We start from the raw sequence: 57,671 nt of genomic DNA, 5'->3' as shown, positions 1-57,671 counted from the left end.
GCCCCTAAAGATAACACCTGGTATACCGGTGGTAAATTGGGCTGGTCCCAATACCATGACACTGGTTTCGCAAATGCTTACAACGGTATCGGCAACGGCCCTACCCACGAAAGTCAACTGGGTGCAGGTGCGTTCTTGGGTTACCAAGCGAACCAATACCTGGGCTTTGAAATGGGATATGACTGGCTTGGCCGTATGCCTTACAAAGGCAGCGTAAACAATGGCGCGTTCAAGGCACAAGGCGTTCAGCTGGCTGCTAAATTGAGCTACCCACTGACTGACGATCTGGACATCTACACCCGTCTGGGTGGTATGGTCTGGCGTGCAGATGCCAATGGTAACTTCAACAACGGTGCTAACGGCCGCGTAAGCGATCACGACACCGGTGTTTCTCCACTGGCAGCAGTTGGTGTTGAATATGCAGTGACCAAAAACTGGGCTACCCGTCTGGATTACCAGTTTGTTAGCAACATTGGTGACGCAGCTACCGTTGGTGCACGTCCTGACAACACAATGCTGTCTGTAGGTGTTTCTTACCGTTTCGGTCAAGATGAAGCAGCTGCTCCAGTTGTTGCTCCGGCACCAGCTCCAGCTCCAGTTGTAGAGACTAAGAAATTCACTCTGAAATCTGACGTTCTCTTCAACTTCAACAAAGCGACTCTGAAACCAGAAGGCCAACAGGCTCTGGATCAGCTGTACAGCCAGTTGAGCTCAATCGATCCTAAAGACGGTTCTGTTATCGTTCTGGGTTACACCGACCGTATCGGTTCAGAACAATACAACCAGAAACTGTCTGAGCAACGTGCTCAGAGCGTAGTAGATTACCTGGTATCTAAAGGTATCCCTGCTAACAAAATCTCTGCACAAGGCCAGGGTAAATCTAACCCAGTTACCGGTTCTACCTGTGACTCCGTTAAAGGCCGTGCTGCTCTGATCGACTGCCTGGCACCAGACCGTCGTGTAGAAATCGAAGTTAAAGGCTACAAAGATACTGTTACTCAGCCACAGGCTTAATAACACTCTTTAGCTTTTGCTACAGATATTAAAAACCCCGCTTCGGCGGGGTTTTTTTATGTCTTCTACTTTTTTGATGACGACTGAAGAAAGCGTAAAAGCCGAAACTAAGTAGGAAGAAGAGAGCCTCAGCCCTCTTTTCTACCGAGGATCTGTTCCAGATCTTCTTTGAGTGAAGACATCTGATTGGCGTATTTCTCTTTACGCTCCGCATCTTCAAGCAACTGAATGATCGTGTCAGACAGTGTTGCTCCGCGCCTTTGCGCCAATCCTGCCAGACGCTGCCAGACAAGAAACTCCAAATCGATGGACTTCTTACGCGTATGCTGATGTTCTGCGTTAAAGTGACGCTTACGGCGGGCACGGATCGTTTGTTTCAACCGATTTTCCAGCGACGGATTCATATTATTAATAATCCAGTCGGCTACTTTAACCGGTTCGTTTTCCAGCCGGAGAAGTTGATTCACAGATTCTTCAGCAGCGCTGTTTTCCAAATGGCGAGTGATCCGCTCACCTTCCCGGTGTTTTTTCACCAGATACTTCCATTTCCAACCGCTTTCGAGATTTTCCAGTTGCTGATATTTCATCGTGAACTCTTCGGTGACCACGTAACTTTAATAAGCATAACAGCTTTAATTCAATTTTCACCCCAAATAAACCCGCTTATTTCGCCTGTTTTTTAAGCACCCGTTCAGCAATGTGCGCTAAGACCAATAGTGCTACGACTCTGATTGTATGCAGCCGGATTTATTCTTGTATAATCGCTCTTTCCCTTTTTATAGATAACAGCTAACACATTGACCAATAACCGACTTGACTGGCAGCTTTTACTGCCCGATACCGCGCCTTACGAGGCAATTTTTGCAACGGCTGCCCAGTTAGCCCCTGTCGATTTCGCAGGCACTCAACCCCGGCTGGAAAATGGTTTAACGCTGTTTTGTCATCCCCGTTCCCGCCCGCGTTTTATGACGCTCAAGGCGCAGGAAAATCACGAGTACCTGTCTTGTATTGCTGACGTGGTCAGTAGCCTGCTGCCGGAACAGACTGAAGTTATTGGCAACCGCTACCATATTGACGGTAACAAGGTCACGCTGCTGGCTGCCAAATCTGCCGAAGATACATTCGCTGCCAGCTTTACCTGTCAGTATCGCGAATGGATTGAGCCGGAACAGTTATTTGGCTGCGTTCGCCTGTTTAAAGATCAAATACAGCTTGAACCGGGTCTGGTGCATCAGGTTAATGGCGGTGTTTTAGTGCTGTCTATCCGCACGCTCATCGCTCAGCCACTGATGTGGTTGCGCCTCAAGCAGATGATCACTGAAGGCCAGTATCACTGGGTATCCCCGGATGAGACAAAACCTTTGCCGGTTACCGTTCCTCCTATGCCGCTGGACCTGCGTCTGATCCTGGTAGGCGATCGCCTGTCACTGGGTGACCTTAGCGATATGGAGCCGGAACTGATGGATTCCGCTATTTATGGCGAATTCGAAGCCGATCTGCCGCTGACCGAAGAAAGCGACATGGAAACCTGGTGTGGTTACGTTAACACACTGGCCGATGAGCTTGAGGTCCCGCGCCTTGCTGCCGATGCCTGGCCAGAGTTTCTGAAAATAGCCATTCGTCACAGCACCGATCAGGGAAGCCTGACACTCGACCCTGTCTGGTTAAATGCCCAGCTAAGTGAAGCCGCGCTCTACAACGAAGATGAATTGCTCAGCGCCAAATCTCTTGAAGCGGCGGCTAATGCACGCGCATGGCGTGAAAGCTACCTGCAGGAACGTATGCAGGATGAAATTGAACTTGGGCAAATCCGTATTGAGACCGAAGGTGAAGTCGTCGGACAAATTAACGGCCTTTCCGTTCTGGAATATCCGGGTCATCCGCGCGCTTTAGGTGAACCTTCGCGTATTAGTTGTGTCGTACACACCGGCGACGGCGAATTTACCGACGTCGAACGCAAAGCTGAATTAGGCGGTAATCTGCATGCGAAAGGCATGATGATTATGCAGGCCTTTTTGATTTCCGAGTTAGAACTCGACCAGCCTCTGCCCTTCTCCGCTTCAATTGTGTTTGAGCAGTCTTACGGAGAAGTGGACGGCGACAGCGCATCCCTCGCTGAACTTTGCGCACTGATCAGTGCGTTATCGATGCAGCCGATTAACCAGCAAATTGCGGTCACCGGCTCTGTCGATCAGTTTGGGAATGTGCAACCTATTGGTGGCGTAAACGAGAAAATCGAAGGTTTCTTCGAAGTTTGTCAGCGTCGCGGTTTGACCGGTAAGCAAGGGGTCATTCTGCCAACCAGCAACGTGCGTAATCTTTGCCTGCATCCGCAGGTTCTGGACGCCGTTCGCGAAGGCCAGTTTCACTTATGGGCAGTTGATAACGCAGCTGACGCGCTGCCTATCCTGACCGGACTGATTTACACAAACGAAGAAGAAGCTGAAGAAGAGCGTCCGAGCCTGCTGGGATTGATTCAGCAGCGTATTGCACTGGTCACATCGCAAGGTGGCCCGCGCTATCCGTGGCCTCTTCGCTGGTTGAACTGGTTCAACCGCAGCTGATCGGAGTTGTTCAGCTTACAGCTGTAAGCTAAGCTTCGCCCTTCATTAAAATAAGGCTTACATAGAACATGGTAGATAAACGCGATTCCTATACGAAAGAAGACCTCGTAGCTTCAGGCCGCAGTGAACTGTTTGGCGCTGGCGGCCCTCCATTACCATCAGGCAATATGCTGATGATGGATCGCATCGTTAAGATGCAAGAAGATGGCGGCACCCATGGCAAAGGTTATGTTGAAGCTGAATTAGATATCAATCCTGACCTGTGGTTCTTTGGCTGTCACTTTATCGGTGATCCGGTTATGCCTGGCTGTCTGGGCCTGGACGCAATGTGGCAGCTGGTTGGCTTCTATCTGGGCTGGCTCGGTGGCGAAGGCAAAGGCCGCGCACTGGGTGTGGGTGAAGTTAAATTCACCGGTCAGGTGCTGCCAACTGCAAAACTGGTGACGTACCGCCTGAACTTCAAGCGTGTTATCAACCGTAAACTGATCATGGGCGTGGCTGATGGTGAAGTGCTGGTTGATGGTGTGGTAATTTACACCGCAACAGATCTGAAAGTCGGTTTGTTTAAAGACGCTGCTGCTTTCTAATAAAGCGCTTTGCTGAGTCTGATAAAACGGTGAGTCTGATGGCTCGCCGTTTTTTATGGGCGTTATTCAGCACGGCAGGATAAACGTTGCTACAAACAAAAACCTCCGCGCGCAGCGGAGGTTGTTCCTTATTCTGACAGGGGAGCCGCTTAAGCGGTAACGGCCCTGTCCTCCATGGCTTGTCGCCAACCCCCGAGCCAGTGTGATCGGGCATCTAATGATTGGTACGGACAAATCTCTTTTGAGCGTCCGCCAATACCTGCTTGATATCCACGTGATTGTGCCCGTTCCAGGCGATCGCGTTTTTGTCTCTTCATGCCTTATATCCCTCATTATTCAGGTCAGGTGGAAAGAAAACAGTGGCCCGCTTCTGCGTCCACACCTAACAAATAGCTGCTATCGGCTGAGAGGTCAATGCGCAAAATTCACGCCAATGTCATATTTGTGAGATATATTATTCGATTGCGCACAAGATAATCGTGCTGACAAAAATCTCATCTGGCTGATCACCATAAAAAAATCCCGGCGTCTGAACTGTCAGAAACCGGGATTTTTAACGTTTTACTTAAAAAATATTAAGCTTAAAAAAACGTCATCTTATTTGTGAGGCAATCTGGCCTGCTTCTTGCTGCCAACCTGTGGCCAGCGTTTTCACCAGCGCATCATAACCATCTTCGTTTTGCTTCAGGTTCAGCGTGAAATCACGCTGAAGCATCTGTCCGCTGCGGCTCAGTGTCCAGCTTCCGCTGATAACTACCGTGCCATCGTAGCGACCGTGGAATCCGGTCACATTGACGTTCAGCACGTCCTGATCGTCTGCATTGACCGCCTGTGTGGAAACCAGAGTCCCCGGCAAATCGCGGCGCAGATAAGTTACCAGCGATTGCTGAAGTTGTTGATCCAGCGGACTGGCCCAGAGATTATTCTGGGTCAGCGTGTACTGCACATCGTTGGTCTGATAAACCAGGCCGTTGCCTGATAGATAATCTGCAACACTGACCCTTTCAACCCACAGTTGCTGATGCGAAGTCATTCCTGATGACATCGCACTGCCCGTTGCCGGAGCGCTATTGAGCACCGGCAACTGGTAGTAGGTTTTCTGATCACTGCTGCTACAGGCAGTCAGGAATAATGCTAAGACGACAGGTATCCATTTCATCATTATTTGGCCTTCTTCGGCTGAGGATCATCTTGCCCTGGGGCGGCGAAAATCAGTGCATTACTTTTCTGGTTCAGCGTTTTCAATACGGGTTGCAGTTCACGCAGGGTCTTATCAAGACTTTGCATGTCATTCACCATATGTCCGTACGCCGGAGAACCTGGCTGGAAGCCTTTCAGGCTGCGGTTAAGCTGAATCAGTGTCTGCTGCATATCCTGTGGCAGATTCTTCATTTCCTTACTGCCGACAATCGCATTCAGAGAATCTATGGTTCTCTGCGTCGCTTTCATGGTTTTCTGACTTTCCGCCAGCGTACTGGTGGCTTCACGCATCATTGGTTCGATCGGCAGATTATTGATCTTATCCAGCGTGGTCATCAGTTTCTGTTGGATCTGCGCAAACCCGCCGCTTACCGTCGGCAACAGTTTATGCCCTGCAATTTCCAGAGGGCCTTTCCATGGTTTCTCGTTTGGATAGAAATCCAGATCGATATACATCGCGCCCGTTAACAGGTTGGCGGATTTCATCGAAGCACGCAGACCATGAGCGATACCGTCACGGATATGATCTTCAATATTGAAATTACTGCCCAGCAACTGAGCAAAGCGATCCGGCTCAATGCGGATCAACACCGGTATACGGTAATCATCCGACATCTGCTGTTTCAGGACATTCAGCGGATACGGCACTTCAGCGACTGTCCCCAGACGAATACCGCGGAATTCAACCGGCGCGCCAGGTTGCAGCCCGCGAACAGAATCCGAGAAGAACATCACGTAATCCATATGACGGGTATACAGCGATTCCTGAATACTTTTCTGATCGTCGAAAAGCCTGTAATCGTCGCCGTTTTTAGCTGCCTCGCCCTGAGTCCAACCATTAGGAATATCGAAGCTGACGCCACCGCTGAATAAGGTGGTCAGTGATCCCATTTCCACACGCATACCGGCCGCTGACATATCAAAATTCACGCCGCTGTCTTTCCAGAAGCGCACATTATCGGTGACCAATGTGTCGTAAGGCGCACGGATAAAGAGCTGATATTTGATATTACGGGCTTTCGGGTCAAAGTGGCTGGTTTCAACTGTACCCACCTGGAAACCGCGGAACAGCACCGGGTCGCCCGGGCTGAGCTGACCGGAGCGCTCACTTTCGAGGATCACGCGGATCCCTTTCGCATCAGGCGATGCCAGCGGTGGTGAATCGTCCAGTGTGTATTGTTCTTTCTCTTCGCCTTTATTACCCGGCTGTAACTGAATATACGCACCGGATAATAATGTGCTCAGACCGGATACCCCTTCACGACCGATTTGGGGTTTCACGACCCAGAATACGGAGTCACCACGCAGCATTTTTTCCATGCCGGTGTTCAGACGGGCTTTGATGATAACCTGCTGCAAGTTTTCACTGAGCGTGACAGATTCGACCTTACCAACATCGACGTTACGGCTTTTGATGGTGGTCTTTCCGCCTTCAATGCCTTCGGCCGTGGTGGTGATTAATGTCACTTCCGGACCCTGATGGCTGTAGTGGTAGAACAGTATCCATGCACCGATCAGTGCCGTGACAATCGGCACAATCCACACTGGCGACCAGCGTTTAATTTTTTCTACTTTGGCAGTTCCATCTTGCTCTGCCATATTATTTCCCGCCATCTTGTGGCTCCTTTGCAGACTTCATTACAGCGCGATCCCAAATGAGCCTTGGGTCAAACGTCATTGCAGCGAACATCGTGAGAATGACAACACTGGCAAAAAGCAGCGCGCCAATGTCCGGATAAATACTCATCAGTTGTCCCATCCTTACCAGAGCAGACAGCACCGCAATCACGAACACGTCAATCATTGACCAGCGGCCAACGAATTCGACCACCTCGTAAATCACGTGCAATCTTTCCCTGTCAATTTCCTTATTACTGTTTGCGTCCCAGCAAAGCCAGCCAATCGCAATCATTTTGAGCGTCGGCACCATGATACTGGCAATCAGAATCACCATAGCAACGGGATAAGAACCCTCACTCCACAATAGGACAACGCCCGCCATGATGGTGGATGGCATCGGCGAACCCAACACCTGAGTTATCATGATTGGCATCAGATTCGCGGGGATATACAAGAATATAGACGTAATGAGCAGCGCCATCGTCCATTGCAAACTGTTTTTGCGGCGCGCATAGCCGGAAGTCTCACAGCGTCCGCACTTTTTCTGATCAACCGGCAAAATAGCCATGCAGCAATGGCAGGAACGTAATCCCTGCGACAATCCGCTCTCACCGACACGCAGCGATCTTTCCAGTTTCGGTGCGGGAGCAACCTGCTGCCAGATCCAGTACCGGTCAGTACACTGAAAAGCCCTGAGCTGTAAAATACAAAACAGCACAAAGGGATAGAAACTGGTACCGACGCCAACATCGCCATAAGCCATCAGCTTCACGAAGCTGACAAGTACCCCTGCCAGGAAAATCTCGACCATACACCAGGCTTTCAGGCGAAAATACGTGCGGGCGATACTGATTTGCCAGTGGCTGGGCATCGATGTGCCCTGACAAAGAATGATGATGGACAGCATGCAGATTGCAGGCATCAGCTGAACCAGAATCATAAACAGCGACGCCATACTGGCGTAATCGTCAGAGACTAAAACCTGCGGAATTTGAATCAGCGTGACTTCGCTGCCAAGACCGGCAACTTTCATGTTCACGAAAGGGAAAAGATTCGACAATAGCAGCATAAATAACGCGCTGACAGCATAGGCAATCGGGCGGCGACGCGGCTCTTTCCAACGCGACGTCAGTGTCGTGTGGCAGCGCGGGCATTTTGCTTTTTGCCCGACAGCAATCTCAGGGATTGCTACCAGCAAATCGCATTGGGGACATAAAATGTGCGGGTCGTGGACATGAGAACACACAAGCCAACTCCTCAATTGCGGAACGTGCAATAGCATGTGCCGCAGGAACAATCCTTCATTCCGCGGCACATGACGGGGCAGTGTTAGCCGTTTTTCTGCGCTTCCAGCGCTTCCCAACGTTCAAACGCCTGCTCTAACTCCTGCTCTGCGGCTGCTAAAGCGGTGATAACCTGCTGAGTTTCTTCATGAGGAAGTGTGAAGAAATTCGCATCACTCATTTGCTGTTGCAGTGCTTCAATTTTTTCTTCCAGCGTGCTGATTTGCGCAGGCAATTGTTCCAGCTCGCGTTGTTGATTATAGCTGAGCTTATTCGCCGTGCGTTTTGCCGGTTCTGCTTTTGGTTGTGCAGCCGGTTTATTTTCGGCGGCTACCGCCTGACGGATTGGCTTCTGGTGACGGCGCTGATGCTGTGCATCATGGTAGCCGCCCACATAGCTGTTGATCACGCCGTTGCCTTCGTAAATCCAGCATTCAGTTGCTGAGTTATCTACAAATTCACGGTCGTGGCTCACCAGCATCACGGTACCCTGATAGCTGTCGATCATCTCTTCCAGCAACTCGAGAGTTTCCACATCCAGGTCGTTGGTCGGTTCATCGAGGATCAGCAGGTTGCTTGGACGCAGGAACAGTTTCGCCAGCAGCAGACGGTTACGTTCGCCGCCTGACAGCGCTTTTACCGGCGTCATGGCACGTTTAGGATGGAACAGGAAGTCCTGCAGGTAACCCAGCACGTGACGCGCACGGCCGTTAACCATGACTTCCTGCTTACCTTCTGCCAGGTTATCCATCACGGTACGTTCAGGATCCAGCTCGGCACGGTGCTGGTCAAAGTACGCGACTTCCAGCTTGGTACCGCAGTGAACGCGGCCGCTGTCTGCCTTAATCTGACTTAACATCAGTTTCAGTAACGTGGTTTTACCGCAGCCGTTCGGACCAATCAGTGCAATTTTATCGCCACGCATAACCTGCGAAGAGAAATTGCTGACCAGTTGTTTACCGGCGATGCTGTAATTAACATCTTCCATTTCAAAGACAATCTTGCCGGAACTTGCGGCTTCAACCACCTGCATTTTGGCAGTGCCCATCACTTCACGGCGATCGGAGCGTTCTTTACGCAGGGCTTTCAGGGCGCGTACGCGGCCTTCGTTGCGGGTACGACGGGCTTTGATGCCCTGACGGATCCACACTTCTTCCTGCGCCAGCTTTTTGTCGAACTCGGCGTTTTGCAGCTCTTCAACGCGCAGCGCTTCTTCTTTCGCCAGCAGATACGCTTCGTAGTTGCCAGGATAAGAAACCAGTTTGCCGCGATCGAGGTCAACAATACGGGTCGCCATATTGCGGATGAAAGAACGGTCGTGGGAGATGAAGATAATGCTGCCCTGGAATTCTTTCAGGAATTCTTCCAGCCACGCAATACTTTCAATATCCAGGTGGTTCGTTGGTTCGTCGAGCAGCAGAATGTGCGGCGCGCTGACCAGAGCACGGCCCAGAGCGGCTTTACGCAGCCAGCCACCGGACAAAGATTTCAGCTCGGTATCAGCATCCAGACCCAGTTTCAGCAGCACTTCGTTGATGCGGCTGTCGAGTTGCCACAGGCCCTGGTGATCAAGAATCTCCATCACCTGCGCCAGTTTGTTCATATTCTTTTCACTCGGATCTGTTTCGACCAGATGCGAAATAGCGTGATACGCCTTCAGATGTTCAGCCTGCTCGAACACGCCTTCGGAAACGAAATCAAACACCGTGCCTTCAACGTTACGCGGCGGATCCTGTTGCAAACGCGCCACAATCAAATCCTGCTCATACACGATGCGTCCGTCATCAAGCGGCACTTCGCGGTTCAGGATTTTCATCAGCGTCGATTTACCGGCACCGTTACGGCCAACCAGACAGACGCGCTCATTCGGCTCGATGTGTAATTCGGTGTTATCCAACAGCGGCGAGTCACTGAATGACAGCCAGGCACCTGACATACTAATTAACGACATAAACTTTATTTTTCCTCGCCGGCATGGGACAGCAGCCAGCAGTTATGAATCTGACGATTACGGGCGAAATCCTGTGACAGGGTTTGGCTGGTGATTTCTTTCGCGCTCAGCCCCAGCTTGCTCAATCCTTCGAGATCCATCTGGAAACCGCGCTTGTTGTTGGAGAACATAATGGTGCCGTTACGACGTAAAATGCGTTTCAGATCTTTCATCAGAGCCAGATGATCACGCTGTACGTCAAAACTTTCGGCCATACGTTTAGAGTTGGAGAACGTCGGCGGATCGATAAAGATCACATCGAATTGTTCATCACACATCCCCAGATAAGACAGGCAATCCGCCTGGATCAGGCGATGCTGGCGACCGGTCAGACCGTTAGCACGCAGATTTTTTTCCGCCCATTCCAGATAAGTGCGGGACATATCTACCGTGGTGGTGCTGCGCGCGCCGCCCAGACCTGCATGAACACTGGCGGTGCCGGTGTAAGCAAACAGGTTGAGGAAGTCTTTACCCTTGCTCATTTCACCGAGCATTTTGCGGGCGATACGGTGGTCAAGGAACAGACCGGTATCGAGATAATCCGTCAGGTTAACCCACAGTTTAGCGTTGAATTCCTCAACCAGCAGGAACTCGCCTTTTTGCGCCAGTTTCTCGTACTGACTGGTGCCTTTCTGGCGCTCACGGGTTTTCAGGATCAGTTGACTGGAAGAAATATCCAGCACAGACATGGTGGCGTTTATCACGTCAAACAAGCGCTGACGGGCTTTTTGTGCATCCACAGTTTTTGGTGGTGCATATTCCTGTACCACCACTTTGCTGCCGTAGCGGTCAACCGCTACGTTGTAATCCGGCAAATCGGCGTCATACAGGCGATAACATTCGATGCCCTGCTGTTTGGCCCATTTTTCCAGTTTTTTGACATTCTTACGCAGGCGGTTGGCGTAATCATCCGCCAGTTGCGCGCCGGCAGCACCGGTCGGGTTTTCTGCCAGCTGATAGTTTTTCTGCACACATTCCAGCGGACCGTTCTTGGCCTTGAACTGGCGCTCAGCGCGCAGTTGCAGACAGCTCAGTAATTCCGGTGATGCACTGAAAAGCGACAACTGCCAGCCACCGAACTTAGTCTTCATGATGCGGCCAAGCATGTTGTGCAGGGCTATCAGTGCCGGTTCGCTTTCCAGACGCTCGCCGTATGGCGGGTTGCTGATGACCGTACCCACCGGGCCTTCCGGCAGTGGATTCACCAGTTTACCGACTTCTGCGGCTTCAAAGCTGATCAGCTCCGCTACACCGGCGCGACGGGCGTTCGCACGCGCCATCTCAATGACACGACGGTCAATATCAGAACCGAAGAAACGGGATGAGGTTTCCTGCACCGCACGACGGGTACGCACCTGCGCTTCGGCGGTCAATTCACGCCACAGTTCGGCGTCAAATTTGTTCCAGCCGGTAAAGCCCCAGTGCTGGCGATGTAAGCCCGGTGCGCGATCGGCGGCGATCATTGCCGCTTCAATCAGCAGAGTACCGGAACCACACATCGGATCGACCATTGGTGTGCCAGCCTGCCAGCCGGAGCGCATCACAATCGCTGCCGCCAGGTTTTCTTTCAGCGGCGCCTGACCGGTCAGGTCACGGTAGCCACGCTGATGCAGACCTTCGCCGCTGAGATCCAGCGCGACGCTGGCGGTATCACGTTGCAGGAAGACGTTGACACGAATATCGGGCTGCTGCTTCGCCACATTCGGACGTTCATCCATTTTGCGGGTAAAGCTGTCGACGATGGCGTCTTTCACTTTCAGCGCACCGTACTGGCTGTTACGGATTTCATCATTCAGGCCGCTGAAATGCACGGCGAAGGTTTTTTCCACGCCAAACACGGATGGCCAGTCAATTGCCATCACGCCAAGATAGAGATCCAAATCGCTGTGAACTTTGAATTCGTTCAGTGGCAACAGGATGCGCGAAGCCAGACGGCTCCACAGTAAGCTACGGTACAACAGGCGATCGTCACCTTCAAAATGCACCCCTCCCTGCACAACTTTGCAGGCTTGCGCGCCCAGCGTTTCCAGTTCGCTTTTTAACAGTTCTTCCAGTCCACGCGCCGTGCTGGCAAACAAAGAGTTCATATCGACATATCACCAAAAATAAAATTGTTGCGCATTATAGCTAATCCCCGCCGCTTGTCATAAAGTCTCTGGTTATTCTTAAGACTTTATACTCTGAGAGGCAGTGTTCAGTGCCCATTCTTTCACGTTTATTTGTTCATCCGGTTAAATCGATGCGCGGACTGCAAGTTTCACACTCGCTGGTCACGCCAACAGGTCTGGCTTTCGACCGTCAGTTCATGATAACCGACCCGCAAGGCATGTTTATAACCGCCCGCCAGTATCCGAGCCTCGTCCTGTTCACTCCGATTTTGCTACCTGATGGCCTGATGCTGAGTGCGCCCGAAGGCGAAAGTATCAGCGTCAGATTTCGTGATTTCGCAGGCATTAATTCACCGACGGAAGTCTGGGGCAATCAGTTTACCTCACTCATCGCTCCGGAGCCGGTAAATCGCTGGTTAAGTGGTTATTTAAAACGTGAGGTCCAGTTGCGCTGGGTCGGTGAAGAGCCGACACGACGGGTGAAAAAATATCCCGACGTCCCGCTGTCTTTCGCCGACGGCTTTCCGTATCTGCTGATCAATGAAGCGTCGATGCAGGATTTACAACGTCGCTGTCCGGGCGGCGTCAGGATTGAACAGTTCCGGCCCAATATTGTGGTCAGCGGTGCAAACGCTTACGCAGAAGACAGCTGGCAGACCATCCGCATCGGGGAAGTCATTTTCGATCTGGTGAAGCCGTGCAGTCGCTGCATTTTCACTACCGTCAGCATTGAAAAAGGCCGCAAGCATCCTCGTGGCGAACCGCTGAAAACGTTGCAAGGATATCGTACAGCCAGCGACGGCGATGTCGATTTCGGTCAGAACATGATTGCCCGTAACAGCGGCGTTATCCGTGCCGGTGACAGCGTACAGGTGCTGGCGACTAAACCACCCCGCCCTTACAGCGCAGGCGAAGTCGTCGAAAATGTCGAAGCGCCAAAAAGCACCACGCGGGAAGTGCGCATTAATTATCAGGGCACGGAGTTTACCGGTAACAATCAGCAGATTTTGCTCGAGCAGCTGGAGTTGCAGGGATTACGTATCCCTTATTCCTGTCGTGCGGGAATTTGCGGTGCCTGTAAAATGACATTAAAAGAAGGGAACGTCGCACCACTCAAAGAAAGTGCTGTCGGAAAAGATGGAACGATATTGTCATGCAGCTGTATTCCGGCAACGGATATCATGCTCGGCTAAAAATATCCCCTTATTACCCAAAATAGTTCGAGTCGCAGGAAGGCGACAAGAGAAGGAATCCCGATGAGCTTACACCGGTAAGTGATTCGGGTGACTGAGCGCGGCCAACGCATCGGCAACTTGAAGTATGAAGGGTAATTTACACGGCTTGATCGTAGACATCGCGATCCACTCTGAATGCAGCGGGCATCAGCCGGTCGTGCATCACTTTTATTGCATCACCGAGCACCATGCCGCGCCCTGCCACTGTCAGCCGCTCTTGCGCCAGCAGGCACAGGCTGGCGTTATCACCCGATTCCACCACCAGCAATGTTGCCTGTTCGCCACTGTCCATCACCTGAACCTGGGCAAGCTGGCCATTTTCTGGCTGGAAAGGACGCATTTGCTGACTGAAATGCCAGCTCTTGGGCATCAGGGGTTTTAAAAAGCGGAAAGCGACTAAGGCATTTAAAACTAATTCAGCGCGTTGTTCAGCGGCGAGACGAATATTTTTGCACTGTTCTTCATAATCGAAATACAAAGCAGCATCATCGACGCAAAATGACATATTTCCAAAAGCATCAGGCGTTAACATTTTAGCCGGGAAGCGGGAACGAAAAATCATGCCATTGGCGAGATCCAACATAAGCCGGTCATGCTCTGCATCAAAATACCAACGCCAATTATCATCTGGTTTGATTTTCATTTCGTCATCCTGTTTGCCCTCATGCCCGTTGCCTGAATGCATTATCCACTCAACTACCATAATAGAGTTTTCGATAATGAAACGATATCAGACAAATCCTGAGCCTGAATTACGGTCAGTGGACAAAATATAGACGAGCCGGGTTGATAAATAAACCCCTGACTCGCCTTAAGGAAGAAAAATATTAGATGTGGGTAACAATATCTTTGATCAAACCCGGGCCTTTGAAGATAAAGCCGGAATAGATTTGAATTAATGACGCACCAGCCGCCATTTTTTCACGCGCTGCAGTTAATGAATCAATGCCGCCAACGCCAATAATAGGCAGACGGCCCTGCAATTCATTCGACAACATGCGGATAATTTCTGTACTGCGCAGCTGCACCGGACGCCCGCTCAGGCCACCGACCTGCTCACAATAATTCAGACCCTGAACCAGTTTCCGATCGAGCGTGGTATTGGTGGCGATAACGCCGTCCATATTATGACGAACCAGACTGTCGGCTATTTGGATCAATTCTTCCTCAGAAAGATCCGGCGCGATCTTCACAGCGACCGGCACATATTTCTGATGACGTTGCTGAAGTTCGAGCTGCTTATTCTTAATCGCCGCCAGTAAATCATCGAGCGCTTCACCGTATTGCAGTGAACGTAAACCGGGGGTATTAGGCGATGAAATATTGATCGCGATATAACCGGCATACGGATATACCTTATCCATACAGGTCAGATAATCGTCTGCGCCGTGCTCAACAGGCGTGTCTTTATTCTTGCCAATATTAATACCCAGAATGCCGCCAAAGTGTGATTTTTTGACATTATTCACCAGATTATCCACACCGAGGTTATTAAAGCCCATGCGGTTAATCAGGCCTTCGGCTTCAACGATGCGGAATAAACGGGGCTTGTCATTACCGGCCTGCGCACGCGGAGTGACCGTGCCGACTTCAATAAAACCAAAGCCCATTGCGCCGAGAGCATCAATACATTCACCGTTTTTATCCAGACCTGCGGCCAGTCCCAAAGGATTCTTAAAGGATAATCCCATGCAGTTTACCGGTTTGGTAGGCACTGACTGGCGGATCAAAAATTCAAAAGGGCTGCCGGAAATACGGCTCAACTGACGAAAGGTTAACTCGTGGGCGCGCTCTGGATCGAGCTGAAACAGTGCTTTTCTGAAAAGAGGATAATACATGGAGACTCCTGGATTCCCGGTGGCTAGACGGGGCGGTATTATCGACTAAGCGCCGCTTAATTGGAAACGATAACCGGCATATTGGCCGATTAATTGACTCTGAGCGCAAACGATTACCTTTTCGTTACTTTTAATTCACTTTTCATTCTTAACCAGCCTTCGCCTGAACCCACCGTACCAGGTGCTTTATCTGATTTGAAACTTTCCATAGCCAAAATTGAGATTTCCGCTGAGCCGCCTCTGCCTGCTAGGTTTACTTCACTTCGTTAATAAAAATGATAGTTCTATAACAGATTGTTATAAGGAATAAGCAAATGCGTGTAGTCACCCTGGCAGGCAGCCCGCGACAACCCTCCCGCTCCTCTTCCCTGCTGGCGCTCAGCCATCAGTGGCTGGCGAGCCGGGGCGTTGAAGTCTTCACCTACAATATTCAGGATTTCTCAGCAGACGATCTGTTGTTCGCTAATTTCGGCAGCCCGCAATTAAAGCAACTGAACGCTGAACTGGCGAGTGCGGATGGCCTGATTGTCGCCACGCCGGTATATAAGGCGTCGTTTTCAGGTGCGCTGAAAACCTTGCTGGATTTGCTGCCTGAGCGTGCGCTCGACCATAAAGTGGTATTACCGCTGGCCACAGCAGGATCAATAGGCCACATGCTGGCCGTCGATTATGCGCTGAAACCGGTGCTGGCCTCGCTAAAAGCGCAGGAGGTTTTACAGGGCGTTTTCGCCGATGACAGTCTGATCACCGATTATCAGACGTTCCCCGCAAAGCTGGATCCGGCACTCGAAGAACGCCTGACGGAATCACTGGAAAACTTCTATCTGGCGTTGAGCCGCCGCCGTCCGCAAATTCCGTCTGTCGCTTCCCTTTCCGCGCAAGCTTTGCGCGTCTGAAATTAAAAGGAATTAATCATGCCTGCGTCTTTCTCTTTATTACGCCAGTTGCCAGTGATTGCCGGTCTGGTCACCAGTCTGATATTCAACGCCACGGCGTCAGCACAGGAAAAGGATCCTGCGCAATTACGTATCGCTTATCAGAAAGGATCCGTTGGTCTGGTGCTGGCGAAATCCCATCAGCTGCTGGAAAAACGTTTCCCGGACACCAAAATCAGCTGGGTGGAATTCCCCGCAGGCCCGCAAATCCTTGAAGCGCTGAACGTCGGCAGTATCGATTTAGGCGGCACAGGCGATTTACCGCCACTGTTTGCGCAAGCGGCCGGTGCGGATCTTCTTTATATCGGTTCAGAACCGCCGAAACCGAAAGCGGAAGTGATACTGGTCGACAGTAACAGCCCGATCAAAACCGTGGCTGATCTTAAAGGCCACAAAGTCGCTTTCCAGAAAGGCTCCAGCTCCCACAATTTACTGCTTCGTGCGCTGCAACAGGCGGGTCTGAAATTCAGTGATATCCAGCCAGTTTATCTGACGCCTGCCGATGCACGCGCCGCGTTTCAACAGCATGACGTCGATGCCTGGGCCATCTGGGATCCGTATTACTCCGCAGCAGAAGTTCAGGGCGATGTCCGCGTGCTGACTGACGGCTCGACGCTGCATCAGACCGGTTCCTTCTATCTTGCGCCCAAAAAATATACCGAGGCTAATCCTCAGTTAATCAGTCAGGTTCTGGATGTGTTAACGCAGGCGAATGCGCTGACAAAAACGGACCGTGAACAAAGTATCAAACTCCTTTCACAGTCGATGGGATTACCGGAAAAAGTGGTCGCCTCTTATCTGGATCATTTGCCTGATATGCCTATCACACCGGTCAATGCCGAGACAGAAAAGCGCCAGCAACAAACTGCTGATTTGTTCTATCAAAACCATATTTTGCCAAAGACGGTTGAAATCAAAGACCGCATCTGGAAACCGGCCGTACAAGCCAACTGAACCCTGATTTAGCCGCCGCTGAGCGGTCATGAAACGCAAACTTTGAGAGGAACATACTATGAGTCTGAACGTATTCTGGTTTTTACCCACCCATGGCGATGGCCGTTATTTAGGTACTGAAGAAGGTGCCCGTGTGGTAGACCACGGTTATCTTCAGCAGATTGCTCAGGCCGCAGACCGCTTAGGTTTCGGCGGCGTATTACTCCCCACCGGCCGTTCATGCGAAGACTCATGGTTAGTGGCCGCCTCCCTGATTTCTGTTACGCAGAAGCTCAAATTCCTGGTGGCGCTGCGTCCGGGAATTATCTCCCCGACGCTGGCCGCCCGTCAGGCAGCGACACTCGACCGGCTTTCCGGTGGCCGGGCGCTGTTTAATCTGGTCACAGGCGGTGACCCGTCTGAACTGGCGGCGGAAGGTTTACATCTCAACCATAAAGAACGTTATGAAGCCTCGGCAGAATTTACCCGCATCTGGCGCCGCGTGCTGGAAGGCGAAACGGTCGATTACGAAGGCAAACATATTCAGGTCAAAGGCGCGAGCCTGATGCATCCTCCGGTTCAGTACCCTCGCCCGCCGCTGTATTTCGGTGGGTCTTCCGACGAAGCGCAGGATCTGGCGGCCGAGCAGGTCGAACTGTATCTGACCTGGGGCGAGCCGCCAGCGTTAGTGAAAGAGAAAATTGAACAGGTACGGGCGAAAGCTGCCGCCAAAGGCCGCACCGTGCGCTTCGGCATTCGTCTGCACGTGATTGTGCGTGAAACCAACGAAGAAGCGTGGCGCGCCGCCGACAAACTCATCGCCAACGTCGATGACGAAACTATTCAGCGCGCGCAGGCCGCTTTCGCCAAAACGGATTCCGTGGGCCAGCACCGTATGGCAGCGTTACACGGCGGTGACCGTAACAAGCTGGAAATCTACCCAAATCTCTGGGCCGGTATCGGTCTGGTGCGCACCGGTGCAGGAACGGCGCTGGTCGGCGATGGTCCAACCGTCGCAGCCCGTATGCAGGAATATGCGGATCTCGGCATCGACACCTTTATTTTCTCCGGTTATCCGCATCTGGAAGAAGCGTACCGCGTCAGTGAGTTGCTGTTCCCGCATCTGGATCTGGCCAAACCGGAAGATGACAATATCGTGAAGAAAGCCATTTTGCCGCGCGGCGAGCTGGTCGCTCATGACTTTGTCAATAAACGCACAGCCAGCCAGCATCAAGGAGAGCACAGATGACAACGACACAACGCTGGCTGAACCGCATTGCCCCGTGGGTTGTGCCGGTGGTACTCATCGGCGGCTGGCAACTGGCGGTCGAAGCCGGCTGGTTATCCAACCGGATTTTGCCAGCGCCGAGCGCCGTGGTGGAAGCCTTCTGGACACTCGCAAAAAGCGGTGACCTCTGGCAAAACCTGAAAATCAGTACATTCCGTGCGCTGATTGGCTTTGCCATCGGCGGCAGTCTCGGGTTACTGCTTGGCTTTATCACCGGGCTTTCCCGCTGGGGCGAGCGCCTGCTGGACAGTTCGCTGCAAATGCTACGTAACATTCCGCACCTGGCGCTGATCCCGCTGGTAATTCTGTGGTTCGGCATTGATGAATCCGCCAAGATTTTCCTGGTGGCGCTGGGAACGCTGTTCCCGATTTATCTCAATACGTATCACGGTATCCGCAATATTGACCGTGGCCTGCTGGAGATGTCGCGTAGCTACGGACTTTCCGGTTTCCCGCTGTTTATTCAGGTGGTGTTACCGGGCGCGTTGCCGTCAATTATGGTCGGCGTGCGCTTTGCGCTGGGCTTCATGTGGCTGACGCTGATTGTGGCGGAAACCATTTCAGCTAACTCTGGCATTGGTTATCTGGCGATGAACGCCCGCGAGTTCTTACAAACTGACGTTGTGGTGGTTGCCATCGTGCTTTACGCCATTCTCGGCAAACTGGCCGATGTTCTTGCCCGCCTGCTGGAAAGCGTCTGGCTGCGCTGGCACCCTGCCTATCAGAAAAAACAAGGAGATGCCGCATGAGCGCACCCGCACGCATTGGGCAAGGCACGCCGGTGACACTTTCCGGCATCACTAAAAAATACGGCAACCGCGCCGTGCTGAACGATATTAATCTGCGCATTCCGCCCGGCCAGTTTGTGGCTGTCGTCGGTCGAAGTGGCTGTGGTAAAAGTACCCTGCTACGTTTGCTGGCCGGACTGGAAAAAACAACGCAGGGCGAACTGCTCAGCGCCAGCGCGCCGCTGAGTCAGGTGCGAGATGACACACGCCTGATGTTTCAGGATGACCGTCTTCTTCCCTGGAAAAAGGTGATTGATAACGTCGGTCTTGGCCTGAAAGGCAAATGGCGTGAAGCTGCGCTGGCCGCACTGGAAGAAGTCGGGCTGGCCGATCGCGCGGACGACTGGCCGTCAGCATTATCAGGCGGACAAAAACAACGTGTGGCACTGGCGCGTGCGTTGATCCACCGTCCCCGCCTGTTATTACTGGATGAACCGCTGGGCGCGCTGGATGCCCTGACACGCATTGAGATGCAAAGCCTGATCGAACGCTTATGGCAGCAACATGATTTCACTGTTCTGCTGGTGACGCATGATGTCAGTGAAGCAGTCACCGTGGCCGACCGGGTGATCCTTATTGATCAGGGACAAATTGGTATGGATTTGACAGTAGATTTGCCGCGCCCGCGCCGTAAGGGTTCGGCGAGACTGGCGGAGCTGGAAGCCGAAGTTCTGGAACGTGTGCTGACACCACAGCCATTACAAAATGTCGCTCAGGAAGCGAAACGCGCGCAAAACTGATTGCCGCATTCAGTAAATTCAAAACGAAAAAAGGGCGATGTTTTCATCGCCCTTTTGCTTTGCCGCTATTTACCCGTAGAAACGATTATGCATCTAAAGCTTTGGTAATTTTCTCGAACAAATCACCGGACAGATTTTCCAGCCCTTTCAGCTGTTCCAGCGCCTGACGCATCAGCGCCTGACGGTTCTGGTCGTAACGCTTCAGGCGGATCAGCGGCTCAATCATACGCGCTGCAACCTGCGGGTTACGGGTATTCAGATCCGTAAGCATTTCAGTCAGGAACTGATAACCGCTGCCGTCTGCCGCATGGAACGCAGAGGGATTAGCAGAGGCAAACGCACCCACTAATGAACGGACGCGGTTCGGGTTGCCCATGCTGAACGAACGATGATTTAGCAGTGAACGGACTTTCTGCAACACATTGGCTGCCGGGCTGGTCGCCTGCTGGATAAACCATTTATCCATGACCAGACCGTCGTGATGCCAGCGCTCATCGTAAGCCACCATCAGCGATTCACGGCAAGGGAGCTGTGCGGAAACGGCCGCAGACATCGCTGCCAGAGAATCCGTCATGTTATCGGCCTGTTCAAACTGCGCTTTAACCAGCTGGTCAGCCAGCGTCACATCGGCAAAGGCCAGATAATGCAAGCAAGTATTACGCAATGAACGTTTGCCAATATCTTCATGCACCACACGATACGCTGGCAGACGGTTAGCGTTGTAAACCGCCAGGAATTCATCAGCCATTTCAGTCGCCAGGCAACGGGTAATCGCGTCGTGAACGGCACTGATCGCTTCCGGATCGATGATTTCAAACAGTTCAGCGATTTCGTTTTCAGAGGGCAGAGTCAGGATCTGCGCCGCCAGCGCCGGATCGATATTCTCATCAAGCAACACCGCACGGAACGCATCCGCCACATGCAGCGGCAGAGACAGAGGCTGTTTCTGCTGGTGACGTGCCACGTTCAGCTTGATGTAAATCGCCAGCAGGCTTTGCGCCGCATCCCAGCGGGCGAAATCGTTACGCGCGTATTTCATCAGGAATGTCAGCTGATGATCGCCCCATTTATAATCGAGTTTCACCGGCGCGGAGAATTCGCGTAACAAAGAAGGCACCGGCTGGTATTCCACGTCGTCAAACACGAATGTCTGCTCGGCTTCGGTTACGTTCAGCACATTGCTGACCGTCTGACCGTTTTGTTTCAGGGCAATAACGTTGCCCTGCGGATCGTACAATTCGATATCCAGCGGAATATGCAGAGGCAACTTTTCAGTCTGATCTGGCGTCGCAGGCGTTTTCTGGCTGACGGTCAGGGTGTATTGCTGTTTTTCCACGTCATAGTCATCGCGCACGGTGAGCACCGGTGTACCGGACTGGCTGTACCAGCGGCGGAACAGTGACAGATCGACGTTGGACGCATCTTCCATCGCCTGCACAAAATCGTCGCAGGTCGCGGCGCTGCCGTCATGACGCTCAAAGTACAGCTGCATACCGGCCTGGAATTTCTCTTCGCCGAGTAAAGTGTGCAACATACGGATGACTTCTGAACCTTTTTCATACACCGTCAAGGTGTAGAAGTTGTTCATTTCGATGACTTTTTCCGGACGGATCGGGTGCGCCATCGGGCTGGCATCTTCAGAGAACTGCGCGCCACGCATTACACGGACATTATCGATACGGTTGACTGAACGCGAGCCCAGGTCAGAACTGAATTCCTGATCACGGAATACAGTCAGGCCTTCTTTCAGGCTCAGCTGGAACCAGTCGCGGCAGGTCACGCGGTTGCCAGTCCAGTTATGGAAATATTCGTGGCCGATCACCGCTTCGATACCAAGATAATCTTTGTCAGTCGCGGTTTCAGCTTTTGCCAGCACGTATTTGGAGTTAAAGACGTTCAGTCCTTTATTTTCCATCGCGCCCATGTTGAAGAAATCAACGGCGACAATCATAAAGATGTCGAGATCGTATTCCAGATTGAAACGGGTTTCGTCCCATTTCATGGATTGCTTCAGGGATTCCATCGCCCAGCCCGCGCGGTCCAGATTGCCGCGGTCTACGAACAGTTCCAGCGCCACATCGCGGCCGGAGCGGGTTTTGAAGGAGTCACGCAGAACGTCGAAATCACCCGCGACCAGCGCAAACAGGTAGCAAGGTTTAGGGAATGGGTCTTCCCATTTGATCCAGTGTTTACCACCTTCCAGCTCGCCCTGATCAATACGGTTACCGTTGGACAGCAAATAAGGATAACGGGCTTTGTCGGCCACGATACGGGTGGTGAAACGCGCCAGAACGTCCGGGCGATCCAGATAATAGGTAATGTGGCGGAAACCTTCGGCTTCACACTGGGTACAGAGCGCTTCACCGGAAAGATACAGCCCTTCCAGCGCAGTGTTTTTGGCCGGATGAATTTCGTTAACAATGGCCAGTTCAAACGCTTCCGGCAGGCCGGTAATTTCCAGCACACCTTCTTTTAACTGATATTTCGGCCAGTCCTGACCGTTAATTTTAAGGCTGATCAGGGTCAGATCTTCACCATTGAGCACCAGCGGCGCGCCTTCTGCGCCCTGTCGTTTAATCTGACTGACGGCAGTCACGATGGTTTTCTGTGCATCAAGCTCGAAATTAAGGTCGATATCCGTGATGGTATAGTCCGGCGCACGATAGTCATGGCGGAACTTGGCTTGTGGCAGTTGAGTCATAAAAAACCTTTTGGCGTTTTCATTGTTTATAGTGATGACGATTCATGGCATTGAAGCGGGCGCTTTTCATCAGCGAATCGCTGCGCAGAGCCCTGCCGGCCTTCATATTTTTCTTTCTAAACTCTAACACAGGCACCAGAAAATCCCAGATTGTTGCCAGTTTGTGAGTGCGTATGCGCACCTTTCAACCAAAACACAGAAATTTCTCTTAAGGGGCCTTTTTGAGGCTAAAAGTGGAAGTCTGACCTGTGTCACATTCTGAACCGATAAAACTGTACTTTTCACAATGCGTTTTTACGCAGTTTTTTATGCTCTATTTTCTTATTCGTTACATAAATTCAATATTTAAATCCAATCGGGAGTCATTAGCATGATCATGAATAAGATGATTCACTGAGGCTAATAATAAAATGAGTGACACCTGCGCCCCTGACATGGGGATACCAAAACAAAAAACATTAAATAACAAGACATTATCAGCCCGTATTGACGCGCTTCCTGCCTCCGCCGGACTCTGGCGCTTCATCATATTGCTTTCACTGGGTGGATTCTTCGAACTCTATGATCTTTTCGAAACCGGATACATAAGTTCAGGTTTAGTGGCGGAGAACATATTTCATATCGGCACTGCGGGAGTATTTGGCATATCCGATCAGGCCGCTTTCGCTTCTTCCACATTTTTAGGTCTTTTTTTCGGTGCGAGCCTGCTGGCTCCGAATGCAGACCGCTTTGGCCGCCGTATGACATTTATGTTTGCGCTGGCGTGGTATGGCTGTTTTTCTTTGCTCATGTCGTTCCAAAACAGCGCTGAAGGCATCATTGCGTGCCGTTTTCTGGTCGGAATTGGCCTGGGCCTTGAGCTGGTGACTATTGATACCTATCTGACCGAATGGGTGCCGAGCCATATGCGCAGCCGCGCGTTCGCGTTCGCTTTCTTTATCCAGTTTCTTTCCGTTCCGGCTGTGGCGCTGATGTCCTGGTGGCTTGTGCCGCAAACCTTTTTCGGGCTGACAGGCTGGCGTTACGTGGTAATTGCCGGCGCACTGTGTTCACTGGTGGTATGGATTATACGTAAAAATCTGCCGGAATCTGCCCGCTGGCTGGCGCAGCAAGGGCGTCATGAAGATGCGCATAATGTGGTGAGTGCGATGGAAAAGCGCTGCGGGGTCGCTAACAGCCCGGCGTATATCGCGCAAGAAAGTGCAGCGGAATTACCGCGAAAAGGCACGTTCAGGGAAATCTGGTCACCGGAATACCGCAAACGCACGCTGATGCTGACCGTCATGAACTTTTTCCAGGCCATAGGTTTCTTCGGCTTTGGTAACTGGTTGCCCGCCCTGCTCTCAGGCAAAGGCACGACTGTCACTCACAGTTTGCTTTATGCCTTCTTTATTACGCTGGCCTATCCGCTGGGATCGCTTATTTGCAGCCGGTATGCCGATAGAATTGAAAACAAATGGCAGATCGTTCTCTCGTCATTAATGACGGTGGTATTCGGTACCTTATTCGCCCTGCAAACCAATCCGGTGATGCTGGTGGTTTGCGGCTTCCTGATCACCTACTCCAACGCCTGGTTAACGTTCAGCTATCATGCCTACCAGACCGAAGTATTCCCGACGCATATCCGCGCCCGCGCTGTCGGCTTTTGCTATTCATTCAGCCGCCTGTCGACCGTCTTTAGCAGCATTTTGATCGGCCTGATCCTGCAATACGCCGGAACCCAGGGGGTAATTGCTTTCATTGTCGTCAGCATGATTATTGTGATGCTGGTCATCGGTATTTTCGGGCCAAAAACACGGGGTATTAATCTGGAAAACATCTGATCGTTTACTATCATGAACAAACGAAGCGAAATGAACATACAAAAATCGGGGTAAAATAGCCCCGATTTTTCTTTTCTGATTGTCAGGTTGATTAAATTTATGTAATCAATTTGTGCTTTTTTTAAACCATAAAATCGCCTGTTTGCCCATATTCCCTATGTTTAAGCACAATTAAGCCTCGACCATGCGCAGACAATTATGATGTGATGTGGGTTCTTTGACAGGATAATACGGTATACTTCACAGACTTTGCTGTTTTATCCCGAACGTTTTTTTTACGGAACGGTTGTTTGTGTTCAAACACTCAGTTTCTGACGAGGATGCTGTAAACGCGCTATGACTTCATACGCCTCCCCGATTTTGACTTCGCTGTTAGATACCGATGCCTACAAGCTTCACATGCAGCAAGCGGTTTACCATCGCTATCGCAATATCAGCGTTGTAGCCGAGTTCCGTTGCCGCGGCGATGAACTGCTGGGTGAATATGCCAGCGAAATTCGCGAGCAAGTCCTGATGATGAGTCAGCTTGCACTCACGGATGATGAGTTCACTTATCTTTCCAGCCTGCCTTTCTTCACTCAGGACTATCTGAACTGGCTGAAAGCGTTCCGCTACAATCCTGAACATGTCACCGTTTCCGATCGCAACGGGCATTTGCACGTGCGCATTGAAGGTCCTTGGCGTGAAGTGATTATGTGGGAAGTGCCGCTGCTGGCTGTGATCAGTGAAGTGGTGCATCGTCAGCGCTCGCCATTCGTCACCGCGCAAATGGCCGTGGATCAACTGCGTAAAAATCTCGCCAGCTTTAAAGAGCAGGCAGCAGATATTGACCTTTCCGCTTTCCGTCTGATGGATTTCGGCACACGCCGTCGTTTCTCGGGCGAAGTTCAGGAAGCTATCGTCAGCACGCTTAAAAACGAATTCCCTTATCTGGTCGGTACCAGCAACTACGATTTAGCACATAAATTGCAGCTGACACCGGTCGGGACTCAGGCTCACGAATGGTTTCAGGCGCATCAGCAAATTAGTCCGGTTCTGGCCAACAGCCAGCGCGCCGCATTGCAGGCCTGGCTGGATGAGTATCCGGACCAGCTCGGGATTGCGCTGACCGACTGTATTACGATGGATGCTTTCCTGCGTGATTTCGGCAGCAAATTCGCCAATGCTTATCAGGGGCTGCGCCATGACTCCGGGGACCCATTTGAATGGGGCGAAAAAGCGATTGCGCATTACCACGCGCTGGATATCGACCCGATGACTAAAACGCTGGTATTTTCCGATAATCTGGATTTGGATAAAGCCCTGCATCTTTATCGTCATTTCCACCAACGGGTAAATCTGGTGTTTGGTATTGGTACACGCCTGACCTGTAATATTCCCGGTGTAAAACCGCTGAACATTGTGATCAAACTGGTTCAGTGCAACGGCAAGCCGGTCGCCAAGCTGTCTGATAGTCCGGGCAAAACTATTTGTCAGGACAAAGCTTTTGTGAAAGCGCTGCGTAAGGCCTTCGATTTGCCGCTGGTAAAAAAAGCGTCCTGACTGTCAGTAAAGCGCCGGAAACCATTCCGGCGCTTTAACAGAATATTCTTTCCTTACTTTCTTTCCTTTATATACCTGCAATCTCATCCCCCGGCTTTTATTCGTTATCTCAATGTTTCCTGATAATCCGCGCCTTTGCCTGACAATTCTTCCTCACCAACGGTGATTTCTGCTTGTGTCCTGAGAAAGGCTAAGTAACATAGCAAAATCCCTTTTTACAGGGTGTCCAATATTTCTTAGCCAACATATATAAAGAAAGAGAGAAATCTATGAGCGTTGTGCCTGTAGTCGACGTACTGCAAGGCCGTGCTGCGGTTGACAGTGAAGTCACCGTACGCGGTTGGGTACGTACCCGGAGAGATTCTAAAGCTGGTATCTCATTCGTCGCCGTTTATGACGGCTCCTGCTTTAATCCTTTACAGGCCGTCATCAATAATTCTCTGCCCAATTATCAGGAAGACGTTCTGCGTCTGACAACGGGTTGTTCAGTAGAAGTGACCGGTACTGTTGTCGCATCTCCTGGCGAAGGTCAGAGTTTCGAATTGCAGGCAACCGCCGTTAAAGTTGTTGGCTGGGTGGATGATCCTGATACCTACCCGATGGCGGCAAAACGCCACAGTATCGAATACCTTCGTGAAGTGGCTCACCTTCGCCCGCGCACCAACCTGATCGGCGCCGTTGCCCGTGTGCGCAACACCCTGTCTCAGGCGATTCACCGTTTCTATCACGAAAACGGCTACTTTTGGGTGTCCACCCCGCTGATCACTGCGTCAGATACCGAAGGTGCCGGTGAAATGTTCCGTGTTTCAACGCTGGACCTGCAAAACCTGCCGCGTACCGATAAAGGCGAAGTTGACTTCAGCGAAGACTTCTTCGGTAAAGAAGCGTTCCTTACTGTTTCCGGTCAGCTGAACGGTGAAGCTTACGCTTGTGCGCTGTCTAAGGTTTACACCTTCGGCCCGACGTTCCGTGCGGAAAACTCGAATACCAGCCGTCACCTCGCTGAGTTTTGGATGGTTGAACCGGAAGTGGCTTTTGCTACGCTGGACGACATCGCCTCACTGGCAGAAAACATGCTGAAGTATGTTTTCCAGGCAGTTCTGAACGAACGTTCAGACGATATGGCCTTTTTTGCTGAACGCGTAGACAAAGATGCGGTTGCCCGCCTTGAACGTTTTGTAACCTCTGATTTCGCACAGGTGGATTACACTGAAGCAGTAGAAATCCTAATGAATTGCGGCCAAAAATTTGAGAATGCCGTTTCCTGGGGTGTGGATCTGTCTTCAGAGCACGAACGATATCTTGCTGAGCAACATTTCAAAGCACCGGTAGTAGTAAAAAACTATCCCAAAGATATCAAGTCCTTCTACATGCGTTTGAACGATGATGGAAAGACCGTGGCGGCAATGGACGTCTTAGCACCCGGCATTGGCGAGATTATCGGCGGTTCTCAGCGTGAAGAACGTCTGGATGTATTGGATGCACGAATGGTCGAAATGGGACTTAAAACTGAAGATTATTGGTGGTATCGCGATTTGCGTCGTTACGGCACAGTCCCTCACTCAGGCTTCGGTTTGGGCTTTGAACGTTTAGTGGCCTATGTCACTGGCGTACAGAACGTTCGCGACGTGATTCCGTTCCCACGCACACCACGTAATGCAACCTTCTAATTAATTAAACTATTTCTAATTAACAAAATAGTTACAAAACTAAGGCCAGCATTGCTGGCCTTAGTCATTTTGAAAGATAGATCCCTGTCACAAAGTTCCGTAAAATACACATCTTGTAATACAATTTTTCCAACTGAAACATATTTAGTAATTTAGTAGCATTTTCGCTATGGATTAAGCTCACCACGGATGGAATAGTGCGTTCAGACACAGGAGACACCAAACTTTCACGAATAGTTCCGTAAAGAATTATTTAAGGCAGTGGCAGGTGTCCAAATAAAACCAATGAGGGTAATAATAATGATGAAGCGCAATATTCTTGCAGTGGTAATCCCTGCTCTGTTAGTGGCTGGTGCAGCTAACGCAGCTGAGATCTATAACAAAGACGGCAACAAACTGGATCTGTACGGTAAAGTTGACGCGCGTCACACCTTCTCTGACAACGCTGGCGACGATGGCGACCAGACTTACGTTCGTTTCGGCTTCAAAGGCGAAACCCAAATTACTGACCAACTGACCGGTTACGGCCAGTGGGAATACAACGTTCAGGCTAACCACGCAGAAAGCGCCGGCGACGAAGGCAACAAAACTCGTCTGGGCTTCGCAGGTCTGAAATTTGGCGATGCAGGTTCTTTCGACTACGGTCGTAACTACGGCGTAATCTACGACGTAATGTCCTACACCGACCAATTGCCAATCTTTGGCGATGACACCATGTACCAGAACAACGACAACTTCATGGTTGGTCGTGGTAACGGCATGGCAACTTACCGTAACAGCAATTTCTTCGGTCTGGTTGATGGCCTGAGCTTCGCTGTACAGTACCAGGGCAAAAACGACGAAGGTCGTGACGATCGTGGCGCAGTTGATTCCAATGGCGACGGCTGGGGTACTTCTGCCGCTTACGCTATCGGCAACTCCGGTGTTAGCCTGACTGGTGCTTACTTCTCTTCTAACCGTACCTCTCTGCAGAAGCAAGATGGTGCTGGTGACAAAGCTGACGCATACGCATTCGGCGCGAAATACGACGCTAACAACCTGTACCTGGCGACCTTCTACGGCGAATCACGTAACACCACTGATTACGGTAACCCGGATTCAATCGCTAACAAAACTCAGAACTTCGAAGTTGTTGCTCAGTACCAGTTCGATTTCGGTCTGCGCCCATCTATCGCATACCTGCAGTCTAAAGGTAAGAGCCTGAATGGTTTCACCAACAACGGTTCTACTTACGCTGGCGGCGATGCTGACCTGGTTAAATACGTAGAAGTTGGTACTTACTACTACTTCAACAAAAACATGTCTACCTATGTTGACTACAAAATCAACCTGCTGGACGACAACAGCTACACCAAAGCAGCTGGCCGTAGCACAGACGACATCGTTGGTGTTGGTCTGCAATACCAGTTCTAATATCGCTTAACGATGCGCTTACAGGCGCATCAAAGTGGATATCAAGGCAGGGCTTAGGCTCTGCCTTTTGCATTTAAGCAATTCAAATAAAGAACTTTGCTACCCTTCTCCATAAAAAATTTTAATCTCACACGCCTTCTCACAACTCTGCTTTCTTTTTGCCGCAAACGGTTGGCAAACGCTAGCGCTGGCGGTACCCTGATGCCCTCTTTCGTTATATCAGGCTATGGAATTTTCCGACATGTTTGAAAAAATCACTGCAGCACCTGCTGACCCTATTCTGGGTCTTACCGATCTTTTCCGCGCGGATGATCGCTCGAATAAAATCAATCTTGGGATTGGTGTTTATAAAGATGAAACGGGTAAAACGCCGGTTTTGGCCAGCGTGAAGAAAGCCGAACAATTCCTGTTGGAAAATGAAACCACTAAAACCTATCTGAGCATCGATGGTTTGCCTGATTTTGCACATTGCACGCAAGAACTGCTGTTTGGTAAAGACAGCGCAGTGATTGCAGAAAAACGCGCCCGCACGGCGCAAACCCCGGGTGGTACCGGTGCCCTGCGCATTGCAGCAGATTTTATTGCGACACAAACCAGCGCTAAGCGCGTGTGGGTCAGCAATCCGAGCTGGCCGAACCATAAAGGCGTATTTTCTGCCTCAGGTCTGGAAGTGGCAGAGTACAACTATTACGACGCAGCCAATCACAGCCTGGATTTCGACGGCATGCTGAAAAGCCTGAGCGAAGCGAAAGCCGGTGACGTGGTGCTGTTCCACGGTTGCTGCCATAACCCGACGGGTATTGACCCGACGCAGGAACAATGGGCGAAGCTGGCTGAACTGTCTTTAGCAAACGGCTGGTTACCGCTATTTGATTTCGCTTATCAGGGCTTTGCTAAAGGTCTGGAAGAAGATGCCGCTGGCCTGCGTCTGTTCGTCGCCAGCCATAAAGAATTGCTGGTCGCCAGTTCTTACTCGAAAAACTTCGGCTTATATAATGAACGCGTCGGTGCTTGTACGTTAGTCACTGCTGACGCTGAAACTGCGGATCGCGCATTCAGCCAGATGAAATCCATTATCCGTGTAAATTACTCTAACCCGCCAGCACACGGCGCAGCGGTTGTGGCCACCATTCTGGGTAACGAAGCGTTGCGCACGCTGTGGGAGCAGGAACTGAGCGATATGCGCCAGCGTATCCACCGCATGCGTCAGCTGTTTGTCAGCACTTTGCAGGAAAAAGGGGCGCAGCAGGATTTCAGCTTCATTATTAATCAGAACGGAATGTTTTCATTTAGCGGCCTGACCAAAGATCAGGTACTGCGTCTGCGTGATGAATTCGGCGTTTACGCGGTGAACTCTGGCCGTATTAACGTCGCGGGTATTACGCTGGAAAATATGGCTCCGCTATGCGAAGCGATTGTCGCCGTGCTGTAAAATGACTGCGTTGCTTTCGCATTAAAAAAGCCCGTCAGGAAACTGACGGGCTTTTTGTTTTCCGGCAATCAAACATTACCAGACCGGCATTTCATCCTGCAGGAAGGGATTATTTTTACGCTCGTAACCAAAATCAGACATCGGGCCATGGCCTGGAATAAAGACCATGTCATCGCCCAGAGGCAACAGTTTGGTTTTAATCGATCTGATAAGCGCCTGATGATCGCCGCGTGGGAAATCACTGCGCCCTACGCCGCCTTTGAAAATCACATCACCGGAAACGGCAATACGCGCTTTATCATTAATGAAAACGATGTGCCCCGGCGTATGCCCCGGACAATGTAATACGGATAAGATTTCTTCGCCCACGTTCACCGTGTCACCTTCTTCCAGCCAGGTATCGGGTGACAGCGGGTCACAATGGTCAAGGCCAAACATCTGGCTCTGCGTCGGCAAAGCATCCAGCAGGAACTGGTCTTCCTTCTGCGGCCCGATAACAGGCACCTGATAATGTGCGGCCAGTTCAGCAGCAGCACCCACGTGATCAAGATGACCGTGAGTCAGCAAAATTTGGGTGACCAAAACGCCTTTGGCGGAAACTTCCTGAATGATCCGCGCGGCTTCGCCACCGGGATCGACAATGGCGGCCTGATTGGTCTTGGTACACCAAATCAGAGAGCAGTTCTGGCTGAAAGCCGTGACGGTAATAAGATGGATTTTCATAGGGCTCCACAAAATGGCCTGCTCATTGGCAGGCCATTAATTACACACATCACCAGGTCCGAGCAGGCCCGGTATCGATGTGCACAAAGTTACTTCGTGGATAATATCCTACACCACCCATCCGCATTTTTAACGCGGCTTTGCGGATATTGCTCAATTCGATTCCCTGAATGTGGAAATCCATCGCCTGACCGAGCGTGTGGTAACTGTGTTTTGCTACGCCACTTCCCGGTTCACGCATACTGTTATTGGTGGCCAGTGACCGATAACCGGAAATCAGCTGAACAGGTTTATTAGTACCACCGAGCATAACTTGCAGACGATAAAGGTGATCGAACAAGGCGGGATCGATAGATTTCACCTTTTCCGCCCGATAGTCTCTGAACAGATGATTCAACCGAGCCAACTCATCCTTGTTGTAACGCTTTCCATCAAAAAACTCAGTTTTGAGGGTTTCGCCGGTATTTAAGTTATTAACGACTAAAATACGCGGACGAGGAGTGGAAAGAGTGGCGAATGCACGACTCGGAAGTAATGCAATCCCCATAGCGGCACTGCCAAGTGCCAGCCATTTACGGCGATGTTTGTCGATTTCATTCATGAACAGTTTACTATCCGATAAGAGAGTCAAAAAGAAGTGCGATTTATGCACCGTTTCGAACCTTAACTGCCAACTATCAGCGAGTCAAGAGACCCTGATACGCAAAACGAGCGTGCCAGTGGCTCACGCTCGTTGTATGGCCAAATACTCTGACCCTTATCAGATTAGTTTTACTGCATTTATTGAAGCAAAATTTCTGCCTGAGGCAAAATTTGAGCGCCAGATCTCACTGTTGCATCATAATTGTAAATATCTGTGCGGAACTGCGGCTTACCATCATCCGCTACCCACGCCGTCAGATAGAACAGTTTTACCGGTATATGATGGCGGATAGCCACGTAAGTGGTGTTCCCGCCCTGCAATGCAGAAGAGATACGCGTGTCGTTCCACCCGGCATCCTGCAGCAACATATTCGCCAGTTCAGAGGCTTTATTGACCCTCACACACCCTGAACTCAACGCACGAATATCTTTGCTGAAAAGATTATGATTCGGCGTGTCATGCAGGTAAATCGCGTCAGAACTCGGCATATTGAATTTATACCGGCCAAGCGAATTACTTACGCCCGGTGCCTGACGGATACGATACGGGAAGTGGTTAGGCGATACCATCGCCCAGTCGATCATGGAAGGATCTATGACTTCCGCATCATTGCTCCAGCCTGACAAGACCTGATAGCCGTGTTGCTGGAAGTACCCCGGATTGTTCATGGCTTTCGGTACAATATCTTCGCGCACTAATGTTGTCGGCACATTCCACGGTGGATTCACCACCACGTTATTGAGCGCACTGCTCATTAACGGCGTTTTACGACTCGGACGACCGACAATAACCCGTGACGACAATACTTCATTGCCATTGAGATAATAGGTGAGTTGATAGTTGGGAATATTCACCATAATGCCGGTATTCACATTCCCTGGCAGAATACGCAGACGCTGAATATTCAGTGCCAGCAATGTCGCACGAAGCTGCGGCGAAGCATTCAGCCATTGGCGAGTACGTCCGCCGATAATTCCATCAGCTTCCAACCCCTGCCATTTCTGAAAGCGTTTCACCGCTTCCACTAAGTCAGACGTGTACTGGTTATTTGAAACAGCAACAGGCACTGCCGGTGCAGGCGTTTCTGTGGACTGAACCGAAGGCAGAACATCCTGAACCGACGTTGCAGAAGGACTTACCGCTGGTGTGGCCGCCTGCGCTTTATCGGCGGTTTCATCCACAGACAAGTCATCATTTGCCGCGCTTCCCGGGGTATTCGGTGCGATAGTTTCATCCGTAGGTTTCGGAGCACTGGTTTCCTGAGGCGAGGCTATCATCATGCCCGTTCGGGTGAGAATTTCACGCAGCGCCGGAACATCATCACTGATTTGATCAGGACGCAGACTTGCAGAACCGCGCATCGCAGGCCACGGACGGTTATCCGCCAGCATCGTTTTCAGCGCGTCATGCATTTTGGCGTAATAAGGATGCTGTGGCGTCAGCGTCGACAAATAGTGCGCGGTATCCCCCTGCCGCACCGCCAGCTGCCACTGGTTAATCACTGTCAGCGAAGGCGTGGTCATCTTGTAGGGTGTCGTACCGTAAAGCCACTTATCCCCGTTGGCTTCCACGCTGCTGGTAAACTGCAAATATCCCAGCATCGCATCAGATAGCACGACATCGCGCGCCATGCCGGTCACTTCAGGATCTGTCAGCCATTTTACCCATTGAGTAAACTGCGGCTGAATACCGGAAATGGCCAGCTCGGCTAACTGCTGCTGGAATATCTGTACCGTTTGCCGATCTTTCCACATCGGCTGCATATGATTAGCGGCATAAAGCGATGAGAGAGATGACAGATAGAGAGGACGGATACCTCTTGGCATTAACTCTGCCTGCAACTGGCTCATGCTCTGCACGCTGGATAGCGTGGTCTTTCCGACCGGCATGGTTGGAACTGTCGCCCAGGCCGCAAACCACGGAGACAGACCGCTCGCCAGCAAACAGCTGGCGACTAAAAACCTGAGAGACCTTTGATTCATTAACATCTTCCCTTGCCTCCCGATAATGTGCCCAATTCATTCCCCAAAATTAAGCCAGCAACGTCTGGTTTAAGTATATAAACATAATTCTTTTTTTGCGCGGTAGCTCAATGAAATACAGTCCGCGTGTTACGTGAAGACTCTAAGCCAGCCGCCAGACGAAATAAAGGTTTGATTGGGTACTTTCCGTTCAATGGCAATCCGTCAGCTCAGATTTCATCCAGTCATTAGGAAAATCTTTATCTTAAAATTAATAAAGTATGGAATTTTGAGGGAAATATCTGATGAATGAATAAATGAATATGGAAGCTGAAAAGGCGCACAGAAAAGGAACAACGAAAATATCGGGGAAAAAGACAAAAAAAAGCCCCGACATAAGCCGGGGCATGATCATATTGTAAAATAATCAGGAAACGTCAGCTTCAGTATTGGCCAGTGCGGGAAGTTCTGCGGCAAAACCGCGTAAACCCACCACATGCACATGTTCATTATTGCCAAACACTTTACGCACAAGTTTATACGTCGTCCCTTTTTCCGGGCTGATGTTTTCTGGCGCAGCGATGATCAGCTGCATTTCAAGACGGTCACACAGTTCAAACAGCGTGGCTATGGATTTGGCATCCAGACGCGCGGCTTCATCAAGGAACAACAGTCGGCATGGCGAAATATCTTTACCACGCATACGGCTCGACTCATCTTCCCAGCTCTGAACAACCATCACCAGAATCGACATACCGGTACCGATCGCTTCACCGGTCGACAGCGCGCCGCTTTCCGCGCGCAGCCAGCCGTCTGAACCACGGTTGACTTCCACTTCCATTTCCAGGTAGTTACGGTAATCCAGCAGTTCTTCACCGATGGTTTGTGGCGTACGCTGCCCCATATCAATTTGCGGATTCAGACGCTGATACAGTTTCGCCAGCGCTTCTGAGAAGGTCAGACGGTTACTGCTGAACAAGTCCTGATGCTGTTCCTGCTGTTCAGAAAGCACATCCAGCAAGCCCGCATGGGCTTCACGCACATTCACGTTCAGACGCACACTTTTCACCTGACCAAACGCCACAGCCTGTAGCCCCTGGTTCAGCTGGCGGATACGGTTTTGCTCACGCTGAATGGTTTTGCGGATGATATTGGCCACACTTTTCGAACTGATAGCCAGTTGCTGCTCGCGGGCGGTCAGTTCTTCAGTCAGACGTCCCAGCTCGATTTCCATCTGTTCGATGGCTTCGACCGGATCGTCAGTGCGGATGATATCCTGACGTATACGTTCGCGCAGATGCTGATACACGGCGATGTAGAACTGGATTTTACGTTCCGGACGTTTTGGATCTTCTGAAAGACGCAGCACGTCGCGCAGATGTTCGTTATCCGACACCGCCAGGCGCAGCGCACCCAACGCTTTATCCGACATCGAACGCAGTTCGTCTCCATCCATGTAAGCCAGCTCGCGGCGGTGCAGACGGCGTTCAACGCCGTTATCTTTCACCAGACGCATGACCGCACACCAGCCTGCTTTCGAGGACACCACCTGCTCACGGCTCTGATGATAATCGCGCTCAAGCTTACGCAGTTTTTTCTGCAGATTATCCATTTCTGCTTCACAGAAAGTGATCTGTTTTTCCAACTGGTTGCAACGGGCGCGGTTAGTGCTGAGCGCGGAGTGCAGCTCATCACGACGGGTTTTGGCACGCGCTTCGGCGTTTGGATCAGCCTGAACGCCGATATCCTGCAATTCCTGGCTCAGTTCCTTGAGCATATCGCGTTTGGCATCGAACGAACTTTTCAGCGAGGCCAGAACCTGACTGTACTGAGTCAGCTGAGTCTGATGCTGACGCATCTGCTCACGGGCACGCGTACGTTCCGCTTCCGCATGTTCCAGACGCTGACGCAGTTTGTCATTCAGGTCGCTGTTTTCGTTCAGCATACCGGCAGAGTCGGTATAGCTGAAGTGCGCACGACGCTGAACCACTTCGGTCAGGGCAAATGCCTGCTGTTTCGCCAGACGCTGTGAATGCTGCGCCTGTGCGTAATCCTCTTTCAGTTGCTCGTGCTGCTCCGGATCACTTTGCAATACCGACACCAGCGGTTCCAGCTTAGCCAGTGAAACACCGTGTTGCTGAATGAAACGGGCAGAATCCTGCGCCTCTTCCATTTCTTCACGGATTTCTTCCACACGGTCAATCAGCGTTTCGTCGCACAATAAACCAACACGCGGCTGCAATTTATTGAGCATGCCGATAGCGTCTTTCGCCTGCTCGTATTGCTGACGCTGCTGCTGATTCTGGCCTTCGTGAGCATTGATAGCACGGTCCAGTTCGCCACGACGTCCGCTCAGTGTGCGGATATCAGCTTCGGGATCGGCATCAAACGCAACGGCCAGATGGCTGCCGATGAAACGGCTAAATGCCTGATGTGCACGTTGAATTTTCTGCACGTCAAACGACAGCGTCGCGTAGCGTTCGGAAAGATTCTCGCGTTCTTTATGCAAAGTTTCGAGACGATTTTCACGCGCCGCACGACCAAATAACGGCACCTGCGGGAAGTGGGAATAACGCCACTGACGGTCACCGGTTTTGACCAGCACTGCGCCCTGCATTTCTTCCACTTCAAACACGTTGTCATCGAATGACTGCGGATCCCCTTCGATCAGATAGAGATCTTCCGGACAATCATCCAGACCGTCGAGCTGATCGCGGATCAGTGACAAATCAGGCACGACAATCGCGTGGCGTGACGGGCCATACAACGCGGAGAAGTAAGGCGCATCGTCGATGGTGACATCATCGTAAATTTCAGACAACAGCACGCCACCAAAGCGTTCGGCCAGCGCGATCATACGGGGATCTTCCGCGCCACTTGGCTGGCTGAGGCGGGAGATCTGGCCTTCAATGCGACGTTTGCGGGCAGAGACTTCGTCGCGCTCAACCGTGGTTTCGCGTTCCGTTTCCAGCAACTGCTGCATGTATTCGGTAACCTGCTGGCTGCTTTCCAGCGGTTCTTTACTTTGCTCGCTCAGCTGGCTGAGGGCTTCCTGCGCGGCCAGCCAGACCGGCGCACGGGCAGTCAGTTCACGAATACGCGACTGAACCTGCTCAAGTTCCTGACGCATTTCCATGCGACGTTCACCGGCCTGCGATACAACGACTTGTAATTCTTCAATCTGGACTTCCAGCTCACGCTGCATTTCGTCCAGATCTTCCGGATGCACGTCCTGACCGGTGCGTTTGCAAAATTCCTGCAACTGACGCTCGGCGTCCTGCTGTTCACGCAGACGGCCCTCCAGCTCGGACAAACGCATGCGCAGCGGTTCAACGCGCTCCGCCTGATGTTGCTGAGAAGACCAGTCGCGTAGTAATTCACGCGCTGTTTGCCAGGCTTCGCTACGACTGACTTCACCGGCGATTTTCACCACCAGCTGATACGCATTTTCGAACTGATTATGAGCGGCAGACGCGACGCTCATTTTCTGTTCCAGCATCAGCAGAATTTCAGTGGCTTCCTGTTCTTTGCTCTGGAACGTTTCGAGCCATTCTTCACTGTTCTGAATGCTCAGATCAGGGATCTGACACAAATCGCGCGCGCGCTCAATGGCCTGTAAGGCTTGCTGATATTGGATCGCACGGGTTTGCTGAACATCCAGCGCCTGCTGGTAATCAGCCAGCTGACTTTTCAGCTCATCTACTTCCAGCTCAGCCGCTTCCGCACGCGCTTCGTGTTCTGCGTGCTGCTCGCTGGCTTCCGCGACGACTTCGTTCTGCTCTTCCAGACGGTACGTCAGTTCTTCAAGATCACTTTCGTAACGCTCGATTTTTTCCTGCTGACGCATCGCGGTCTGAACCAGACTCAGATGGTCACTGGCAGCCTGATAATCGGTTTCCAGATCACTTTGCGAACCGCTTTGCTCAGCCAGTTCACGCGCCATTTCAACATGACGATATTGCTCGCTGGAAAGCTGTTTGCGACTGGTCAGCAAATCATTACGCAGCACCAGCGCACTATCGAGATGAATACGGCGCTCGTTGGCGTGGCGCATATAGTCGGCGGCAACGTAAGACGTCGCTTCAGAAATCAGATGCTTAAACAGGTCACGGTCAGATTGCGTAACGCGGATCGCTTCCAGCGTCATACGGTTTTCACGCAGCGCCGCTTCCATGTCCTGGAACGCTTTACGCACACCGCTGTTTTCCGGCAGCAAATAGTCGCGCAGGGAGCGGGTAATCGCGCTGGAGATACCGCCGTACAACGAGGCTTCGATCAGGCGGTAGAATTTACTACGATCAGACGCTGAACGCAGACGACGCGGGATCACACCCAGATCGAACATCAGCGCATGGTAATCGGTAATTGAGTTGAACTGCTTGAACTGCACGCCTTCCATTGCTTCAACGCGCTCTTTCAATTCATGCAAAGGCAACACACGCGCCTGACGTTCACCCACGGTTTCCGTCAGCATTTCCGTCGGGTTTACTGCCACCGGCAAGCCCTGAATGGTGAAAGGCTTGATGTCGACTTTACGGTCACGACCGGCAACTTGTTGCAGACGAACACCCACAACGATGCGCTGGTGGCGCGAGTTGACGACATCCAGAACCGAGTAACAGACCCCTGCGCGCAATTTACCGTGCAGACCTTTGTCACGTGAGCCGGAGGTTGCGCCCGCTTCGGTGGTATTACGAAAATGCAGCAACGTCAGGTCGGGGATCAGCGCCGTAACAAAGGCGGCCATGGTGGTGGATTTACCCGCCCCGTTACCGCCGGAAAGCGTGGTGACCAGTGAGTCGAGGTCAAATGTCCGGGCGAAGAAGCCGTTCCAGTTAACCAGCGTCAGTGAGCGAAATTTACCGCGTTCAATCATTCCTGTTCATCCTCTGCGCTTTCATGCCCTTGCTGCCCTGCCAGCGGCTCGCCGTCTTCACTCTCGTCGTTCAATGATAACGCGCTGTCGACCGGCATCGCTTCACCGTCGCGGATCATACGCAACTGAGCTTCGCGCGCATCATCGCCGCTGCGAACATCCGCACCAAAACGAAATACGGCTTCAGTAATACGGAATTTAGTGCTGTCGACGCCCATGAAGTACACCATCCCCAGACGGCGCAGGCGGTTCAGGGAAGTGCGGACTTTGTCCTGCAACTTCTGGCGATCTAAATCAGAGCCGGTTGAGCGCTGGTTGACGTATTTCAATAATTTGCTTTCGTCGGCCAGACTCAGCAATTCGTCATACAGTTCCTGCTGGGTAAAGATCCCTTCATGCGCCAGACGTTCGGGGCTGAGATACAGATAGCAGAGAATTTTCCCGACCATCATGTCCAGCTCAGAAAGCACGGATCGCGGGATAAGCGTGGTGGAACGCGGGCGAAGATAGAAGAAACCTTCCGGTGCCCGGATTAATTCCACGCTGTAGCGGCTGTAAAACAGTTCCATTTCTTCCTGATAGTCCATCAGGAAAGCGTGGTTATCCAGTTCATCAATGCCGATATGACGGCCAGAACGCAGCTGGCTGTCGAGAGCAGGAAACACTGAGTTCGCCAGTGCCTGCGCCAGCTTAGCTGGCATTATGTGTTCAATATTTGTCGATGACATGGGCCTGCACCTTGGCTCCGTAATCATTGATTGCCTGCCATTCGGCGTGCAACCCTGAAAAATCTGCTTCAGCCACACCGAGGCGTACCGCCTGGTCGACCACAATTCGCGCGACATCAAAGTGTCGGGCACGCGGATACTGCTTAAGGTATTCACGCATTACCATGCCCAGATTGAGCGGCGTTTTTTGTTGCTGATAAACTTGTAATGCCTGTTCAATCAATGCCGCAAGTTGTTCGCGGATTTCGTTAAATTCTTCAAACTCGAGATCTGGCGGAAGTTCGCCGGTCACTTCTTCGCTGCGCAGTGCCAGCTCTTCGTCCCGCATATCAAGCAAACGGTCGGCATTAGCAAAGGTCAGCGTCCACGGCTGGTCAAAGTAGTTTTGCACCGACTGACGCAGACGTTGCGCAAACACCCTGTTTTTATCCATGTCGATCGCAGTACGGATAAATTTATGTACATGGCGGTCATAGCCAATCCACAGGTCAATGGCCTGCTGACCCCAGCTGGTAATGCGGTCGAGTTTGTTCTGTAAGTCGAACACCAGTTTGTCGACGAAACTCAAATCAAGTTCAACCATCGTGGCGTCCTGAATGCGCATCAGATGTGCCTGCAACAGGTTACCCGCCGCTTCGAGCGTATCTTGTAATTCACGCAGCGTGCCGGAGGTTTCTGACAGGAGGATTTCACAGCTGGAAATGGCCGCGCGCCAGTCTTTATTCAGCAGTGCGGCGATGTCGTCTTTCACACCCTGCTGCTGTTCGTCCATGATGCGCTGGGTCATGTCGATGCTGTCAAAAATCTCAGCAACGGAATATTTAAGAGGCGCGTACACGTTGCGATGCCAGTGGAAATCATCGCCGCCCTCTTCGGCCGCATCAGCAGCACGTTTAAGTTCCTGTGCAACAATCGACAACTGCATAGACAACCGCAACGTGGAAAATTCACGCTGGCGGATGTAATAATCTGAAATGCCAATTGCCAGCGGGGTCAGGCGATAAATGGCATTACCATCCGCCATTTCACTGACAAAACGGTTGAGCAAGCGCTGACGCACCATGTCATTGATGGCGTTATTGGCACGTACGGTAATGGTTTCATTAGTCTGCTCAAATCCTTTGCTGACGTGACGAAACGCATCGACCAGTTCACCCTCACTCATTTCCCCGTCAAGGCGCTCGCTGTTTAACGTGGCAATCGCCAGAAGAAAAGCCAGCCGCTCCGTTGGCAGTGAAATTGAGAAATCATTTTTCCGTGCCCAGGCGACCAGTTCGGGTACAGTCTGGGAAAATTCACTCATAATTCGTCCTTCAGAATGGGTTTGTGCGCCATCACATGGATGTAACGTCCCAAACTAACAAAAGGTTCCTGACGGCAATAACGCTGCTCCAGCGCCAAAAGCTCGTCAAAATCCTGCTTATGTTGTTGTCTGTTTCGCAAATAATCGTGGAACACTCTAACACCGGTCTTGCCGCTTATCTGCATTCCCAGTTCTTCCAGCCACTGATATACCTGCGCAGGTTCCAGCGGATGATCGGGTAACAGGGAGCTTTTTTTGATTTTTGGCACACCCGCTTCGACATGACCGAAATTGCCGAGGATCATATGCCGCATGACCAGACCGTGAATATTGTAAAACATCAGCGATAATGCGCCACCCGGAGCCAGACAATCGACCAGCGCAGCAAGCGCCTGGCGAGGTTCAGCCAGCCATTCAATGACCGCATGGAACAATATCAGATCAACCGGCTGTTCCAAATGTTCTGCGATGTGCTGAGCCGGACATTGTACAAATTGCATGTTCCCGCTCACACCTTTTTCCACCGCAGCCGCCTCGGCGCGTCGGATCATCTCACCGGAGAGATCGCACAACAAGACCTGATGTCCTAAAGCAGCAAGTTCACAGGCCATTTGTCCTTCACCGCCGCCCGCGTCGAGAATACGCAATGGACGCTGAGGCAGTGTTTGTAACAATTCCTGCAGATCCTGACCCAGCACAGCCTGACGGATACGTCCCTTAGTTGTGCCGTAGATATTGCGTGAAAACTTTTCCGCCATATCGTCGAAGTTACGATCCTGCATGAAGAGATACCTGTTCCTGATGGTGCATTCTGTTAAAGGGTTTATCTGCGCGACCTGCTATCTTGGCACAGGCTGGCATAGAATAAATCATCCTGACGCGGATTCATGCCCGGATGTCGTTTTTTCACCCAAAAGGACCGCTTTCTGATGTTATTTATCCTAAAAAAGACCTTCGGCGGTCTGTTATTACCGCTGCCCTTTATTCTGGTCATCATGGCGATGGCACTGGTGTTGCTATGGATAACCCGCTGGCAAAAAACCGGAAAAGTGCTTTTTTTACTGAGTTGGCTGCTGTTACTGCTGCTGAGCGTGCAGCCGGTGGCGGACAGTCTTTTACGCCCAATAGAATCCGGTTATACGACTTATCAGATACCGGGGCATACGCCCGTGAACTATGTGGTGGTTTTGGGAGGCGGTTATACCTATAACCCGGACTGGGCGCCAAGTTCTAATCTCATCAGTAACAGCCTGCCACGGGTGACGGAAGGTATCCGGATTTACCGCGCGAATCCCGGTTCGAAAATGATATTCACCGGGGCACAGGCGATGACGAATCCGGTCAGCAGTGCCGCTGTGGCCGGAAAGGTCGCGCAGAGTCTGGGGGTGCCCGAAAGCGATATTATCCTGCTCGATAAACCCAAGGATACACATCAGGAAGCGCAGGAAGTGAAAGCGCTGATCGCCGGACAGCCTTTCGTGCTGGTGACATCAGCAAATCATCTGCCACGGGCGATGGTGTTCTTCCGGCAGCAGGGATTGCATCCGATCCCGGCCCCGGCGAATCAGCTTGCGATCGACTCACCGCTTAATCCGTGGGAACGGGCCCTGCCGCAGGCGCTGTTCTTATCGCACAGCGAACGGGCATGGTACGAAACGCTTGGGCGCTTGTGGCAGTGGATAACACTGCCCGCGCCCGCAACGACGTAGTTAACGTCAGCTCAGTTCAGCCACGGCAGCAGCTGTTGCCGTGCAAAATCAAACTGGCGCCTGTCAAGTTTGCCGGTGTGGATCATATGAGCAACAGACTCCCACACCAGATACATCCAGCGGCGGGCAAGGAAGTTTTCCGAAACCGGTGCTTTTTGCAAATAGCCGAACAGCAACTGCTCGCTCATCCCTTTTTCCCACAGGCGGAACAAATCAAACTCACGCGGTGCCCATAAAACCGGCCCTGGGTTGATCATCGCCAGCAGCTGATCGCTGCGCGGATCTTTTAGCATACTGCGTAACGACAGATTGCCGTGAACCAGTACCGGCTTGTCATCAAAATCTTCAAACAGCGCGGGAATGCTGGCACGGGAACGGAAAAGCAGCGTGCGGTCTTCTGGCGTAAGCTCGGGTGCCTGTAAATTTGTTAACGTCGACCACAGCACTTCGATTCTTTGCGGATACCAGTTTTCCCAACTATTTTCCTGTGTGCTGTCGACAGACCCGACGCAGCCATGGCTGTCGATGCGGTGCCAGGCCAGCATCGCTTCGACAATTTGCTCCTGTAATATTTTCCACCGTTCCGGCGTGCGCGTAGGAGCTTCCGCTGAAACACCGCGCAAGCGCTCGATTAACAGGATTTCCTGATAAGGTTTCTGATGCGTGGTGACCATGCCATAAACCGTCGGAAACCGTACCACGCCCTCTCTCGCCAGCATTGACAATTTATAGGCTTCCTGTCCGGCGATACCCTGACAGATAAAACTTTTCGCCAGCAGAGGCATGGCATAGCCCTGCTCATCATAAAGGGAAAACAGATGGGCATAAGGCTGCTCACTTACACATTCCAGTCGGGACAAACGCTCGCCCAACACGATGCTCAATTCGGCTTTTAGCTGTTCCATAACGTATTCGCAGTGACGAAAAAGTTAACGTTTATGATGAAAGCTTCAGTGACGGATTACCCCGTTTCAGATCAAACAAAAACCGGATAATGAGGGCAGAAAAAGGAAGATGTCGCGCAAAACGCAGGGAAAGTTTGAAATGAAGGAACGGAATGCCGTGACATCCCGTCTTATTATTTTTGGCGCGTGGTTTTTATGAATGGCTCAGGATCGCGCGCACGCGTTCTAAATCTTCTGCCGTATCCACACCCACGGACGGAATAGCTTTCGCCACATCAACGTGGATTTTTTCACCGTACCACAGTACCCGCAGCTGTTCGAGCAGTTCGATATGCTCAAGCTGGCTCGGTTCCCATTTCACATACTGGCGGATAAACCCTGCACGGTAGGCATAAATACCTATGTGGCGAAGGAAAGTATCCCCTACGGTTTCTTTCGAAACGGCGAAACGCTCACGTTCCCAGGGAATAGTCGCGCGTGAGAAATACAGAGCATAGCCCCTTGCATCGCGGACAACTTTTACGGCATTCGGGTTGAACGCTTCTTCCGCCGTTTCGATTGGTACGGCAAGCGTCGCCATACCTGCTTCGCTTTTTGCCAGATTGTCTGCCACCTGACGGATAATCACCGGCGGGATCAATGGCTCGTCACCCTGCACGTTCACGATAATCTCGTCATCAGCAAACTGGCACAATTCAATCACTTCAGCCAGACGCTCAGTGCCGGACTCATGGTCAGGACGGGTCAGACAGACTTCGCCACCGGCTGCTTCCACGGCTTTCGCCACATCGGGGTGATCTGTCGCAACAATCACTCTTTTCGCCCCAGACTCAAGGGCACGCTCCATTACATGCACAACCATCGGTTTGCCGTTAATATCCGCCAGCGGCTTGCCAGGTAAACGGCTTGACCCAAAACGGGCAGGAATAATTGCAATAAAACTCATGGGTGCGTCTCATCAACAGAAAGCGGACGGGCTTCATTTTCTAAAAGGACCGGGATACCGTCACGAACCGGATAAGCCAGGCTGTCTGCCTTACACACCAGTTCCTGTGATTCTTTATTAAAGTAGAGCTTGCCGTTGCAGACTGGGCACGCAACGATTTCAAGTAAACGATGATCCATAAGTTCCTCCCGGAGGCGAATACACCGCATTTTCAGTAAGGTGTAACGCAAAAAAACATTGGAAAACACAAGACAGCGGTTCCAGAGGATAGCATAACGCCCGTCACCCGTTAATCCTCACTTCACCTGCGGATACCCCTAAAAGGTTAATTCGATGTAACTGAAAAATTTCACCAGCGAATGATTGCGTTGCAGATTTAGTGGGAGTACAATTTTTTTGTGATGCAAGTCACACTATCAACCCCACATAAGAGCACTAAAATGAAAACCATTAACAAAATCATCGCAATGTTCGCTAATTTCAGTCACTAATACTGAAGTCAAACCTGCAATCATCGTGAAATAACGGCTGCCTGACGCAGCCGTTTCATTTTACGGGATCCTGACTGCGGGATGACATTTGTGACATCAGACCTGCCAGTCCGTCCCCCAGCGCGCTATAAGTGTTTCAGGCACATTTCCCGTCACTACCCTTTCAGCCTCTTGCCACTGCGCAAACCGCGTAATCGCACCGTGAACATCCTGTGCGCGACGCGCTGTCATTGTGACCTGCGGTTCAAGATGCAAACTTTTCACTTCCAGAATTTTTTCTTTACGGTGCATTTTGGCATCTACCCGGCCAATCAGTTCACCCCGCTGCAATACAGGAAGCGTGAAATAGCCATACAGGCGTTTTGCTTCCGGCGTATAACACTCGATCCGGTATTCGAAGTTGAACAGCACCGACGCGCGTTTGCGATCCCACACTACGGGATCAAAAGGCGAAAGCAGCGTGGTGACAGTTGAGCTGATTCGTGATTCAGTTGCCTGTTGCAACAGAGAATACTGTTTCTGATGAACGTAAAAAATTCCTTCAAGTCCTGTGACTTCAACCGCTGTGATTTCTCCTTCCGCCAGTAACTGTGCAATCACAGCTTTAGTATTCACACGCTTAAGGCGGTAATAGTCCGCCAGCCATTCCGGTTTGAATATACCGAGATACTGCGCCGACCGTCGCAGCATCTGGAATTGTGCCGCGTTTTGTTTAAGAGTCTGTCTGGCATCATCCCAGCCAGGCATCACCCGCTCAGTCAGATCGTAGACACGGTGGAAATTACGCCGTTCAGACACCATCAGTTTTCCCGAGGTGAATAACGTCTCCAGATGTTTTTTATGCGGCTTCCAGTCCCACCAGCCACTGGCAGATTTCTTATCTGCTGTGAAATCGGCCGAACGCACGGGGCCGTTTTCGGCAATATGTCCCAGCAGTGCCTGAATATCCGATTCATGCTCATCAAACCAGGCCTGAGAAAACTTCCATCCCATTCCCTGTGGATCCAGCATCCGGTGGCGTAACAATCCGTAATCTTCACTGGGAATAAAACAGGCTTCATGCGCCCAATATTCAAATATTTTTCCGGCGGCAAGCGCTTCTTCCAGCCATTGCGGAGAATAGCTACCGAGGCGGCTGAAGAGAACCAGATAAGGGCTGCGGGCTACCACGCTTATGGTGTCGATTTGCAGTAATCCCATGTCATGAATGGCCTGTGTCACATCGGCAGCGGACGGTTTTCGGGTAAGGGGTGTTAGCAAATTTTGCGCAGATAAATGGAGAGTGCGGGCTGAAGCGAGAGATATAACCGGGTGAGACATATCGGTATCCAAGGCAGCGAATAAACTGTGGATACCGATAGCATATTTTTTCCGGAGCGTAAAATTCAGCTCAACGGTGAACGACTAAACCAGACTCAGAATGCAATCACATCTGCCGCTGAAGGGCCATGTGCTACGCTGCGATAGGTTGTGAACTCTACCTTCTGACCAGCACTGAGTGATTTATTTTTAGTATTGGCGATGGCCGTGCGCTGAACATAAATTTCAGAAGTACCATCAAGCGGGCAAATAAAACCATAGCCTTTAGCCTGGTTGTACCATTTTACTAAACCCATTTTTAACATCATAATTTCTATCCTTTCTTTTGGGCATCCATGAACACACTTTTTTATTATTGTTCGGATGCGTTTGCCCATTTCTAAGTTATTTTTTTATAAAAAACCTCTAATGAGCGAATTATTTAACGATTATTTTTACTTTTTAAATTTTAAAACTTAACTGACTTCTTCTCACTAAAAACCCGCCATAGGGCGGGCTTTATTCTGCTGATATAAATCACGATTCACGTTATTTTATATCACCACGTTAGTCTCTTATCAGAGAGCGATAACGTTGGCAGCAGCCGGACCGCGCGGGCTGTCCTGAATGGTGTATTCTACACGCTGGCCTTCAGCCAGAGTTTTGAAACCATCAGTTGCGATTGCAGAAAAATGTACGAATACATCTTTACCGCCATCAGCTTGCTCAATAAAACCAAAACCTTTGCTTTCATTGAACCACTTAACCTGACCATTTTTCTTAGACATATTTAAAACCTTATTACGAAATATAAAATCCTGCCATTCGGCAATGTTGGCCAATAGTTCAGACAATTACTTATGGGGAGGACTTAGAAGGTTCGTCTTGGAAGCGGAATCATCGGGAAAGAGATAACGTCTGGGAGGAACTGCTTTACTCTACACTCATACATAAATAGCGCTGCAACACAGGCTGCACGCATTTACTCATAAGTACTGCCTGATAGCAAGTCACCTTACGCAATTATTTTCAATAAAAGCGTGATTTAAAATTTAAACCTTTAAAATCAGTCACCTTGAAATTATATATTTACGTAAACTTTAAATCAGAATGTGAATTTAGTCTCAAAACCTGGGTTCAGCGTATATTTTCCAGAATCAGATCGCTGATTTTTTGCAGTAATTTCTCTGCAAGAACCCCTTCGATTTTTGCATCTACCGGCAGATACCACCAGTCAGGTTGAGCAAATGAGCGGCATTTTACTGCGTCTTTTTCAGTCATCAGAAGAACTTGTCCGGATTGTGCAACACCTGAAAGCGTATCCGGTGTGTAAGGCTGGTGATCAGAGAATGCGACTTCTTTTTGCACGTTTACATTCAGCTGTTTCAGCGTGGCAAAAAAGCGTGGCGGATGTCCAATCCCGGCCATTGCAACCACATTCGACAATTTAGCAGGATCACGCTGCTCACCGGTCAACAGATTGATGGCTTTCCCAGGCTCGAGAATCATTGCTAATTCGCCTTGGTGCGCCGTGCCGCCATTCGTTATCACAGCATCAACTGAGCGCAAACGTGAACTGCGTTCCCGCATCGGTCCCGCAGGCAACCAGTGCCCGTTGCCGAAGCGCCTGATGCCATCAACCACAACAATTTCAACATCACGCGCAAGTGCATAATGTTGAAGACCGTCATCAGTGATAATCACATCCAGCTCATGCGAGGCAAGAAGTGCTTTTACTGCATCAGAGCGAACCGGGGACACCGCAACCGGTGCCCCCGTTCTCTGAAAAATCAACACGGGTTCATCACCTGCTTGTGCAGTTGATGTTCCCTCACTGAGCAGCAACGGATAGCTTTGGGCTTTTCCGCCATATCCGCGTGAGACCACCCCGACACGGAAACCATGCTGTTGCAGTGTTTCAACCAGCCAGATAACCACCGGCGTCTTACCGTTACCTCCGGCAGTCAAATTCCCGACCACCACCACAGGCACTGGAGCCCGCCAGCTTTTTTTCAGCCCTGATTTGTAGCTGTAACGGATCAGCGTCGAGACCAATCCGTAAAGCCATGCCAGCGGCAGAAGTAACAGATATAACGGTGATTTCCCTGACCAGATGCGATCAATCATTGCCCGAATTGCATCCGGTAAAGTTGTGAATAAACACCGCGCTCTTCAAGCAAATTCGCATGTGAACCGCGTTCCACGATACAGCCGTCCTCAATCACCAGGATTTCATCCGCTTTTTCGATAGTCGATAAACGGTGAGCGATTACCAGAGAGGTACGGTTTTTCTGCAATTCATCCAGCGCCGCCTGAATAGCACGTTCAGACTCAGTATCCAGCGCTGAGGTGGCTTCATCGAGGATCAGAACAGGCGAGTCACGTAACAACGCACGTGCAATGGCAATACGCTGACGCTGACCGCCTGAAAGCAGAACCCCATTCTCACCAATGACCGTATCCAGTCCTTGATCCATTTTGCCGATAAAGTCCATCGCATACGCCATGGTGGCCGCTTTTTCGATTTCTTCGCGGGAATAAATATCAGTACGGGCATAAGCGATATTATTGGCGATGGTATCGTTGAACAAATGGACATTCTGGGAAACCAGTGCCACCTGATCACGCAGTGAGGACAGGGTGTATTCACGCAAATCATGCCCATCCATCAGGATCTTACCTTCCTGAATGTCATAGAAACGTGTCAGCAAATTCGCGATGGTCGATTTACCAGAACCGGAGCGTCCCACCAGGGCAACGGTTTTCCCTTCAGGAAGATCGAAGGAGATATTGCGCAGTGCCGGAATATCGCGGCCAGGATAAGTGAAAGTCACATTTTTGAATTCCACGTCTCCTTTCACACGTTTCACTTCCAGTTTGCCTTCATCTTTTTCCTGTTCCATATCCAGAATGGAGAACAGAGTCTGACAGGCAGCCATACCGCGCTGGAACTGAGAGTTAACGTTAGTCAGGGATTTCAGCGGACGCATAAGGGCAATCATGGAAGAGAACACGACCGTAATCGTACCTGCGCTGAGCGTTTCCATAACAGACGGGAAGCTCGCCGCATACAATACGAAAGCCAGCGCCAGAGAAGCAATCAGCTGGATAATCGGGTCTGAAATTGAAGATGCAGAAACCATCCGCATACCCTGCTGGCGCATACGGTTACTGACTTTATCAAAACGCGCGGTTTCAACTTTCTGACCACCGAAGATCAACACTTCTTTATGGCCTTTCAGCATCTGCTCAGCGCTGGTTGTCACCTGCCCCATGGTGTTTTGCATCGACTTACTGATGTTACGAAAGCGTTTAGACACTACGCGGATAACGACCGAAACAATCGGCGCAATCACTACGAGGATCACCGACAGCTGCCAGCTGTAATAGAACATCATGGCAAACAGTCCAATGATCGAAGCGCCTTCACGTACGACCGTCACCAGTGCACTGGAAGACGACGACGCGACCTGTTCTGAATCGTAGGTAATGCGCGAAAGCAAAGTACCGGTTGATTGCTGGTCAAAGAAGGCAACGGGCATTCTCATCATGTGACCGAACAGACGGCGGCGCATATGCATCACCACTTTGCCCGAAACCCATGAAATGCAGTAGCTGGAAATGTAACCACTGACACCACGAACAACCATCAGGCCGATAACGACCAGTGGCATCCAGAGAAGAATTGAGCGGTCAGCTTTACCAAAACCGTCATCCAGCAGCGGCTTCAGCAAAGACAGCATGAAAGTATCACTGGCGGCGTTAGCGACCAGCGCAATAGCCGCAGCGATAAGCCCGGCTTTAAAAGGTGTGATCATCGGCCACAAGCGGCGGAATGTCTGCCATGTGGAGAGATCTTTATCGTTCATCATGCAATATCAACCAGCATCGAAAGAAATAGCGGTCTATTCTACTCATTATCTTCTGATACTCCAAACTGGCGGTGATACCAACGGCGGTTTAATTGCTCGCGTAAGCCATTAATTGTCCAATAATCGTCATAAATGAACAAACTCAGCTGACCCGATTCAGAGGTAGAATGCCAGTCATGGCGCGCTTTGTTGTATCTGCTAACAACTTTATGCGCGGGCAGATGCCATTTATTGAAACGTGAAGCAGAAGCGAGTGCGGTAACAGGTTTGACCGTTCTCAGGAAAGGCGGCGTCGAAGACGTATTGCTCCCGTGATGGGGAACCTGTAGCACCGTCGCCTGTAAATCCTGACGCCACTTCATGATGAGAGCCTTTTCTGTTTCTGCTTCAATATCGCCGGTCAGCAGTAGACTAAACGCCCCCTCACTGACGCGAATGACACAACTTTCATTGTTTCCCGCATCTGCGACCAGCCGCTCAGGCCACAGCACTTTAAACGTCAATCCCTGCCATCGCCATTGCTCACCGGCGGTACATTTTAAGGGATTCTGCTGGGACATCGAGCTTTGCCGAAGCGTAGCTTCAGGATATTGGGCTTGTATGATTTCTAATCCACCACGATGATCCATATCATTGTGACTGATAATTATCTGCTCCAGCTGGATATTCCGCCAATTCAGGAACGGAATAATATTCTGTTCAGCCGCCGAACTGCCTTCCCACCGGTTGCCGGTATCATAAAGAACCCCCTTTCCGTTTCTGCTGATGAGAACTGAAAGACCGTGACCGACGTCCAGCATATCTACCCGCCACCTTTCCGCCGGGATCCTTATAAACGAAGTGGCAGAGAGAGCACACAAAGAAAGCAGCAAAGAAGAAGAGTGTTTAACGGGCAGGAGGCGCCAGCAAATAATCATCGGCCATCCCAAGAGGCTTAATACCAAAAATGATTCACCAAGCGGAGTCCAACCTGCTGCAAAAGGCTTTACTCCCCACATGGCAAGACTCAACGTAGAATCAGCAAGTTGCCAGACAATAAACTTCGCGCTAATCAGCCAGCCCGCTGGCAGCAAATTAGCAAGTAAGGACAACAACACCAAAGGGACGGTGATCAGTGAAACAACCGGCACTGCCCACAAATTAGCCAGGAAAGAAAAAATATTTACGCCGTGGAAAATCACAATTTGAATTGGCACCAGCAGAAAAGTCATGCCCGCCTGTAGATGCCCCCAGCGCAAAAATGACCAATACCACGCATGCTGAAAACGGGCCGGTAGCGGCGCCCACTGAAACCAAAACACCAGAGATGCCACCGCAAAACAGGATAACCAGAAACTGTCCGACAGCAGATTCATAGGATCTAAAAGCAACAACAGCGCCACTCCCCACAACCAGATTTGCCACGGATGACAACGAATACGGAAGAAACGGAGAGTCAGCCACATTGACACCGCCAGTGCCGCGCGTAAAGCAGGCGCATTTCCGCCCGACAGCCAGGCATATGTCAGCAATAATATTCCACTGACTAATAGCGGAAAGCGGTAGTCAATCATTCTTTCCGGCATAAAGAATTGCAGTCCGCGCGCCAGCCACCAGCCGAATAAGGCTGCAATACCGATATGTAGCCCTGATATCGCCACCAGATGCGCGATCCCTGTTCTCTGCAAAAGAAGCTTTTCTGGCCCCTGAATTAGCCCTTTCTCACCAAATGCCAACGCCACCAGCACTGGCGTATTTATCAACTGCGGCATCCCCTGCTGTACCCGGTGGATAAATTGCTGACGAAGGGTGCTAATATTATCAAGCAGTTCAGCGTTTCGGATTGTAGCGGTCAGAGGCGCATGCTGAGACAAAGCCCAGCGCTGCGCGTCAAAGCCGCCTTCGTTGAGCAGGCTATGGACAGGACGTAAGCTGACATTCATTTGCCATCGCTGACCGGCCTGAAGGTCTTCCCCTTTCTCACGCCACTTTGTTCTGAACATAACCGGTGGAAAGACTCTCTGGCCTTCAAGACTTTCAATTTTGAAGAACTGAGATTGTTCACTGGCACTCCCAAGATTAATGGTTTGCAAAGTAGCAGTGACATTTCTGGAGGTCCCCTGAAATGTATTTATCTGCTGTATCTGAATTCCTCCCTGGTAAGCCCCCCAACTGAAACTTAGCAAAGTGATCGCTAATACCCTGCATAGTTTTTGCTGCCTCGCGGCCAGTGCCCAGGCGAAAGTACATAATGCCGCCAGAAAGCCTGCTGTAGGGATGTGGGGAAGAAATACCAGTGGCACCATGCCAGTTATGAAGGCAGCTGCAGCCTCATCCAATGAGATTTTTATTTTTTGCTCCCTGACGTTTAACCACCAATCCCTTTGGTAGCTTTCCGTTGTGGAGTATGATTTTCATGCAAAAAAGGGACAAGCAGCAGAGAGAGTCAATGCGAGACATTACGCAAAATATCGAAAGGAGACAGGGTTTGAAGGGATAAACATAAACAAAAAGTACAAAAAAAAACGGCACCCCGAAAGGTACCGTTTACGTTCGCTATAGGCAGACATTTATGTTCAGGCTAAAGCCTTAGCCATAAATGTTCGCGCGATCACGCAACTCTTTGCCTGGCTTAAAGTGAGGGACATACTTGCCGTCCAGCTCAACTTTATCACCCGTTTTAGGGTTGCGCCCAACACGCGGAGCACGGTAGTGAAGAGAAAAACTGCCAAACCCACGGATTTCGATGCGTTCACCATCAGCCAAGGTTGCAGCCATATGCTCAAGCATCTCTTTCACTGCATCCTCAACAGCTTTCGCCGGGATATGAGAGTGCTGGCCAGCAAGTCTTTCAATAAGTTCAGACTTGGTCATAGTACCTCCAAGCTTTGCAGCTAAACTACCGTTTCGGGGCGACAGAGCCGCCCCCCGTCATTACTCGCCTTTTGCCGCTTTGAACGCTTCAGCCATAGCGTTAGAGAAGTTGCTTTCGTCTGGTTTGTTGTTAACAACAGCGATTGCATCTTTCTCGTCTGCTTCGTCCTTAGCACGGACGGACAGGCTTACTACGCGGTTCTTACGATCAACACCGGTGAATTTAGCTTCAACTTCATCACCAACGCTCAGAACCAGAGTTGCGTCTTCAATACGGTCGCGAGAAGCTTCTGAAGCGCGCAGGTAACCTTCTACGCCGCCAGCTAATTCAACTGTAGCACCTTTGGCGTCAACTGCTGTGACTTTACCAGTAACAATAGTACCTTTCTTGTTAACAGACAGGTAGTTATTGAACGGATCTTCAGCCAGTTGTTTCACGCCCAGGGAGATGCGCTCACGTTCTGCGTCAACTTGCAGGACCACAGCTGCGATTTCGTCGCCTTTCTTGTATTCACGTACTGCTTCTTCGCCTGCAACGTTCCAGGAGATGTCAGACAGGTGAACCAGGCCGTCGATGCCGCCGTCCAGACCAATGAAGATACCGAAGTCAGTGATTGACTTGATTTTACCTTCAACACGGTCATTCTTGTTGTGGGTTTCTGCAAATTGCTGCCATGGGTTGTTTTTGCATTGTTTCAGGCCCAGGGAGATACGACGACGTTCTTCGTCGATATCCAGAACCATAACTTCAACAACATCGCCCACGTTAACAACTTTAGATGGGTGGATGTTTTTGTTAGTCCAATCCATTTCAGAAACGTGAACCAGACCTTCAACGCCTTCTTCGATTTCTACGAAGCAGCCGTAATCAGTCAGGTTAGTAACGCGACCAGTCAGTTTAGTACCTTCTGGGTAACGTTTAGCGATAGCGACCCAAGGATCTTCGCCCAGCTGTTTCAGACCCAGTGACACACGGGTACGTTCGCGGTCGAACTTAAGGACTTTAACAGTGATTTCATCGCCAACATTAACGATTTCGCTTGGGTGTTTAACACGTTTCCAAGCCATGTCAGTGATGTGCAGCAGGCCGTCAACGCCGCCCAGATCAACGAATGCACCGTAGTCAGTGAGGTTCTTAACGATACCTTTAACTTCCATGCCTTCCTGCAGGTTTTCCAGCAGTTGATCGCGCTCTGCGCTGTTCTCAGACTCAATTACTGCACGACGGGAAACAACAACGTTGTTGCGTTTCTGGTCCAGTTTGATGACTTTGAACTCAAGATCTTTGCCTTCGAGATGCAGCGTGTCGCGAACAGGACGAACGTCTACCAGTGAACCTGGCAGGAACGCACGGATACCGTTCAGCTCTACAGTGAAACCGCCTTTAACTTTACCGTTGATAACACCGGTAACAGTTGCAGATTCTTCGTAAGCTTTTTCCAGCGTGATCCAAGCTTCATGACGTTTAGCTTTTTCACGGGACAGCAGAGTTTCACCGAAGCCGTCTTCAACAGCGTCCAGCGCAACATCAACTTCGTCGCCAACCTGGATTTCCAGTTCGCCCTGTGCGTTTTTGAATTGTTCTGCCGGGATTGCAGACTCAGATTTCAAACCGGCGTCAACCAGTACGATATCTTTGTCGATTGACACAACAACACCACGAACGATGGAACCAGGACGGGTTTCGATTGTTTTTAAGGATTCTTCAAAGAGTTGAGCAAAAGATTCAGTCATGTTGATAATCTTTAGGTTCTTAAGTTTAACGTCCATCTGGCTTCCTGCTGGATGGGGTTGTTTCAAATGCCCCGCTACAGATCCTTGCGGCGAGGTTAAAAAAAACTATAGCCAAAACTGGCACTGAATATTCTTCAGCACCAGATTACGGCTCGATTACCGGGTTTGTTTTTGCGGCAATCCTAGAATTTCTGTGGCGTAAGCCAGCGCTTTTTCGATGACTTCATCAATGGACATGCTGGTTGAATCCAGCAATAACGCATCGGAAGCAGCCACTAAAGGCGCAATAGATCTGTTACGATCACGATCATCGCGTTCTTTGATCTCGGCTAAAAGCCGTTCAAAGTTAACACTAAAGCCTTTTTCCTGCAACTGTAGCATTCTTCTGTTTGCGCGCTCTTCGGAACTGGCATCCAGAAATATCTTTACAGGTGCATCAGGGAACACCACCGTGCCCATATCACGGCCATCAGCAATCAGGCCCGGTGTATCGCGAAATGCGCGCTGACGACGCAATAATGCTTCACGAACGCGGGGAAACGCCGCTGCCTGAGATGCAGTATTTCCAACCGTTTCAGTGCGGATTTCGTTGGTAACATCCTCACCTTCTAAAATAACGCGTAACTGCCCGTCCTGAGCCACAAAACGAACGTCAAGATGTGCGGCAAGCGGAACGAGCGCCTCTTCTGAGACAATATCAACCTGGTGATGTAGAGCCGCCAGCGCCAGTACTCGGTAAATCGCACCGGAATCGAGCAGATGCCAGTTAAAGGCCTCAGCCAGCGCTTTACATAACGTACCTTTACCTGCACCACTTGGCCCATCAACGGTGATTACCGGGGCTAAAGCCGTCATTCTTGTCTCCTTTCGGTGGGGTATACCCGCTTCATTAGTCTTACAGGACTAATTCAGGAGCGGCATTATACGCTGCCTTTTCGACAACTGTTACCCCACATTTTTCAGTTGCCTAAAAAGCGGACGGTTCTGAGGCTAAAAACAAAAAACGGACATCGCGTGATGTCCGTTCATTCAGTGGCATTCACAGTCAAAGACTATGCCAGAGTGCTGATTCCCGCCAGACGCTCAAAATAGTCGGGGAATGTTTTCGCCGTGCATTTCGGATCCAGAATGGTCACCGGAGTATCCGACAACGCCACCAATGAGAAACACATCGCCATACGGTGATCATTATAGGTTCCGATTTCGGCAAACTTCAGAGCCTTTGGCGGTTCAACGCGAATATAATCTTCGCCCTCTTCCACAGTCGCACCCACTTTACGCAGTTCAGTCGCCATCGCCGCCAGACGGTCCGTCTCTTTGACACGCCAGTTATAAATATTACGCAGGGTTGTCGGGCCTTCAGCAAACAATGCAGCGGTCGCAATGGTCATCGCAGCATCAGGAATATGGTTCATGTCCATGTCGATGCCTTTCAGCTCACCACGGGTACATTCAATGTAATCATCCGCCCAATGAATGGTTGCGCCCATTTTTTCCAGCACGTCTGCAAAACGAATATCGCCCTGCATGCTGTTTTTGCCGATACCGGTCACGCGAACCGTGCCGCCTTTAATAGCCGCAGCAGCGAGAAAATAAGATGCAGAAGATGCATCGCCTTCGACCAGATAAGAACCCGGCGATACATATTGCTGACGCCCTTTGATACTGAATTTCTGATACTGGTGGTTTTCCACTTCAATACCAAAGGTTTTCATCAGGTTGAGGGTGATATCAATATAAGGTTTGGAAACCAGATCACCTTTAATCTGAATCGTCGTGTCCTTTCCTGCCAGCGGAGCTGTCATTAACAACGCGGTCAGGAACTGGCTGGAAACGCTGCCATCAACACTGACGTCACCGCCGCTAAAACCACCGCGTAAACGCAGTGGCGGATAATTTTCTTGTTCCAGATAATCAATCTGCGCGCCGCCCTGACGAAGCGCATCAACCAGATGGCCGATCGGACGCTCTTTCATACGCGGCTCGCCGGTCAGCACGACATCCTGTTCACCCAGGCACAATGCAGCAGCCAGCGGACGCATTGCAGTGCCAGCATTGCCAAGAAACAGTTCCAGACCTTTAGCATTGGAAAAAGCCGTGCCCAGACCATCAATTTCGCACTCAGTGCGGTTTGCCGATAAACGGTGTGTAACGCCCAGCTGAGTCAGCGCATTAAGCATATGACGCACGTCGTCGCTATCGAGCAGATTAGTCAGGCGTGTAGTGCCCTGTGCAAAAGCAGCCAGTAAAAGCGCGCGGTTAGAAACACTTTTTGAGCCGGGTAAATTGATGCTGCCGTTAACCAGCGCAACGGGTTGTAATGTCAGGGATTCCACTCTTTCTCCAATTCTTCTTTTCATAAAATGACCCCGGACATTGAGCCGGGGTCATTTTTAAGGCTACTTACTTAAGCATTCTGCGGGCCCGAAAGCCAGCACACTTAGCCGTGGCGTTTTTCGAACTCCGCCATGAAGTCGGTCAGTGCTTTAACGCCTTCAATCGGCATCGCATTATAAATAGATGCGCGCATACCACCAGCCACACGGTGACCTTTTAATGCTTGCAGACCGGCTTCCTGCGCCTGATCGAGGAACAGTTTATCCAGAGAAGCATCAGCCATCTGGAAAGGAACGTTCATCCACGAACGGTTCGCCGCCGCTACCGGGTTACGATAGAAACCGGTATGGTCGATGGCACCATACAGGAGTTCGGCTTTCGCGCGATTGCGTTTTTCCATTTCACGCAACCCGCCCTGTTCTTTCAACCATTTGAATACCATGCCAGATAAATACCATGCAAAGGTCGGCGGGGTATTGAACATGGAGTCGTTCTCAGCCAGAACGGTGTAATCGAGAATAGAAGGCAATTCAGTGCGCGCTTTACCCAGCAGGTCTTCACGAACGATAACCAGGGTCAGGCCAGCA

46 protein-coding genes (2 of these 46 cut by a window edge) are annotated in these 57,671 nt (G+C 50.8%); 15 read left to right on the top strand and 31 right to left on the bottom strand.

Annotated elements, in window-relative coordinates:
* Positions 1 to 1,014 carry the 3' portion of a porin OmpA gene (gene ompA, locus J1784_RS19680; protein ID WP_120130843.1) on the top strand. The gene continues 63 nt to the left of window position 1, outside the view, so only the last 1,014 of its 1,077 coding nucleotides appear in the window; its start codon lies beyond the left edge, outside the window; its stop codon occupies positions 1,012 to 1,014.
* A gap of 128 nt (positions 1,015 to 1,142) precedes the next feature.
* Here ompA and matP read toward each other — a convergent pair whose 3' ends face one another.
* On the bottom strand, positions 1,143 to 1,601 hold the full coding sequence (gene matP / locus J1784_RS19675) for a macrodomain Ter protein MatP (protein WP_217150587.1): 459 nt from the start codon (positions 1,599 to 1,601) through the stop codon (positions 1,143 to 1,145).
* Between the two features lie 210 nt (positions 1,602 to 1,811).
* On the opposite strand from matP, the gene J1784_RS19670 reads away from it, so the two are divergent.
* Positions 1,812 to 3,578 (top strand): AAA family ATPase, encoded by a 1,767-nt coding sequence (locus J1784_RS19670; protein ID WP_217150586.1) that lies wholly within the window; start codon positions 1,812 to 1,814, stop codon positions 3,576 to 3,578.
* A 68-nt stretch (positions 3,579 to 3,646) separates the two neighbouring features.
* On the top strand, positions 3,647 to 4,165 hold the full coding sequence (gene fabA, locus J1784_RS19665) for a bifunctional 3-hydroxydecanoyl-ACP dehydratase/trans-2-decenoyl-ACP isomerase (protein WP_013574872.1): 519 nt from the start codon (positions 3,647 to 3,649) through the stop codon (positions 4,163 to 4,165).
* Between the two features lie 149 nt (positions 4,166 to 4,314).
* Here fabA and rmf read toward each other — a convergent pair whose 3' ends face one another.
* The 6 genes from rmf to rlmKL all read right to left on the bottom strand — a co-directional run bounded on the left by rmf (position 4,315) and on the right by rlmKL (position 12,345).
* A complete protein-coding gene (gene rmf, locus J1784_RS19660; RefSeq protein ID WP_013574871.1) occupies positions 4,315 to 4,482 on the bottom strand; it encodes a ribosome modulation factor in 168 nt (55 codons plus the stop codon).
* Between the two features lie 275 nt (positions 4,483 to 4,757).
* Positions 4,758 to 5,327: a membrane integrity-associated transporter subunit PqiC gene (gene pqiC / locus J1784_RS19655; RefSeq protein WP_217150585.1), complete on the bottom strand. Its 570-nt coding sequence runs from the start codon at positions 5,325 to 5,327 to the stop codon at positions 4,758 to 4,760.
* Complete coding sequence (gene pqiB, locus J1784_RS19650) at positions 5,327 to 6,964, bottom strand: intermembrane transport protein PqiB (protein ID WP_217150584.1); 1,638 nt, start codon at positions 6,962 to 6,964, stop codon at positions 5,327 to 5,329. The genes pqiC and pqiB overlap by 1 nt, the downstream gene beginning before the upstream one ends.
* Before the next feature lies 1 nt (position 6,965).
* On the bottom strand, positions 6,966 to 8,267 hold the full coding sequence (gene pqiA, locus J1784_RS19645) for a membrane integrity-associated transporter subunit PqiA (RefSeq protein ID WP_217150583.1): 1,302 nt from the start codon (positions 8,265 to 8,267) through the stop codon (positions 6,966 to 6,968).
* Between the two features lie 47 nt (positions 8,268 to 8,314).
* Positions 8,315 to 10,219, bottom strand: coding sequence for an ABC transporter ATP-binding protein (locus tag J1784_RS19640; RefSeq protein ID WP_217150582.1), 1,905 nt, complete (start codon positions 10,217 to 10,219; stop codon positions 8,315 to 8,317).
* A gap of 5 nt (positions 10,220 to 10,224) precedes the next feature.
* Complete coding sequence (rlmKL, locus tag J1784_RS19635; RefSeq protein ID WP_217150581.1) at positions 10,225 to 12,345, bottom strand: bifunctional 23S rRNA (guanine(2069)-N(7))-methyltransferase RlmK/23S rRNA (guanine(2445)-N(2))-methyltransferase RlmL; 2,121 nt, start codon at positions 12,343 to 12,345, stop codon at positions 10,225 to 10,227.
* 110 nt (positions 12,346 to 12,455) lie between these two features.
* On the opposite strand from rlmKL, the gene J1784_RS19630 reads away from it, so the two are divergent.
* Positions 12,456 to 13,559, top strand: a complete 1,104-nt coding sequence (locus J1784_RS19630) for a YcbX family protein (RefSeq protein ID WP_217150580.1) — start codon at positions 12,456 to 12,458, stop codon at positions 13,557 to 13,559.
* A gap of 139 nt (positions 13,560 to 13,698) precedes the next feature.
* Here the strand turns inward: J1784_RS19630 and J1784_RS19625 are convergent, their stop codons facing one another.
* Both J1784_RS19625 and pyrD read right to left on the bottom strand, forming a co-directional pair.
* Positions 13,699 to 14,244 carry a cell division protein ZapC gene (locus tag J1784_RS19625; RefSeq protein WP_217150579.1) on the bottom strand — a complete coding sequence of 182 codons (546 nt, stop codon included), beginning with the start codon at positions 14,242 to 14,244 and terminating at the stop codon, positions 13,699 to 13,701.
* 184 nt (positions 14,245 to 14,428) lie between these two features.
* Positions 14,429 to 15,439 (bottom strand): quinone-dependent dihydroorotate dehydrogenase, encoded by a 1,011-nt coding sequence (gene pyrD, locus J1784_RS19620; protein ID WP_217150578.1) that lies wholly within the window; start codon positions 15,437 to 15,439, stop codon positions 14,429 to 14,431.
* Positions 15,440 to 15,753: 314 nt separating this feature from the next.
* Here pyrD and ssuE point away from each other — a divergent pair, with 314 nt between their 5' ends.
* From ssuE to ssuB, 5 genes are read left to right on the top strand one after another with little or no spacing between them, the layout of a single operon-like run.
* Positions 15,754 to 16,335 carry an NADPH-dependent FMN reductase gene (gene ssuE, locus J1784_RS19615; RefSeq protein ID WP_217150577.1) on the top strand — a complete coding sequence of 194 codons (582 nt, stop codon included), beginning with the start codon at positions 15,754 to 15,756 and terminating at the stop codon, positions 16,333 to 16,335.
* Positions 16,336 to 16,353: 18 nt separating this feature from the next.
* On the top strand, positions 16,354 to 17,328 hold the full coding sequence (locus J1784_RS19610; protein WP_217150576.1) for a sulfonate ABC transporter substrate-binding protein: 975 nt from the start codon (positions 16,354 to 16,356) through the stop codon (positions 17,326 to 17,328).
* A gap of 58 nt (positions 17,329 to 17,386) precedes the next feature.
* Positions 17,387 to 18,556, top strand: coding sequence for an FMNH2-dependent alkanesulfonate monooxygenase (gene ssuD, locus J1784_RS19605; protein ID WP_217150575.1), 1,170 nt, complete (start codon positions 17,387 to 17,389; stop codon positions 18,554 to 18,556).
* Positions 18,553 to 19,344 carry an aliphatic sulfonate ABC transporter permease SsuC gene (ssuC, locus tag J1784_RS19600; RefSeq protein ID WP_120506908.1) on the top strand — a complete coding sequence of 264 codons (792 nt, stop codon included), beginning with the start codon at positions 18,553 to 18,555 and terminating at the stop codon, positions 19,342 to 19,344. Before ssuD ends, ssuC begins: the two co-directional genes overlap by 4 nt.
* Positions 19,341 to 20,123, top strand: coding sequence for an aliphatic sulfonates ABC transporter ATP-binding protein (gene ssuB, locus J1784_RS19595; protein ID WP_217150574.1), 783 nt, complete (start codon positions 19,341 to 19,343; stop codon positions 20,121 to 20,123). The genes ssuC and ssuB overlap by 4 nt, the downstream gene beginning before the upstream one ends.
* A gap of 85 nt (positions 20,124 to 20,208) precedes the next feature.
* On the opposite strand, the gene pepN is transcribed toward ssuB, so the two are convergent.
* Positions 20,209 to 22,824, bottom strand: a complete 2,616-nt coding sequence (gene pepN, locus J1784_RS19590) for an aminopeptidase N (protein ID WP_217150573.1) — start codon at positions 22,822 to 22,824, stop codon at positions 20,209 to 20,211.
* A 434-nt stretch (positions 22,825 to 23,258) separates the two neighbouring features.
* Here pepN and J1784_RS19585 point away from each other — a divergent pair, with 434 nt between their 5' ends.
* The 5 genes from J1784_RS19585 (at position 23,259) to J1784_RS19565 (ending at position 30,704) form a co-directional block, all read left to right on the top strand.
* Positions 23,259 to 24,647, top strand: a complete 1,389-nt coding sequence (locus tag J1784_RS19585; protein ID WP_420803985.1) for an MFS transporter — start codon at positions 23,259 to 23,261, stop codon at positions 24,645 to 24,647.
* 336 nt (positions 24,648 to 24,983) lie between these two features.
* Entirely contained in the window at positions 24,984 to 26,189 is a 1,206-nt protein-coding gene (gene pncB, locus J1784_RS19580) for a nicotinate phosphoribosyltransferase (protein ID WP_217150571.1), read from the top strand.
* 269 nt (positions 26,190 to 26,458) lie between these two features.
* On the top strand, positions 26,459 to 27,859 hold the full coding sequence (gene asnS / locus J1784_RS19575; protein ID WP_217150570.1) for an asparagine--tRNA ligase: 1,401 nt from the start codon (positions 26,459 to 26,461) through the stop codon (positions 27,857 to 27,859).
* A gap of 300 nt (positions 27,860 to 28,159) precedes the next feature.
* Positions 28,160 to 29,272, top strand: a complete 1,113-nt coding sequence (gene ompC, locus J1784_RS19570) for a porin OmpC (protein WP_274387341.1) — start codon at positions 28,160 to 28,162, stop codon at positions 29,270 to 29,272.
* A 241-nt stretch (positions 29,273 to 29,513) separates the two neighbouring features.
* On the top strand, positions 29,514 to 30,704 hold the full coding sequence (locus J1784_RS19565) for an amino acid aminotransferase (protein WP_217150569.1): 1,191 nt from the start codon (positions 29,514 to 29,516) through the stop codon (positions 30,702 to 30,704).
* Between the two features lie 75 nt (positions 30,705 to 30,779).
* Here J1784_RS19565 and J1784_RS19560 read toward each other — a convergent pair whose 3' ends face one another.
* The 7 genes from J1784_RS19560 to cmoM all read right to left on the bottom strand — a co-directional run bounded on the left by J1784_RS19560 (position 30,780) and on the right by cmoM (position 41,720).
* Positions 30,780 to 31,427, bottom strand: a complete 648-nt coding sequence (locus J1784_RS19560; protein ID WP_217150568.1) for an MBL fold metallo-hydrolase — start codon at positions 31,425 to 31,427, stop codon at positions 30,780 to 30,782.
* A 49-nt stretch (positions 31,428 to 31,476) separates the two neighbouring features.
* Positions 31,477 to 32,028 carry a peptidoglycan L,D-endopeptidase MepK gene (gene mepK, locus J1784_RS19555; protein WP_056769288.1) on the bottom strand — a complete coding sequence of 184 codons (552 nt, stop codon included), beginning with the start codon at positions 32,026 to 32,028 and terminating at the stop codon, positions 31,477 to 31,479.
* Between the two features lie 179 nt (positions 32,029 to 32,207).
* On the bottom strand, positions 32,208 to 34,058 hold the full coding sequence (gene ldtD, locus J1784_RS19550; protein ID WP_217150567.1) for a L,D-transpeptidase: 1,851 nt from the start codon (positions 34,056 to 34,058) through the stop codon (positions 32,208 to 32,210).
* A 400-nt stretch (positions 34,059 to 34,458) separates the two neighbouring features.
* Positions 34,459 to 38,907: a chromosome partition protein MukB gene (mukB, locus tag J1784_RS19545; RefSeq protein ID WP_217150566.1), complete on the bottom strand. Its 4,449-nt coding sequence runs from the start codon at positions 38,905 to 38,907 to the stop codon at positions 34,459 to 34,461.
* Positions 38,904 to 39,635 (bottom strand): chromosome partition protein MukE, encoded by a 732-nt coding sequence (mukE, locus tag J1784_RS19540; protein ID WP_217150565.1) that lies wholly within the window; start codon positions 39,633 to 39,635, stop codon positions 38,904 to 38,906. Before mukE ends, mukB begins: the two co-directional genes overlap by 4 nt.
* A complete protein-coding gene (gene mukF, locus J1784_RS19535; protein ID WP_112287358.1) occupies positions 39,616 to 40,938 on the bottom strand; it encodes a chromosome partition protein MukF in 1,323 nt (440 codons plus the stop codon). The genes mukE and mukF overlap by 20 nt, the downstream gene beginning before the upstream one ends.
* Positions 40,935 to 41,720, bottom strand: a complete 786-nt coding sequence (gene cmoM / locus J1784_RS19530) for a tRNA uridine 5-oxyacetic acid(34) methyltransferase CmoM (protein ID WP_132965315.1) — start codon at positions 41,718 to 41,720, stop codon at positions 40,935 to 40,937. The genes mukF and cmoM overlap by 4 nt, the downstream gene beginning before the upstream one ends.
* A 147-nt stretch (positions 41,721 to 41,867) precedes the next feature.
* Between cmoM and elyC the strand changes: the two genes are divergently transcribed.
* Positions 41,868 to 42,647 carry an envelope biogenesis factor ElyC gene (gene elyC / locus J1784_RS19525; RefSeq protein WP_217150564.1) on the top strand — a complete coding sequence of 260 codons (780 nt, stop codon included), beginning with the start codon at positions 41,868 to 41,870 and terminating at the stop codon, positions 42,645 to 42,647.
* Between the two features lie 11 nt (positions 42,648 to 42,658).
* Here the strand turns inward: elyC and J1784_RS19520 are convergent, their stop codons facing one another.
* The 14 genes from J1784_RS19520 to serC all read right to left on the bottom strand — a co-directional run.
* The gene (locus J1784_RS19520; protein WP_217150563.1) at positions 42,659 to 43,552 is read right to left on the bottom strand and encodes a YcbJ family phosphotransferase; all 894 of its coding nucleotides are present in this window, start codon (positions 43,550 to 43,552) and stop codon (positions 42,659 to 42,661) included.
* A 193-nt stretch (positions 43,553 to 43,745) separates the two neighbouring features.
* Entirely contained in the window at positions 43,746 to 44,498 is a 753-nt protein-coding gene (gene kdsB / locus J1784_RS19515) for a 3-deoxy-manno-octulosonate cytidylyltransferase (protein WP_217150562.1), read from the bottom strand.
* Positions 44,495 to 44,677, bottom strand: coding sequence for a Trm112 family protein (locus tag J1784_RS19510; protein ID WP_056771818.1), 183 nt, complete (start codon positions 44,675 to 44,677; stop codon positions 44,495 to 44,497). Before J1784_RS19510 ends, kdsB begins: the two co-directional genes overlap by 4 nt.
* 408 nt (positions 44,678 to 45,085) lie before the next feature.
* The gene (locus J1784_RS19505) at positions 45,086 to 46,309 is read right to left on the bottom strand and encodes a winged helix-turn-helix domain-containing protein (protein ID WP_217150561.1); all 1,224 of its coding nucleotides are present in this window, start codon (positions 46,307 to 46,309) and stop codon (positions 45,086 to 45,088) included.
* 95 nt (positions 46,310 to 46,404) lie between these two features.
* On the bottom strand, positions 46,405 to 46,617 hold the full coding sequence (locus J1784_RS19500) for a cold-shock protein (protein ID WP_120130813.1): 213 nt from the start codon (positions 46,615 to 46,617) through the stop codon (positions 46,405 to 46,407).
* A 249-nt stretch (positions 46,618 to 46,866) separates the two neighbouring features.
* Positions 46,867 to 47,076, bottom strand: coding sequence for a transcription antiterminator/RNA stability regulator CspE (gene cspE, locus J1784_RS19495; protein ID WP_013574839.1), 210 nt, complete (start codon positions 47,074 to 47,076; stop codon positions 46,867 to 46,869).
* 349 nt (positions 47,077 to 47,425) lie between these two features.
* Positions 47,426 to 48,415, bottom strand: a complete 990-nt coding sequence (lpxK, locus tag J1784_RS19490; protein ID WP_217150560.1) for a tetraacyldisaccharide 4'-kinase — start codon at positions 48,413 to 48,415, stop codon at positions 47,426 to 47,428.
* Entirely contained in the window at positions 48,412 to 50,160 is a 1,749-nt protein-coding gene (gene msbA, locus J1784_RS19485; protein ID WP_217150559.1) for a lipid A ABC transporter ATP-binding protein/permease MsbA, read from the bottom strand. The genes lpxK and msbA overlap by 4 nt, the downstream gene beginning before the upstream one ends.
* A gap of 38 nt (positions 50,161 to 50,198) precedes the next feature.
* Complete coding sequence (locus tag J1784_RS19480; protein WP_238485619.1) at positions 50,199 to 52,478, bottom strand: DNA internalization-related competence protein ComEC/Rec2; 2,280 nt, start codon at positions 52,476 to 52,478, stop codon at positions 50,199 to 50,201.
* 250 nt (positions 52,479 to 52,728) lie between these two features.
* Positions 52,729 to 53,013 carry an integration host factor subunit beta gene (gene ihfB, locus J1784_RS19475; protein WP_013574835.1) on the bottom strand — a complete coding sequence of 95 codons (285 nt, stop codon included), beginning with the start codon at positions 53,011 to 53,013 and terminating at the stop codon, positions 52,729 to 52,731.
* A 60-nt stretch (positions 53,014 to 53,073) separates the two neighbouring features.
* The gene (gene rpsA, locus J1784_RS19470) at positions 53,074 to 54,747 is read right to left on the bottom strand and encodes a 30S ribosomal protein S1 (protein ID WP_095925166.1); all 1,674 of its coding nucleotides are present in this window, start codon (positions 54,745 to 54,747) and stop codon (positions 53,074 to 53,076) included.
* Positions 54,748 to 54,903: 156 nt separating this feature from the next.
* A complete protein-coding gene (gene cmk / locus J1784_RS19465; protein WP_217150558.1) occupies positions 54,904 to 55,602 on the bottom strand; it encodes a (d)CMP kinase in 699 nt (232 codons plus the stop codon).
* Between the two features lie 197 nt (positions 55,603 to 55,799).
* On the bottom strand, positions 55,800 to 57,083 hold the full coding sequence (aroA, locus tag J1784_RS19460; RefSeq protein WP_217150754.1) for a 3-phosphoshikimate 1-carboxyvinyltransferase: 1,284 nt from the start codon (positions 57,081 to 57,083) through the stop codon (positions 55,800 to 55,802).
* 104 nt (positions 57,084 to 57,187) lie between these two features.
* A protein-coding gene (gene serC / locus J1784_RS19455; RefSeq protein ID WP_217150557.1) for a 3-phosphoserine/phosphohydroxythreonine transaminase crosses the window boundary here: on the bottom strand, positions 57,188 to 57,671 show its 3' end. The gene runs 602 nt beyond the window's last position; the window shows 484 of its 1,086 coding nt (coding positions 603-1,086); the start codon falls outside the window, past its right edge; the stop codon is at positions 57,188 to 57,190.

This window comes from Rahnella ecdela (assembly GCF_019049625.1).
In the GTDB taxonomy this organism is placed as follows: domain Bacteria; phylum Pseudomonadota; class Gammaproteobacteria; order Enterobacterales; family Enterobacteriaceae; genus Rahnella; species Rahnella ecdela.
Note: the sequence above shows the minus strand (reverse complement) of the source record. Positions and strands in the feature narration are given on the sequence as shown.

Excerpts from the sequence above, each read along its gene's own strand:
- J1784_RS19510 (WP_056771818.1), bottom strand. The coding sequence starts at position 44,677 with ATGGATCATCGTTTACTTGAAATCGTTGCGTGCCCAGTCTGCAACGGC.
- J1784_RS19505 (WP_217150561.1), bottom strand. The coding sequence starts at position 46,309 with ATGTCTCACCCGGTTATATCTCTCGCTTCAGCCCGCACTCTCCATTTA.
- mukF (WP_112287358.1), bottom strand. The coding sequence starts at position 40,938 with ATGAGTGAATTTTCCCAGACTGTACCCGAACTGGTCGCCTGGGCACGG.
- ldtD (WP_217150567.1), bottom strand. The coding sequence starts at position 34,058 with ATGTTAATGAATCAAAGGTCTCTCAGGTTTTTAGTCGCCAGCTGTTTG.
- J1784_RS19610 (WP_217150576.1), top strand. The coding sequence starts at position 16,354 with ATGCCTGCGTCTTTCTCTTTATTACGCCAGTTGCCAGTGATTGCCGGT.
- pqiB (WP_217150584.1), bottom strand. The coding sequence starts at position 6,964 with ATGGCAGAGCAAGATGGAACTGCCAAAGTAGAAAAAATTAAACGCTGG.
- cmk (WP_217150558.1), bottom strand. The coding sequence starts at position 55,602 with ATGACGGCTTTAGCCCCGGTAATCACCGTTGATGGGCCAAGTGGTGCA.
- J1784_RS19625 (WP_217150579.1), bottom strand. The coding sequence starts at position 14,244 with ATGAAAATCAAACCAGATGATAATTGGCGTTGGTATTTTGATGCAGAG.
- pqiA (WP_217150583.1), bottom strand. The coding sequence starts at position 8,267 with ATGCTATTGCACGTTCCGCAATTGAGGAGTTGGCTTGTGTGTTCTCAT.
- ssuC (WP_120506908.1), top strand. The coding sequence starts at position 18,553 with ATGACAACGACACAACGCTGGCTGAACCGCATTGCCCCGTGGGTTGTG.
- elyC (WP_217150564.1), top strand. The coding sequence starts at position 41,868 with ATGTTATTTATCCTAAAAAAGACCTTCGGCGGTCTGTTATTACCGCTG.
- rmf (WP_013574871.1), bottom strand. The coding sequence starts at position 4,482 with ATGAAGAGACAAAAACGCGATCGCCTGGAACGGGCACAATCACGTGGA.
- asnS (WP_217150570.1), top strand. The coding sequence starts at position 26,459 with ATGAGCGTTGTGCCTGTAGTCGACGTACTGCAAGGCCGTGCTGCGGTT.
- lpxK (WP_217150560.1), bottom strand. The coding sequence starts at position 48,415 with ATGATTGATCGCATCTGGTCAGGGAAATCACCGTTATATCTGTTACTT.
- rlmKL (WP_217150581.1), bottom strand. The coding sequence starts at position 12,345 with ATGAACTCTTTGTTTGCCAGCACGGCGCGTGGACTGGAAGAACTGTTA.
- cmoM (WP_132965315.1), bottom strand. The coding sequence starts at position 41,720 with ATGCAGGATCGTAACTTCGACGATATGGCGGAAAAGTTTTCACGCAAT.
- matP (WP_217150587.1), bottom strand. The coding sequence starts at position 1,601 with ATGAAATATCAGCAACTGGAAAATCTCGAAAGCGGTTGGAAATGGAAG.
- pyrD (WP_217150578.1), bottom strand. The coding sequence starts at position 15,439 with ATGTATTATCCTCTTTTCAGAAAAGCACTGTTTCAGCTCGATCCAGAG.
- pncB (WP_217150571.1), top strand. The coding sequence starts at position 24,984 with ATGACTTCATACGCCTCCCCGATTTTGACTTCGCTGTTAGATACCGAT.
- pqiC (WP_217150585.1), bottom strand. The coding sequence starts at position 5,327 with ATGATGAAATGGATACCTGTCGTCTTAGCATTATTCCTGACTGCCTGT.
- ompC (WP_274387341.1), top strand. The coding sequence starts at position 28,160 with ATGATGAAGCGCAATATTCTTGCAGTGGTAATCCCTGCTCTGTTAGTG.
- J1784_RS19585 (WP_420803985.1), top strand. The coding sequence starts at position 23,259 with ATGGGGATACCAAAACAAAAAACATTAAATAACAAGACATTATCAGCC.
- mepK (WP_056769288.1), bottom strand. The coding sequence starts at position 32,028 with ATGAATGAAATCGACAAACATCGCCGTAAATGGCTGGCACTTGGCAGT.
- ssuE (WP_217150577.1), top strand. The coding sequence starts at position 15,754 with ATGCGTGTAGTCACCCTGGCAGGCAGCCCGCGACAACCCTCCCGCTCC.
- rpsA (WP_095925166.1), bottom strand. The coding sequence starts at position 54,747 with ATGACTGAATCTTTTGCTCAACTCTTTGAAGAATCCTTAAAAACAATC.
- J1784_RS19565 (WP_217150569.1), top strand. The coding sequence starts at position 29,514 with ATGTTTGAAAAAATCACTGCAGCACCTGCTGACCCTATTCTGGGTCTT.
- fabA (WP_013574872.1), top strand. The coding sequence starts at position 3,647 with ATGGTAGATAAACGCGATTCCTATACGAAAGAAGACCTCGTAGCTTCA.
- ssuD (WP_217150575.1), top strand. The coding sequence starts at position 17,387 with ATGAGTCTGAACGTATTCTGGTTTTTACCCACCCATGGCGATGGCCGT.
- mukE (WP_217150565.1), bottom strand. The coding sequence starts at position 39,635 with ATGTCATCGACAAATATTGAACACATAATGCCAGCTAAGCTGGCGCAG.
- J1784_RS19640 (WP_217150582.1), bottom strand. The coding sequence starts at position 10,219 with ATGTCGTTAATTAGTATGTCAGGTGCCTGGCTGTCATTCAGTGACTCG.
- ssuB (WP_217150574.1), top strand. The coding sequence starts at position 19,341 with ATGAGCGCACCCGCACGCATTGGGCAAGGCACGCCGGTGACACTTTCC.
- cspE (WP_013574839.1), bottom strand. The coding sequence starts at position 47,076 with ATGTCTAAGAAAAATGGTCAGGTTAAGTGGTTCAATGAAAGCAAAGGT.
- J1784_RS19560 (WP_217150568.1), bottom strand. The coding sequence starts at position 31,427 with ATGAAAATCCATCTTATTACCGTCACGGCTTTCAGCCAGAACTGCTCT.
- kdsB (WP_217150562.1), bottom strand. The coding sequence starts at position 44,498 with ATGAGTTTTATTGCAATTATTCCTGCCCGTTTTGGGTCAAGCCGTTTA.
- pepN (WP_217150573.1), bottom strand. The coding sequence starts at position 22,824 with ATGACTCAACTGCCACAAGCCAAGTTCCGCCATGACTATCGTGCGCCG.
- J1784_RS19500 (WP_120130813.1), bottom strand. The coding sequence starts at position 46,617 with ATGATGTTAAAAATGGGTTTAGTAAAATGGTACAACCAGGCTAAAGGC.
- mukB (WP_217150566.1), bottom strand. The coding sequence starts at position 38,907 with ATGATTGAACGCGGTAAATTTCGCTCACTGACGCTGGTTAACTGGAAC.
- ihfB (WP_013574835.1), bottom strand. The coding sequence starts at position 53,013 with ATGACCAAGTCTGAACTTATTGAAAGACTTGCTGGCCAGCACTCTCAT.
- msbA (WP_217150559.1), bottom strand. The coding sequence starts at position 50,160 with ATGATGAACGATAAAGATCTCTCCACATGGCAGACATTCCGCCGCTTG.
- J1784_RS19520 (WP_217150563.1), bottom strand. The coding sequence starts at position 43,552 with ATGGAACAGCTAAAAGCCGAATTGAGCATCGTGTTGGGCGAGCGTTTG.